At 68.8% G+C, this 57,671-nt stretch carries 48 protein-coding genes and 6 pseudogenes; 30 read left to right on the top strand and 24 right to left on the bottom strand.

From position 1 onward, the window contains the following. Positions 1-594 precede the first annotated feature (594 nt). The 3 genes and pseudogenes from AC5WRT_RS22445 to AC5WRT_RS22435 all read right to left on the bottom strand — a co-directional run bounded on the left by AC5WRT_RS22445 (position 595) and on the right by AC5WRT_RS22435 (position 4,581). A complete protein-coding gene (locus AC5WRT_RS22445; protein ID WP_496095368.1) occupies positions 595-963 on the bottom strand; it encodes a VOC family protein in 369 nt (122 codons plus the stop codon). An 898-nt stretch (positions 964-1,861) separates the two neighbouring features. Beyond that, positions 1,862-2,722 (bottom strand): annotated as a pseudogene (locus tag AC5WRT_RS22440) (helix-turn-helix domain-containing protein); the annotation flags it as partial. Between the two features lie 1,280 nt (positions 2,723-4,002). Beyond that, positions 4,003-4,581 (bottom strand): TetR/AcrR family transcriptional regulator, encoded by a 579-nt coding sequence (locus AC5WRT_RS22435; protein ID WP_496095367.1) that lies wholly within the window; start codon positions 4,579-4,581, stop codon positions 4,003-4,005. A gap of 93 nt (positions 4,582-4,674) precedes the next feature. Between AC5WRT_RS22435 and AC5WRT_RS22430 the strand changes: the two genes are divergently transcribed. Next, positions 4,675-5,121: an anthrone oxygenase family protein gene (locus AC5WRT_RS22430; RefSeq protein ID WP_496095366.1), complete on the top strand. Its 447-nt coding sequence runs from the start codon at positions 4,675-4,677 to the stop codon at positions 5,119-5,121. Between the two features lie 39 nt (positions 5,122-5,160). Further along, a pseudogene (locus AC5WRT_RS22425) lies at positions 5,161-5,361 on the top strand (GNAT family N-acetyltransferase); the annotation flags it as partial. Positions 5,362-5,583: 222 nt separating this feature from the next. Here the strand turns inward: AC5WRT_RS22425 and AC5WRT_RS22420 are convergent. The 7 genes and pseudogenes from AC5WRT_RS22420 to AC5WRT_RS22390 form a co-directional block, all read right to left on the bottom strand. After that, positions 5,584-5,832 carry a hypothetical protein gene (locus AC5WRT_RS22420; protein WP_496095365.1) on the bottom strand — a complete coding sequence of 83 codons (249 nt, stop codon included), beginning with the start codon at positions 5,830-5,832 and terminating at the stop codon, positions 5,584-5,586. Positions 5,833-5,890: 58 nt separating this feature from the next. Then, on the bottom strand, positions 5,891-6,097 hold the full coding sequence (locus AC5WRT_RS22415; protein ID WP_496095364.1) for a hypothetical protein: 207 nt from the start codon (positions 6,095-6,097) through the stop codon (positions 5,891-5,893). Between the two features lie 231 nt (positions 6,098-6,328). Then, entirely contained in the window at positions 6,329-6,616 is a 288-nt protein-coding gene (locus tag AC5WRT_RS22410) for a hypothetical protein (protein WP_496095363.1), read from the bottom strand. A 373-nt stretch (positions 6,617-6,989) separates the two neighbouring features. Continuing rightward, positions 6,990-9,134 carry a S9 family peptidase gene (locus tag AC5WRT_RS22405; protein ID WP_496095362.1) on the bottom strand — a complete coding sequence of 715 codons (2,145 nt, stop codon included), beginning with the start codon at positions 9,132-9,134 and terminating at the stop codon, positions 6,990-6,992. Positions 9,135-9,625: 491 nt separating this feature from the next. Next, a complete protein-coding gene (locus AC5WRT_RS22400; protein ID WP_496095361.1) occupies positions 9,626-10,300 on the bottom strand; it encodes a GAP family protein in 675 nt (224 codons plus the stop codon). Between the two features lie 288 nt (positions 10,301-10,588). Beyond that, positions 10,589-11,401: a TetR/AcrR family transcriptional regulator gene (locus AC5WRT_RS22395; RefSeq protein WP_496095360.1), complete on the bottom strand. Its 813-nt coding sequence runs from the start codon at positions 11,399-11,401 to the stop codon at positions 10,589-10,591. Between the two features lie 102 nt (positions 11,402-11,503). Next, positions 11,504-11,644 (bottom strand): annotated as a pseudogene (locus AC5WRT_RS22390) (IS701 family transposase); the annotation flags it as partial. Positions 11,645-12,022: 378 nt separating this feature from the next. Between AC5WRT_RS22390 and AC5WRT_RS22385 the strand changes: the two are divergent. After that, a complete protein-coding gene (locus AC5WRT_RS22385) occupies positions 12,023-12,946 on the top strand; it encodes an ester cyclase (RefSeq protein WP_496095359.1) in 924 nt (307 codons plus the stop codon). A gap of 121 nt (positions 12,947-13,067) precedes the next feature. Here AC5WRT_RS22385 and AC5WRT_RS22380 read toward each other — a convergent pair whose 3' ends face one another. From AC5WRT_RS22380 to hemA, 7 genes are all read right to left on the bottom strand, one after another. Continuing rightward, positions 13,068-15,059 carry an ABC transporter ATP-binding protein gene (locus AC5WRT_RS22380; protein WP_496095358.1) on the bottom strand — a complete coding sequence of 664 codons (1,992 nt, stop codon included), beginning with the start codon at positions 15,057-15,059 and terminating at the stop codon, positions 13,068-13,070. Next, complete coding sequence (locus tag AC5WRT_RS22375) at positions 15,059-16,792, bottom strand: ABC transporter ATP-binding protein (protein WP_496095357.1); 1,734 nt, start codon at positions 16,790-16,792, stop codon at positions 15,059-15,061. The genes AC5WRT_RS22380 and AC5WRT_RS22375 overlap by 1 nt, the downstream gene beginning before the upstream one ends. After that, positions 16,786-17,319 carry a MarR family winged helix-turn-helix transcriptional regulator gene (locus tag AC5WRT_RS22370; RefSeq protein WP_496095356.1) on the bottom strand — a complete coding sequence of 178 codons (534 nt, stop codon included), beginning with the start codon at positions 17,317-17,319 and terminating at the stop codon, positions 16,786-16,788. The genes AC5WRT_RS22375 and AC5WRT_RS22370 overlap by 7 nt, the downstream gene beginning before the upstream one ends. A 99-nt stretch (positions 17,320-17,418) precedes the next feature. Beyond that, entirely contained in the window at positions 17,419-17,637 is a 219-nt protein-coding gene (locus tag AC5WRT_RS22365) for a DUF6059 family protein (RefSeq protein ID WP_496095355.1), read from the bottom strand. Further along, positions 17,634-19,241: an AfsR/SARP family transcriptional regulator gene (locus AC5WRT_RS22360; RefSeq protein WP_496095354.1), complete on the bottom strand. Its 1,608-nt coding sequence runs from the start codon at positions 19,239-19,241 to the stop codon at positions 17,634-17,636. The genes AC5WRT_RS22365 and AC5WRT_RS22360 overlap by 4 nt, the downstream gene beginning before the upstream one ends. Before the next feature lie 11 nt (positions 19,242-19,252). Beyond that, positions 19,253-20,800: a class I adenylate-forming enzyme family protein gene (locus AC5WRT_RS22355; RefSeq protein ID WP_496100540.1), complete on the bottom strand. Its 1,548-nt coding sequence runs from the start codon at positions 20,798-20,800 to the stop codon at positions 19,253-19,255. Between the two features lie 235 nt (positions 20,801-21,035). Further along, entirely contained in the window at positions 21,036-22,253 is a 1,218-nt protein-coding gene (gene hemA, locus AC5WRT_RS22350; protein ID WP_496095441.1) for a 5-aminolevulinate synthase, read from the bottom strand. 296 nt (positions 22,254-22,549) lie between these two features. Here hemA and AC5WRT_RS22345 point away from each other — a divergent pair, with 296 nt between their 5' ends. The 7 genes from AC5WRT_RS22345 (at position 22,550) to AC5WRT_RS22315 (ending at position 30,373) form a co-directional block, all read left to right on the top strand. After that, positions 22,550-24,097, top strand: a complete 1,548-nt coding sequence (locus AC5WRT_RS22345) for a long-chain-fatty-acid--CoA ligase (RefSeq protein WP_496095352.1) — start codon at positions 22,550-22,552, stop codon at positions 24,095-24,097. Between the two features lie 259 nt (positions 24,098-24,356). Next, entirely contained in the window at positions 24,357-24,935 is a 579-nt protein-coding gene (locus AC5WRT_RS22340) for an O-methyltransferase (protein ID WP_496095351.1), read from the top strand. A gap of 261 nt (positions 24,936-25,196) precedes the next feature. Then, the gene (locus AC5WRT_RS22335) at positions 25,197-25,565 is read left to right on the top strand and encodes a hypothetical protein (protein ID WP_496100539.1); all 369 of its coding nucleotides are present in this window, start codon (positions 25,197-25,199) and stop codon (positions 25,563-25,565) included. After that, complete coding sequence (locus AC5WRT_RS22330; protein ID WP_496100538.1) at positions 25,565-26,998, top strand: FAD-binding oxidoreductase; 1,434 nt, start codon at positions 25,565-25,567, stop codon at positions 26,996-26,998. The genes AC5WRT_RS22335 and AC5WRT_RS22330 overlap by 1 nt, the downstream gene beginning before the upstream one ends. Continuing rightward, entirely contained in the window at positions 26,995-27,768 is a 774-nt protein-coding gene (locus AC5WRT_RS22325) for an SDR family NAD(P)-dependent oxidoreductase (RefSeq protein ID WP_496095348.1), read from the top strand. The genes AC5WRT_RS22330 and AC5WRT_RS22325 overlap by 4 nt, the downstream gene beginning before the upstream one ends. Beyond that, positions 27,768-28,727 carry a GNAT family N-acetyltransferase gene (locus AC5WRT_RS22320; protein WP_496095347.1) on the top strand — a complete coding sequence of 320 codons (960 nt, stop codon included), beginning with the start codon at positions 27,768-27,770 and terminating at the stop codon, positions 28,725-28,727. Before AC5WRT_RS22325 ends, AC5WRT_RS22320 begins: the two co-directional genes overlap by 1 nt. Positions 28,728-28,741: 14 nt before the next feature. After that, a complete protein-coding gene (locus AC5WRT_RS22315; protein ID WP_496100537.1) occupies positions 28,742-30,373 on the top strand; it encodes an FAD-dependent monooxygenase in 1,632 nt (543 codons plus the stop codon). 402 nt (positions 30,374-30,775) lie between these two features. Here the strand turns inward: AC5WRT_RS22315 and AC5WRT_RS22310 are convergent, their stop codons facing one another. Next, the gene (locus tag AC5WRT_RS22310) at positions 30,776-31,264 is read right to left on the bottom strand and encodes a MarR family winged helix-turn-helix transcriptional regulator (RefSeq protein WP_496095345.1); all 489 of its coding nucleotides are present in this window, start codon (positions 31,262-31,264) and stop codon (positions 30,776-30,778) included. Between the two features lie 91 nt (positions 31,265-31,355). Here AC5WRT_RS22310 and AC5WRT_RS22305 point away from each other — a divergent pair, with 91 nt between their 5' ends. The 4 genes from AC5WRT_RS22305 to AC5WRT_RS22290 all read left to right on the top strand — a co-directional run bounded on the left by AC5WRT_RS22305 (position 31,356) and on the right by AC5WRT_RS22290 (position 36,875). After that, positions 31,356-32,849 (top strand): FAD-dependent monooxygenase, encoded by a 1,494-nt coding sequence (locus AC5WRT_RS22305; RefSeq protein WP_496095344.1) that lies wholly within the window; start codon positions 31,356-31,358, stop codon positions 32,847-32,849. 157 nt (positions 32,850-33,006) lie between these two features. Then, positions 33,007-33,984: a quinone oxidoreductase family protein gene (locus tag AC5WRT_RS22300; RefSeq protein WP_496095343.1), complete on the top strand. Its 978-nt coding sequence runs from the start codon at positions 33,007-33,009 to the stop codon at positions 33,982-33,984. Between the two features lie 208 nt (positions 33,985-34,192). Further along, on the top strand, positions 34,193-35,224 hold the full coding sequence (locus AC5WRT_RS22295; RefSeq protein WP_496095342.1) for a methyltransferase: 1,032 nt from the start codon (positions 34,193-34,195) through the stop codon (positions 35,222-35,224). 43 nt (positions 35,225-35,267) lie between these two features. Continuing rightward, positions 35,268-36,875 carry an FAD-dependent monooxygenase gene (locus AC5WRT_RS22290; protein WP_496095341.1) on the top strand — a complete coding sequence of 536 codons (1,608 nt, stop codon included), beginning with the start codon at positions 35,268-35,270 and terminating at the stop codon, positions 36,873-36,875. A 78-nt stretch (positions 36,876-36,953) separates the two neighbouring features. On the opposite strand, the gene AC5WRT_RS22285 is transcribed toward AC5WRT_RS22290, so the two are convergent. Continuing rightward, positions 36,954-38,552, bottom strand: coding sequence for an FAD-dependent monooxygenase (locus AC5WRT_RS22285; RefSeq protein ID WP_496095340.1), 1,599 nt, complete (start codon positions 38,550-38,552; stop codon positions 36,954-36,956). A 114-nt stretch (positions 38,553-38,666) separates the two neighbouring features. Here AC5WRT_RS22285 and AC5WRT_RS22280 point away from each other — a divergent pair, with 114 nt between their 5' ends. From AC5WRT_RS22280 to AC5WRT_RS22210, 15 genes and pseudogenes are all read left to right on the top strand, one after another. After that, on the top strand, positions 38,667-39,218 hold the full coding sequence (locus AC5WRT_RS22280; RefSeq protein WP_496095339.1) for an anthrone oxygenase family protein: 552 nt from the start codon (positions 38,667-38,669) through the stop codon (positions 39,216-39,218). Beyond that, positions 39,215-39,748, top strand: coding sequence for a PNPOx family protein (locus tag AC5WRT_RS22275; protein WP_496095338.1), 534 nt, complete (start codon positions 39,215-39,217; stop codon positions 39,746-39,748). The genes AC5WRT_RS22280 and AC5WRT_RS22275 overlap by 4 nt, the downstream gene beginning before the upstream one ends. Next, the gene (gene asnB / locus AC5WRT_RS22270; RefSeq protein ID WP_496095337.1) at positions 39,745-41,616 is read left to right on the top strand and encodes an asparagine synthase (glutamine-hydrolyzing); all 1,872 of its coding nucleotides are present in this window, start codon (positions 39,745-39,747) and stop codon (positions 41,614-41,616) included. The genes AC5WRT_RS22275 and asnB overlap by 4 nt, the downstream gene beginning before the upstream one ends. A gap of 411 nt (positions 41,617-42,027) precedes the next feature. Next, positions 42,028-43,899 (top strand): AfsR/SARP family transcriptional regulator, encoded by a 1,872-nt coding sequence (locus AC5WRT_RS22265; protein WP_496095336.1) that lies wholly within the window; start codon positions 42,028-42,030, stop codon positions 43,897-43,899. A 249-nt stretch (positions 43,900-44,148) separates the two neighbouring features. Then, on the top strand, positions 44,149-44,523 hold the full coding sequence (locus AC5WRT_RS22260; RefSeq protein WP_496095335.1) for a TcmI family type II polyketide cyclase: 375 nt from the start codon (positions 44,149-44,151) through the stop codon (positions 44,521-44,523). Continuing rightward, entirely contained in the window at positions 44,520-44,951 is a 432-nt protein-coding gene (locus tag AC5WRT_RS22255) for a cupin domain-containing protein (protein ID WP_496095334.1), read from the top strand. The genes AC5WRT_RS22260 and AC5WRT_RS22255 overlap by 4 nt, the downstream gene beginning before the upstream one ends. After that, on the top strand, positions 44,948-46,225 hold the full coding sequence (locus AC5WRT_RS22250; RefSeq protein ID WP_496095333.1) for a beta-ketoacyl-[acyl-carrier-protein] synthase family protein: 1,278 nt from the start codon (positions 44,948-44,950) through the stop codon (positions 46,223-46,225). Before AC5WRT_RS22255 ends, AC5WRT_RS22250 begins: the two co-directional genes overlap by 4 nt. Further along, positions 46,222-47,484, top strand: a complete 1,263-nt coding sequence (locus AC5WRT_RS22245) for a ketosynthase chain-length factor (protein WP_496100536.1) — start codon at positions 46,222-46,224, stop codon at positions 47,482-47,484. Before AC5WRT_RS22250 ends, AC5WRT_RS22245 begins: the two co-directional genes overlap by 4 nt. 43 nt (positions 47,485-47,527) lie before the next feature. Further along, positions 47,528-47,791 (top strand): acyl carrier protein, encoded by a 264-nt coding sequence (locus tag AC5WRT_RS22240; protein WP_496095331.1) that lies wholly within the window; start codon positions 47,528-47,530, stop codon positions 47,789-47,791. After that, positions 47,791-48,237, top strand: a pseudogene (locus AC5WRT_RS22235) (SRPBCC family protein); the annotation flags it as partial. The gene AC5WRT_RS22240 and the pseudogene AC5WRT_RS22235, both read left to right, overlap by 1 nt. Beyond that, entirely contained in the window at positions 48,220-48,987 is a 768-nt protein-coding gene (locus AC5WRT_RS22230) for an SDR family NAD(P)-dependent oxidoreductase (protein WP_496095440.1), read from the top strand. The pseudogene AC5WRT_RS22235 and the gene AC5WRT_RS22230, both read left to right, overlap by 18 nt. A 32-nt stretch (positions 48,988-49,019) precedes the next feature. Next, on the top strand, positions 49,020-49,769 hold the full coding sequence (locus AC5WRT_RS22225) for an SDR family NAD(P)-dependent oxidoreductase (RefSeq protein ID WP_496095330.1): 750 nt from the start codon (positions 49,020-49,022) through the stop codon (positions 49,767-49,769). A gap of 1 nt (position 49,770) precedes the next feature. Beyond that, positions 49,771-50,097, top strand: coding sequence for an antibiotic biosynthesis monooxygenase family protein (locus tag AC5WRT_RS22220; RefSeq protein ID WP_496095329.1), 327 nt, complete (start codon positions 49,771-49,773; stop codon positions 50,095-50,097). Further along, positions 50,094-50,435 (top strand): antibiotic biosynthesis monooxygenase family protein, encoded by a 342-nt coding sequence (locus AC5WRT_RS22215; protein WP_496095328.1) that lies wholly within the window; start codon positions 50,094-50,096, stop codon positions 50,433-50,435. The genes AC5WRT_RS22220 and AC5WRT_RS22215 overlap by 4 nt, the downstream gene beginning before the upstream one ends. Position 50,436: 1 nt before the next feature. Next, positions 50,437-51,690 (top strand): cytochrome P450 family protein, encoded by a 1,254-nt coding sequence (locus AC5WRT_RS22210; RefSeq protein ID WP_496100535.1) that lies wholly within the window; start codon positions 50,437-50,439, stop codon positions 51,688-51,690. 329 nt (positions 51,691-52,019) lie between these two features. Here the strand turns inward: AC5WRT_RS22210 and AC5WRT_RS22205 are convergent. The 5 genes and pseudogenes from AC5WRT_RS22205 to AC5WRT_RS22185 all read right to left on the bottom strand — a co-directional run. Then, positions 52,020-52,238, bottom strand: a pseudogene (locus AC5WRT_RS22205) (integrase core domain-containing protein); the annotation flags it as partial. Continuing rightward, positions 52,239-52,708: pseudogene (locus AC5WRT_RS22200) on the bottom strand (helix-turn-helix domain-containing protein); the annotation flags it as partial. It abuts the pseudogene before it with no gap. A gap of 59 nt (positions 52,709-52,767) precedes the next feature. Further along, a complete protein-coding gene (aac(6'), locus tag AC5WRT_RS22195) occupies positions 52,768-53,241 on the bottom strand; it encodes an aminoglycoside 6'-N-acetyltransferase (protein ID WP_496095326.1) in 474 nt (157 codons plus the stop codon). 421 nt (positions 53,242-53,662) lie between these two features. After that, positions 53,663-55,396 (bottom strand): trypsin-like serine peptidase, encoded by a 1,734-nt coding sequence (locus tag AC5WRT_RS22190; protein WP_496100534.1) that lies wholly within the window; start codon positions 55,394-55,396, stop codon positions 53,663-53,665. Between the two features lie 559 nt (positions 55,397-55,955). Continuing rightward, complete coding sequence (locus AC5WRT_RS22185; RefSeq protein WP_496095324.1) at positions 55,956-56,411, bottom strand: DUF4232 domain-containing protein; 456 nt, start codon at positions 56,409-56,411, stop codon at positions 55,956-55,958. Between the two features lie 1,036 nt (positions 56,412-57,447). Here AC5WRT_RS22185 and AC5WRT_RS22180 point away from each other — a divergent pair. Then, on the top strand, positions 57,448-57,671 hold a 224-nt coding region (locus AC5WRT_RS22180), incomplete at its 3' end, for a hypothetical protein (protein WP_496095323.1).

The following is a 57,671-nucleotide window of genomic DNA, read 5'->3' as shown; positions in this document are numbered from 1 at the left end:
GTCGCCAGTACCGCGCGGCCGGAGTACTTCCCGTCGTAGAGGGCCGCGTCGGCGGCCCACCGCAGCACGGTTCAGGTCGCGGGAGCCGACGGCGTGCGGGGTCGCGGTTCCGAGCGAGACGGTGACGTCGACGGCCCCGCCGTCGTTCAGGACGACGGGGGTGTGGAGCATGCGGACCAGCCGCGGCCGCCCGGCCCGGCCGCACCCACGACATCACCGCCGCCCGCCGCGACCACATCCTGGCCCACCTGCGTGCTGCCGGCCTCGGCGCCCTGGCCGACCTGGGCTTCCTCGGCCGGGCCGAGGACGGAGACGATCCCGTGGTCGTCACCGGCTTCGAGGCCACCCGTGCCCGCAAGCTCACACCCGCCGAGAAGGAGGCCGACCCAGTGCTCGCCCCCGGCCGCGCCCCCCGCCGAACGCGGCTTCGCCCGACCCGAAGAACCGGCGGATCCTCACCGAGCTCCGCACCGACCCTGCCCTCGCCACCCACCTGCTCCGCGCGCTGCTCGTCCTGGCGAACATCGAGGTCACCACCGGCAAATGATCCCTACCGCAGGCAGCTCACGACCAGCACAAGCACCCGGAACGGCGTCACTGAGCCGGGATCGGCTGGGTGAGGTTCACCGGGTTGCCGTCGGGGTCCTGGATGTGGGCGACGCGCTGTCCCCACGGCATGTCGTTGGGGCCGCCGCGGACCGAGCCGCCCAGCTCCGTTACCCGGCCGAGCGTCTCATCGACGTCGTCGACACCGATGCTGAGCAAGATCCGCGACGCCTCCCGGTCCCCCGGGTCCGCCTTGGCCACCAGCCCGAGGTCGCTGTCGCCGATGCGCAGGCCGAGGTAGAAGACCGGGCCGTCCTCCGGCACTCGGAAGATCTCCTCGGCGCCGAACAATTCCGTATAGAAGCCGAGCAGGACGTCGTGGTCGGAAGTCAAGATCACTGGCTGGATGGTGGACATGGCACTCCTGTCGAGAACGGTCGTGTCGCTGGGTAGACCGTCCGAGGACGGTGAACTCATCGGCAAAGCCGCCCTGCCGGACGATCTCCACCACGGACTTCCGCCCACGACCGGCACGAGCCCCCCGAAACGAGGTCACGCCACCCCGCTGACCAGCCACTTCAAGAGGGCGGAGCTTCGATGACGGGATTCTGGGCGAACGGCCGCCACTACGGCGACGTCCGGAGCCCGAGGACCACCATCGGGTAGGCCACCCGGGTCGACTGGCGACCGGTCCGATGCATGGGGCCCGACGCCTTCGACGGGTCCTCTCTCGGAGGTGGGTGCCAGACGCTCGAGCGCCCCTCGGCAACCGTGGTCGAGGGGCGGAGGGCGGTGCTCCGGCTCGCAGGGCCGGCGCGCGGCAGCCGATCGGTCGGCGCCCGGGGGGGCGCCGTTTTGCCGTTGCGGCGTATCCCCGAAAGGACGGGCGCGTGCCCGTGCGGGCCCGTACGGACAGGATGCAGGAAGCCCCGCCAGGACGGGGGAGCCTGGCGGGGCCTGGTGACAGTGTTGCACGGCCGGTGACAGGACGGTCGGCCTCCGTATGCCGTGTCCAGGCGGCCTGCCCCGTTCGCAGCGCCCCCCTCGGGGGTGTGGCTGGTGGCCCGTCGGCCGCGCCGCTGTGCGCTCGGATCGGCGAGCGTCGCCATCACCGTCAGCGGGGTCTTGGCCGTGCTGTTCGCACACCAGCGCGTCAATTCTGAGCATGTCGCGCTACGCCACCGTCCGCACGGAGCTGTCCACCCGCGACCGCATCGCCCTGGCCTCCCACACGGAGATCAAGGGGGGCCGCGGCACGCTCGACAGCCAGGTCGAGGGCTCGTTGTGCGAGCCACTGGTCGTGGACGGCGCTGGGGGGCCGTAACAGTGAGCGTTGGAGCAGTGCTTCGCTCCGTGCCAGGCGTTTGCGTACCGCGGATGGCGAGACGGACAGGGCAGCGGCCGTCGGGCTGATGCGTGCATCGAGGCGCAGCCAGGTGGCGAGCGTGTGCCCGACGGAGATCGGGACTTCCGGCGTCCGCAGGGGACGGAACTGTCGTTGTGCCCACGCCACGACGTGGGGCATCGCGAGGAGTTCGTCCAGGCAGGGCGCCGTCGCGCCGGCGTCTGTCGTGGGGTGCTCCGGGCGGAGCGGGACGCCTGCGGCGGTCGCGCGTAGTGCGAGAGCCAGTGCAGCCTGGTCGGCGAGCCGGTTCAGGTCAAGGCCCAGCAGCTTCTGTACGAGTGTGAGGCGAGCCGCCAGGGTGTTGCGGTGGATCTTCAGATGGGTGGTCGCATGGGAGGAGAAACTGAGCCATGACGCGGCCGTGGCGAGCAGTTCCCTGCTGTCCGGGTCCTGCGGGCGCCGTGCGCAGTGGGCGCGCAGCGGCGCGAGGAAGACCGCGGCCCAGGCCGCCGCGGCCCGCCCGATGGTGAGCGTCAGGTCGGGGTTGGCCGCGAACGAGGCGCGCCGTTCGGTGCGGTGGCGTGCCGCGGCCAGGGCGTGGAAGGCCTGGCCGTAGCCGATGGCGAGGTCGCGTAAGGGCACGGGGTCACTCACCCCGATCCAGCAGGTGTCCACCACGGAGGGGGGCCAGGTCGGCTCGGCGGGGATGTCGGGGCGGGTCTCGGAGCCGGCGGGTGCGAGTACCACCAGGTGGTTGACGTACACGGGACACGGCACGATCCACGCGTCGTCGACCGCCCTGGCCCAGGTGTCCGCGACCGCCCTGCGCATCGTGCGCGGTCCCTCGATGAGATACATCCGCACCACGTCGGGCAGTGCGGGTCGCAGCGCCCCCGCGACTTGGCGAGCGGCGGTCACGTGACCGTTCATCAGCAGGTGCACCACGGCTTCCCGGGTCCGGGCATCGGCGTCCCGGAGCCGGCGCTGCTCCTGCCGGGCGTGCTCCAGCTGCCAGCACAGGCTCAGGCCGGCTGCGGCATCGGCGAGCAGGAGCGGCAGACCGGGTGGCATCGGCCGTGGTACCACGGCGGCGAGAAGGGGCGCGCGGGCACCCGATGGGCCGTCGAGGGGAAGAACGACGCACGTGAGGGCTTCCTCGTCGATGGTCGCGGACCTGAGCCCTCGCGCGGTGGCCTCCCGAACCCCGTGCAGTACGAGACCGTGCTCGATCCTGCCGAGGGGCCGTGGGGGCGGGGAGGCAGCGACGCCCAAGTGGTTCACCAGGAGGACGGCGGCCCGGGTACGGTCGGCCAGCCAGCGGAGCAGCAGTGCGGTGCCGCCCTTTCGGGCGGCCCGCTGCATGTCCAGCACGTCGTCGGCCCGCCGAACGCGTCCGACTGCTGCCGCGTCCGTACACGGATCACCACCGTGCATGTCACTCCCCCCGAGAGACACCCGAATCCGCTCAGCCGGAGCGTATCCGGGGCTCTGCCAGGCGGACAAAGGGGCTCGCTGTGCGGTCGTGCACCGGACGGGCCGCTTCACAGCGCACCGGCGTCCTTCAGCCGCCGTAGGTCATGCGGCGCCCACCTGACACCGGGCCGTCCAGGGCGTCGTAGCCCCGTGCGGGCCCTCGGCAGCGTCGGCGTGAAGCAGGTACCGCCCGCGCCACCAGCGCCGAGCCCGCCCTGCTGTACGACCCGCCGCGCCTGCCCCTCCACGGCGGACGCGGCGAAGCACCCGCTCGTCGGCGGCAGCGGCATCCACAGGACCTGACGGGACAGACGCTCGATGGGAGAAATCACGTGAAGACCAAGATCAGGTCCATGCTGACCGCAGCGGCCGTCGCGACCATCGCCATGGTCCGAAGCACCGGCATCGGGCACGCCCACCCGTACCGCGCGGCGTCCAGGTGATCAACCACCACACCGGTATGTGCCTCCAGGCGGCGGCACCAACGTCGCCGTCGGCTACGGATCCGGGCGCCCGTCCGGGACGCGGGCCCGGCGGTCTGCGGCTGTGCCGTGCGGGCGCGAGTGACCGGAAGCGTCGCCGCAGGCAGGCAGCGCCGGGGCCCGGGGCCTTGGTCGTGCGCCCGCCTGGATCGTGTGTCAGACCATGGCGAGCCGGTCCACCAGCAGCTCCACCCTCGGCTCCGCGTACTCGGGAAGCAGGCGGCCCGAGCGGGTCAGGGTGGCGAGCCCGTGCAGGGACGCCCAGAACACCTCGGTGAACAGCCCCGGGTCGATGCCGGTCCCGGCGACCTCGCTCAGGCTTTCCATCAGCGCGGCGAAGGCGTCCTTCAGCGGCTTTGGGGTGTCCTCCTGTGCGTACGCCAGGCCGCCGTCGAGCTGGAAGATGGCGTCGTAGACCGCCGGGTTGCGGGCGGCGAAGTCGAGGTAGGCGCGGGCCAGGGCGGCGATCCGGGCGCGCGGGCCGTCCGCGGCAGAGGTCGCGGCACGCACCGCCACGGCCATCTCGGCGGCGCCCTGCAGGGCGACGGCGCCGATGATCTCACGCTTGCCGCGGAAGTGGCTGTAGAGGACGGGCTGACTGTATTCGATGCGCTCGGCGAGCCGGCGGGTGGTGACCGCGTCCCAGCCCTGCTGCTCGGCGAGTTCGCGGGCCGCCGCCACGATGAGTCGCTCGCGCTCCGCCCGTTCGCGCTGCTTGCGTTCTTGTACCGACATGAATCGATCCTAGCATCGCTAGACAATCGAGCGGCAGCAGTACTAGCGTTGCCTCATCGGCTAGCAGCGCTAGTCCAATACGGAGGGATCGTCATGCTCAACGCACTCGAGGTCGTCACCACCGTGATCGTCGGCCTGATGGTGGGGGTGGAGTTCTCCGTCGCCTTCATCATGAACCGGATCCTGGACGCTCTTCCCGAGAACAGCGGCCAGCTCGGCCACGCCCACGGCGGCCGGATGCTCGGCGCCCTGATGCCGTTCTGGTACATAGGTTCGCTCGTCCTCAGCGCGATCTGGGCCGTCGCCGGATGGCACCACCACGGCGCCGGACTCGTCGTCACCGCCGCCGGCCTGCTGATCGTCAGCGTGGTGATGTCGATGCTGCTGCTCGTCCCGATCAACAACCGGAACAAGACCTGGACGCCCGACAACCGGCCCGCCGACTGGAAGCAGCAGCTGCACCGCTGGAACCGCTACCACTACGTCCGCGTCGCCGTCATCATCGCCGCCTTCACCCTGCTGGTCGCCGCCCGCACCTGATACCACCGCGGCCCCGGCATTGCTCGTCCACCGGTCGGTGGCCTCTGGGGCGGCTCGGCGCTCAAGGAATGGCGCGGACAGGGCATCTACCGGGCCATGGTCGCTCACCGAGCCCAACTCGCTGCTGCCCGCGACGTCCCCTACGTCTATGTCGACGCCTCAGCCGACAGTGCCCCGATACTCACCCGCCTGGGCCTGCACGCGGTCACCACGACGACACCGTATGTCTGGTCGCCCTGACTGCAGCGATCAGTAAGAAGGCGTGCTCGACCTGCCCATTTCCAAGCTTCATCGCGTCAGTCCCCTCGCCGCTCAGAGCGCTCCGGCCAGGATCCAAGGAAAGGGACGGGACTGACGGGACCGAAGAATCAGCATGCCTTCACCCGGCACCCCGGCACCGCGGCCTCACGGCATCGCAGGCGCGGTTGCCGACATCGCCGGTCGGTCCACAGCGCTGGAAGGTCACCCCGACCGATTTGGTGCCTTCATCTGCGCCTGAATGTCTTCGATGACGAGTGAGGCGTCCTCGCAGCGCAGGTGCGTGATGACGTGGTCGCGGACCGCGTCACGCAGCCGGTCGGCGTCCCGCACCGATCCATTCGGCAGCCACTGCATCCGGTTCGCGGTCACATGCCCGGCACGTGCCGACAGCGTCCAGACGTTCTTCTTCGGCAGCTCCGCCAGCAGCCCCTCAATGAACTGCGCGAACACCGCCCGAGGCTCCGGCCGATTGAACGAGCACCCCAACAAACCAGTCACGGTGCCCAGTTCAGGGCTCCCGCTGGAGGAAGAACAGGACCACGACGAGGGCTGCTCCTGGGGCCACTCGGTGCTCGTCGACGTGGGCGGCGGCCTGGTGGCCCTGGGTGGCGGTGTCGGTCTCGCGGCCTCGATCCCGGTGGACGGGGTGGTCGCCACGGCAGCGGTCGGCGGCGCGGTCGTCGGCGTGGGAACCTTCGCCGACAAGCTGTTCCACGAGCACTGGAGTGAGGACTGGGACGACCACGGCGCGGTCGTGGGCACGCTGGACGGCATCGGCCACTCCGGGACCCAGGCGTGGAATGCGGGCGTGGGTATGGTGACCGGCACCGGCCACTGGATCGGCGACGTGGTTCGACCGGGGCGCCGGGTACTGGCTGCGCCGGATCGCACATGGCTGCTTCCAGCTCGCCCTGCTGCTGTTCGCCGGGCTCGTCGTGACCGCCTTCTACGCGGGGTTCTGGGAGGCGGTGGGGGTGCCCCGCTCCGCACGTACCGCGGTGTACGCGGTGACGGCGGTCGCCTGCCTGCTCAGCCTCGTCGCGGGTTTCGTGCGCACTCGGCGCGCACCGGCGGAGATCCCCACCCCCGAACAGGCATGGCGGGAGCACCGTTCCCGCCAGCGCAGGAACGCCGCCTCGGCCGCAGGCGGCCGCTGGACGCTGCTCCTCCTCGCGCCCGTCCTGCCCGCTATCGTCGCCTGGGCGATCGGCACCTGGGCCGCCCCGACGCTCACGCGCCGCACCGCCGCCGAGATCGGCGCCCGCCAGGACTACGAGCGCCGGGTGCACGAGCAGGACGAGCGGGCCGAGGCCGCCCGACCGCTCCCGCCCCGACCCGAGGCCTTGCTGTTGAGGGTGTCCCCCGCCCATCGAATACACAGAGTGATGGCAGCAGGGGAGACCGTGGGGGTCAGGTGCCAATTGGCACCTGACCCTAGCTTCGTGAGTACCGGACCAGCACGGGCAGTGCTCGCCGATCGGCCGGTACGGCCCGATGAACTCTCACTCGGCGTCCGTCAGTTGCACTTGCGTCACTTACGAGGGTCTACCGGTGCGGGCCCACCACGAGGGCGGATCCCGCAGATTGATCACGACTTGGTATGCGCCCTAGCAGGGCACCGTGGCGGGTCGGCCGACCAGGTGCCGCTGGAGGAATTCCAGTTGGTGCCCCAGTAGCCGGGCGAACGTGTCGTTGGTCGGCGCGGCATGTGTCATCCCGCTCAGCGGTAGCACCTCATGCGGCTTCCCAGCGGCCAGCAGAGCGCTGGAGAACTGCAGGGTGCTGGCCACGAAGACGTTGTCGTCCGCCAGTCCGTGCATCAGCAGCAACGGGCGGCTGAGCTTCGGAGCGTCGGCGAGCAGCGAAGACCGCTCGTAGTGCTCCGGGTACCGGTCGGGCAGACCGAGGAAGCGCTCTTTCCAGCAGGCGTCGTAGAGCCGCTGGTCGGTGAGCGGGGCGCCGGACACCGCGGCGTGGAAGACGTCGGGCCGGCGCAGCGCCGCGGCGGCGGCCAGAATCCCGCCGAACGACCAGCCGCGGATGCCGACCCGGCCGAGGTCCAGCTCCGGGTGGCGCTCAGCCGTCGCGTGCAGCGCGGCGACCTGGTCGTCCAGGGTCGGGCCGATCAGGTCGCCGTAGATCTCCTTCTCCCAGCGCGGCCCGCGTCCGGGCGTGCCGGCGCCGTCCGTCACCAGCACCGCGAAGCCCTGTTCGGCGAACCACTGAGAGACGAGGGTGTGAGCGGTCTGTTCGGCCATCACCTTCTGCATGGCGGGGCCGCCGTAGGGGTCGACCAGCACCGGCAGCGGGGCGTCACCGGTCCGGTGCCAGGACGGCAGGAAGAGGTGTGTGCGCAGTTCGCGCGGCCCGACGGCGGCGGATTCGACACGCAGTTGGAGCAGCGGTCGTTGGGCGTGCGAGCTGATCTCGACGGGCGCGGGGCCATCCGGCTCCGGTCGGCCGTCCCCGGTCAGGCGGTGCACGGTGGTGTGCGAGCCCGGCAGATCCAGCGTGCGTGTGGTGTGTACGAACGTGCCGCCGCAGAATGCGCCGGAGTGCACGCCCGGCTGCTCGGTCAACCGGCGTATGTCCTGGCCCGGACGGTATCTCCACACATGGCGCTCGGTGGGTTCTGCGGACGCCGTGAAAAGCACTGTCTCGCCGTCCACCGCGAGCACCTCGTGCAGTTGCAGGCCGTCCGGCGTGACAGGCGTGCCGTCGATGCTCAGGTGCCGGGTCTCGTTCCGGTCGAGGTAGTCGACGAGCAGGCCGGTGGCTGTCCGCGCGGGCACTCCGGGCACCAGCAGCTCCACCCAGCGCTCATCGTGCCGCTCGGCCAGGAGGCTGGTCGTACCGTCTGCCGGGTCGACGGCCAGTACCTGGAGCGTGCGCTGGTCGCGGCTGAGGACGGCGGCGAACGGACCGTGTCTGTCCCAGCTGGCCGCGGGGAGGTACTCGAAGCCGGCCCGGTCCCAGTGGACCTCGGTGCGGCTGCCCGCCAGGTCGGCGATCCAGAGCGTGACGTCGGCGTTGGCGGCACCGACCTGCGGGTAGCGCATCGTGCGCGGCGGCTTGGCGGGATCGGCCGGATCGGCGATGTACCACAGCCCGACCTCCCGGTTGTCCACCCGGGTGGTCAGCAGCCGCTCCCCGTCCGGTGCCCACCAGTACGCCCGGTAGCGGCCCATCGACTCGCTCGCCACATGCTCCGGCAGGCCGAAGAAGACGTCCGGACCTTCCTCCGGCTCGGGCGCGGCCACCGCTCGGTCGCCACTGCCGTCGGCGCCGATCACCCGGAGCGCGCCGCCGGAGACGTAGGCGATGTACCGGCCGTCCGGGGACGGGCGCGGGTCCACCACCGGCTGCCGAGCGGGCAACTGCCGGACGGCGCCGGAGTCTGTATCCACCGTCCACAGCTGCCCAGAGAGGGCGAACGCGGCCACCTGGGCGGCCGTGTCGGTGGCGTAGTCGGTGATCCCGGCGGCCTGCTGCCGGGCGCGCTCGCGCCGGATGCGCTCCTCCTCCGGCACCTCATCGGCCGCGTCGCCGAGCAGCCCGGCGGGGTCAGCCAGCAGCCGCTCCGCGCCGGTTGCCAGGTCGAGCTTCCACAGGCACCCGACCGGATCGTCCCCGGCCCGGCTCCGCAGAAACAGGACACAGGCACCGTCCGGTGCCACGGTGAAACGGGCGGGTGCGCCGAGGGCGAAGCGGCGGGTGCGGGCGAGCTGTCGCAGAAGTGGGGAAGTCACCATGCCTGGCACTGTGTCATTCGTTCGGTATAGCAGCATGGGAATATCGAGATCGTTCACACGGCGGGACTGCATGATGCTGCGTCGCACCAGGGACCAGGCTCACAGACTGTTTCAGTCCATGCCCGCGTTCCGGGCGCCAGGTGGGCACCAACCGCACCTGCCCGGCGCCCGGTCACAGCCGCTCCGCCATGCGCGTTGAGCGGGTGCGACCTGGGCGTCCTTCACCGACTCCCCACGTACGGGTCATCGTCTTCCCCTCCGGCGTCGGAGGCGTCATCGCTGAGGACTGAGGAAGGCGTTCCCCTCGTCAGTGAACTCGGTGCGCTCACGCTGGTCGTCCGGGCCTTCATAATGCCGGCTCGCTCGCGGCCGGCTCCGCCAGCCGTGCCGAAACCGGCGGCAGCCCCACGCCAGGAGTGTTCGATCAACGGTGGATCTGAGGAGCACGCGAGTACGTGATCCACAAAGGCCTGCCCGGGCGGTTGCGGATGTCAGGTGAGGATGCTGATGCCGTCCCCGAGCAGCTTGAGGCCGAGGACGAAGAACAGGACGGCCATGACGGCGACGTTGTGCTGAGCCGCCCAGTCTCGCCAGCTGCCGAGGATGTTCTTCGCCCGCTCGCCCATGATCAGGTAGACGGCCAGCGGCGCGAGCACGCCGAGGGAGGCGATCACGACGAAGATCGCCAGGGCTCCGATCTGCTGCGGCACCGGGATCCCTGCGGAGCTGATCGATGCGCCCGCGGCGATCGTCAGCGGTGCGTTCTTGAGATTGGCAGCTGAGAGCAGCAGCCCCAGCCCCAGGACCTTGGGCGGGGTGAAACGGTCGATCGCCGCCATCCACTTCGGGAGCTGCGCCTGGGAGGGGTCTTTGGGGCGCCGGCGCCATTGCCGGGCGCCGAAGAGGGCCAGCAGCAGGCCGAGAGCAAGTTTCAGGGCTCCCACCCAGGTGGACGGGTGCCTGGCGGTGGAGGCGCCGCCCGTGCCGCCGATCGCCAGCATGATCGCGCCCAGCAGCGCGAGTCCCAGGAGCCAACCGAGAGCGAAGAGGGGGCCGTTGAGGCGACCTCGGGGCGTGGCCAGGATGAGGATGATCGCCACGATGGGGAGCGGGCTGACGGCGACACCTGCTGACAGACCCAGCACATCACCGACCGCGTGTCCCAAGGCGGCCTCCCTTCACTGGCAATCGTGCAGGGCAAGGACGCCCGGCTGCCGGGCTCCGTGGCACGGCTGAGCGAGAACGCACCGTGCGGACCCCTTCCGCTCATCGTCAAGGGGTGTCGGCTCCGAGGCGCGGTGTCAGCGTCGAACGGGTGAGTCGCCGGTGCAGAGATGAGGCAGGCCGCCTTCAGCGCGCGTCTCGACGACGGGCCTGCCCACGGTGGGGCGAGTCGGCCGCCTAGCTGGGCACCTCGCACGGGTTGTGCGCCATGAACAACCGCCCCGAGACCGTCATGGCCCCGGGGCGGCTGATATCGACTGGAAGCCCGATTCCACGCTTGAGGATCTTGCCGGTGGGCCCTTTGGGGAAAGCGTCGACGAGCCGGCCCCCCGTGGGTACGTGTACGGTGCCACGCGCTCGCGCACGACTGGCGCAATTCTTGGCGTCGGCACGGCCGCTGCGACACTGCTCGATCCGGCCCGCGACGCCCGGCGCCCGGCGGGGCGCGGGCGAGCGACCGCCCGGACGACCAGATCCACCAGGTCCTCCACGAAGCGCGCGTTGGGCAGTTCACGTTCCGTCAGCGAGCGGTACACCAGCGGCGCCGCGACCAGCGTGGCGGCCGACCGGATGTCGACGTCGGGCCGTACCTCGCCTCGGGCGATCCCTCGTTGCAGGATGCGGCGCGTCTCGGCCATCGTCCGATCCGTGTAGTCCACGTACTCTCCACGGGCCCCGCCCGCCTCGGCGGACGCCGCGATGAGTTCGGTCAGCAGCCGCGCCGTACCCGGCAGTCGGTACGCCTCCAAGCGCGCGGTCAGCACCTCGCGCAGCTCGGCCCGGATGTCACCCAGGTCCGGCACCGACAGCGGACCGATGCGTGACTCGGCCGCCGCGATGATCAAGGCCTGCTTGGACGGCCAGCGCCGGTAGATGGCCGGCTTGCTCACCCCGGCCCGAGCAGCCACGGCATCCAACGTCACCGCTTTCACGCCCTGCTCGGTCACCAGCTCGATCACTGCCTCGAGGGTGTCGTCCGTGACCCGCTCCTGCCGCGGCCGCGCCGGTCCGCGTTCGGCCTTCTGTGTCTGTGTGCCGACCATGCTCCGAGAATACGGTCGCCGAGAGAACCCCCGTCAGGTGCCGGCCGGTACAGTCGCGCCGAGCTGTCAGCGAGGGAGCCGCGCGGAGTCATGAGCCGGACACACGCGCCGACGAAGGTCGTCGCGGAGCTCGTCGGCGTCCCAACGAGCGCCGTCGAGGAGCCGCTGGAGGCGGTCGGGGGGGTGTCCGGCGTATTCGGCCAGTTGCCAGCCGTTCTTGCGCCCGACCGGGCCCAGCAGTCCTAGGGTGCGTTTCAAAAGTGCTGGTCGCAGCCATCAACGAATGGCTGTGAACAGCACTTTTGAAACGCACCCTAGAACTGGTCGATGCCCTCTCGCCCCTGCTGGGCCAGCACCCCGGACGTGCCGCGCAAACAGCGATCATCGTCCCTGAGTCCTATGTCCCCTACGACGACGCACCACCCGCCGCACCCCCTGCCGTCCTGCGCCGCATCGCAGCAGCCCTCTGGGCACACGACTCCGTCGGTCTTCGGTGAAGCCTGCCACGGCCCGCACGGCAGAGAAGCGCTCCCCGGATCGGCCACAGGACAACTCGAGCATCCCTTCAGACCACCCTGTGAACTTAACACTTAGCCGGTGTTGACAAGGGCAGGAGCCAAGATGACTGACAAGGACAGCTTTGGCGTCGCATCCAACGGCGGAGCAGACCACAAGAGCGGGGCTCGGCTGATCCTGCGGCTTGTGGATGAGGTGTATAACAGTCACCGTTTCGACCGGCTCAACCACTACTACCGTGAGGACCATCAGGAGCACGACCCGCGGGTCGCGCCGGGGCGGGGCGGCCTGAGCGAATTCTGGAGTGAGCTGGTGCGGGGATTTCCTGATCTCACGGTGACGGTGGAGGGTCTGCTCGCCGACAACGACCGGGTGATGGCGTTCATGACCTGGCGAGGGCGGCAGGTTGGCTCCTTCGCAGGACGGCGCGCGAGCGGTCGGGAGCTGGTGCTGCATACCAGTGAGCTGTTCCGAGTGGAAGCAGGCCGCGTCGCCGAGCATTGGGCCGTCGTGGACTACTCGGTCCTCAGGCCATTCGGTGCGCTGCCTCGCCAGGGGCCCGGCCCGGCGCAACCGCAGTTGCTCGGACCGCACAGCGACACCGAACGGGCGAACGCGGACGTTGTACTGCGTGCCTACCGGGAGGTGATGACGGGGCACAGACTGGACCAGGCAGAGGTCTACTACGAACGGGACTACCTGCACCACAACGCGCAGATGCCCGCCGTTCCCCATGGGGTCGAGGCGTTCAAGGAGTACTTCGCCGGCAACTTCTCGGCGTTCCCCGACTTGACGGCCACGGTGGACCACCTGCTCGCAGACGGGGACAAGGTGATGGTGTTCGCCACCTGGCGCGGGCACTTCACGGGCGTTTCACGCGGGCGGACTCCGACGGGCCAGCGGCTGCTCATGCGCACCTCCGACCAGTTCAGGCTGGTCCGCGGGAAGGTCGCCGAACACTGGGAAGTGGTGGACTACTCGGGGCTGCAGGACGCCGGGATTCCGGTGCGCCCGGTGACCACCGGCTGAGCAGGCATCAAGGCCAGAACCCGCGTGGGACCGCCGCCAGTGAGGCGGGGGTCCCACGGTCAGCGTATGGGGGCAGGGGCGCCGTCCGCGCCCGGCTGCCCGGGAACGCGGGGACGGAGCGTCAGTCGACCTCTGCGAGCGCCTGACTGAACTGTGCCGCATACAGACGGGCGTAGGCCCCGCCCGCGGCGAGCAGTTCGGAGTGGCTGCCCTGTTCCACGATGCGGCCGGACTCCATCACCAGGATCACATCCGCGTCCCGGACGGTCGAGAGCCGGTGGGCGATGATGAAGCTGGTCCTGCCCTGGCGCAGTGAGTGCATCGCCCTTTGGATCAGTACTTCGGTGCGGGTGTCCACCGAACTGGTGGCTTCGTCCAGGATCAGGATGGCCGGATCTGACAGGAACGCGCGGGCGATGGTGATCAGCTGCCTCTCGCCGGCGCTGACACTGTTCGATCCCTCGCCCAGGACGGTGTCGTAACCGTCCGGGAGCGTTCGCACGAAGTGATCGACATGGGTGGCCATGGCCGCCTCGACGACCTGTTCGCGGGACGGATCCACTGCACCGTAGGCGATGTTCTCGGCGATGGTGCCGTCGAAGAGCCAGGTGTCCTGGAGCACCATGCCGAAGTTCGAACGCAGCTCGTCCCGTGACATGGCCGCGATGTCCACCCCGTCCAGGGTGATGCGCCCCGCAGTGACCTCATAGAACCGCATGAGCAGGTTGACCAGGGTCGTCTTGCCTGCCCCCGTGGGGCCTACGATGGCGACCGTCTGGCCAGGCTTGACCGTCAGGGAGAGGTCCTCGATCAGCGGCGCGTCGGGCGTGTAGCTGAAGGTGACCTGCTCAAAGCGGACACACCCGTCCACCTTGTCCAGGCGCGCCGGTGCGGCGGGCTCCGGCTCCAGTTCCGGCTCGTCGAGGAAGGCGAAGACACGCTCGGCGGAAGCGACTCCGGACTGGATCACGTTGGCCATGCTTGCCATCTGTGTGAGCGGGGCACTGAACTGGCGGGAGTACTGCATGAACGCCTGCACATCACCGATGGACAGAGTGCCGGAGGCAATGCGCAGACCTCCCACCACGGCCACCAGGACGTAGTTGAGGTTGCCGATGAAGAGCATGGCGGGCTGCATCATGCCGGAGACGAACTGGGCCTTGAAACCAGCGGCGTAGAGCGCGTCGTTGTGCTCCCGGAACCTTACCGCCGCCTCCCACTGCCGCCCGAAGACCTTCACCAGCACGTGCCCGGTGTACATCTCCTCGATGTGCCCGTTGAGCCGACCGGTGATCGCCCACTGCTGGGAGAACTGGGCCTGGGCCCGTTTGCCGATCACGGCTGCGACGTAGATGGACACCGGAACTGTGACCGCCGCGATCAGGGCGAGTAGGGGGGAGATCAGACACATGACGACCAGGACGCTGACGACGGTGAGAACGGAGTTCACGATCTGGCTGAAGGTCTGCTGCAACGTCTGATTGACGTTGTCGATGTCGTTGCTGACCCGGCTCAGTAGCTCGCCGTGCGGCTGCCGGTCAAAGTAGCTCAGGGGCAGCCGCGACAGCTTGCCCTGGGCTAGCTCCCGCAGGCGGAAGGTCGAGCGCTGCACGATGACCGCGGTCAGACGCCCCTGGACGAGGATCAGCAGGGCAGCGGCTGCATACACGGCCGTGGCGAGCATGAGCACCTGGCCGATCCGCTCGAAGTCGATGCCTGCCCCAGGCACGGCGTGCATCGACGCGAGGGCGTCGGCCTGCGCGCGGTCGCCCTGCTCCCGCAGGCGGGCCGCGGCTTCGGCGGCGGGCAGGCCAGAGGGGAGATGGCTGCTGACGACACCGGCGAAGATGATGTCGGTGGCGTGGCCGAGGATCTTCGGGCCGATCACCGACAGAGTGACGCTGAGGGCGCAGACCGCGAGTGCGGCAGACATCAGCGCCCGTTCGGGGCGCAGCACACCGAGCAGCCGACGGCTGGTTCCCCGGAAGTCGTTGGCAGGCTGGGCCCGTCCGCGGCCAGGGCCGCCGCCCCCGTGCGGGCGGGCCCCCGGTCCGCTTGGACGGGCTGCTTCTGCGTTTCCGGGGGGCCTGCTGGAGGGCAGTGAGCGGCTCATCAGGCGGCCTCACTCTCGGTGAGCTGGGATGACACGATCTCCTGGTAGATCCGGTTGCCGCCGAGCAACTCGCTGTGGGTGCCCGTACCGACGACCCGGCCCTCGTCGAGGATGACGATGCGATCGGCGTCCCGGATGGTGCTGACGCGCTGGGCGACCAGGACGATCGCCGCATCGGCGGTCTCCCGGGCGAGGGCCGTGCGCAGAGCGGCGTCGGTGGCGTAGTCGAGGGCGGAGAAAGAGTCGTCGAACAGGTAGATACGGGGGCGGTGGACCAGGGCGCGGGCGATGGCGAGTCGCTGGCGCTGGCCTCCGGAGACATTGGTGCCGCCCTGAGAGATCTCCGACTGAAGACCGTCGGGCATCTGCTCGACGAAGTCACGGGCCTGGGCGACCTCGAGGGCGTGCCACAGGTCATCGTCTGTGGCGTCGGGGTTGCCGTAGCGGAGGTTGGAGGCGACCGTGCCCGAGAAGAGGTACGGCCGTTGCGGCACGAGGCCGACGGCGGACGAGATGGCTTGCGGGTCGAGCGTGCGCACGTCGAGGCCATCGATGCGGACGGAGCCGTCGGTGGCGTCGATCAGCCGCGGGATGAGACGCAGCAGTGTGGTCTTGCCGCTGCCGGTGCGCCCGATAACGGCGGTGGTCTCGCCGGGGCGCGCGATCAGGTCGATACCGCTGAGCACCGGCTGCTCGGCACCGGGGAAGCGGAACTCTACGTTCTGCAGCTCTAGTTCGCCTCGCACGGTGGCTGAGGCGGACGGCTGCGCGGGCGGCGTGACGCTGGTTTGCGTGTCGAGCACCTCGAGGATGCGTTCCGCGCAGACCTCGGCCCTGGGGACCGTCATCAGCATGAAGGTCGCGGTGACCACCGACATCAGGATCAGCACCAGATAGGTGAGGAAAGCGGTCAGGGATCCGACCTCCATGCTCCCGGAGGCGATACGGTGCCCGCCGAACCAGAGGACAGCCACAGAAGAGCCGTTCATTACGACGAGGACCGAGGGGTACATCAGCGCCATCAGCCGGCCGACGCGCAGATTCACATCGGACACCTCGGTGTTGACCTCTTCGAAGCGCCGTCTCTCCCGCTGATCGCGGACGAAGGCACGAATCACCCGGGCACCGGTGATCTGTTCCCTCAACACCCCGTTCACCCGGTCGATACGGGTTTGCATGACACGGAACTGCGGACTCAGCCTGCTGACGATCAACGCGATGCAAGCGGCTAGCACCGGGACGGCGATCAGCAGGATGACGGAGCTCTCCGCGTCCTGACGGAGTGCCAGCACGATGCCGCCCAGGCAGGTAAAGGGCGCCACGATCATGAGCGTGAGCGTCATCAGCACCAGCGTCTGCACCTGCTGCACGTCGTTGGTGCTGCGGGTGATCAGCGACGGAGCGCCGATGCGGTCCACTTCACGAGCGGAGAACGTCTGGACGTGATCGAAGACCGCCGCCCGTACGTCACGGCCGACGGCCATGGCGACCCTGGCGCCGAAGTACACGGCGATGAGCGAGCAGACGATCTGCAGGAACGACACAGCGATCATGACGCCGCCGGTCCGCAGAATGTAGGGTGTGTCTCCCGTCACCACGCCCTTGTTGATGAGGCCGGCGTTGAGGGTCGGCAGGTAGAGGGTCGCCAGTGTCTGCGCCAACTGCAGCACCAGGATGAGGGTGAGGGCTCTGCGATGAGGAGGCAGATGCGCTCGTAAGAGTCGGATCAGCAAGAAGTGTCTCCAGAAGTGGGTTGGTCGGCGCTAGCCGAGGGCCGGGAAGCGAGAGCGAGTTCGGCCGAGAAGCGGTCGACGGCCGTCAGCAGGAAACGGCGGATGACCGGTTCGTCCGCCGGGGCGACGTGGTCGAAGAAGCCCTCGAAGGTTTGGGACAGTTCGGCGTCGGACACCGACAGGCGTCGTCGTCCGGCCTCGGTCAGATACAGCCGGACCACCCTGCGGTCGACCTCCGAGCGGCGACGCTCGAGCAGTCCGTCCTTCTCCAACGTGTCCACGACGCCGGTCAAGGTGGAGGCCGCCACCATGGTGGCCTTGGCGATCTCCTTCGAGGTCTGACCGTCCGCCACGCCGAGCCGGCGAAGGACGTTGAAGGCGGTCCATCCGATGCCCAGGCGCTCGTTCAGCAGCCGGACCCACGTACTGCCGGACAGCCGGGCCGCGAGTGCGAACAGCTGCCCGATAGGTGCATCGCTGCTGAGGGGCTGAAGGGCTTCCAGCTCTGATCCCTCAATATACTTCATGGCCTCATGATTAGGTACCGAAGTATATCGGGTCAAGGAGCGCCGAGACTGCAGCCCCAGTGTGGAAGCGGCGCCGGGGCGGGTACGGCCGCCCTCTTGTCAGGTGCCGAGTCCGCGGTCTCCCGTGAGCTCTCGGACGATGGCCCGCTCCAGCTCAGTCAGCGGCTGATCGGGGACCAACTGCTCGGGACCGCCCAGAGGCGGAGCGCTGAGGAGGTAGCTGCCACCGAGCAGAACCGTCGGTCCCACCTGCATGGCACCGAAAGCGACCAGACTGTGCCAGACCGCCCCGGCACAGCGGCGTACCAACCTCTTCACGCCTGTCCACCTCCTCGCGTAATCGGCCAGGCTCCGCCGTTCGTCGGCGAAGCCAAGGTGATAGTGGTGGCGCACGGCGAGCCGCCGCCCCAGTCGGGCCGCCGCTGCAGGAACTCCAGGCGCGCCGTGGCGACCACCAGGAGCGGGACGGAGCCGACGGTGCGGACGACGTCGCTGATGAAGTCCGGGAGCGTCTCGTCGGCCTGGTGCACGTCCTCGAAGACCGTGATCAAAGGGCGTATTGCCGATGCCTGTTCCAGCACACTCCGCCAGGCGGTGAAGGCCTCGTCCCGGAGTGCAGCGGTTGGCGCGTCGGCACTGTGGGCGGTAGGGCGCAGGGCCTCGGCCACCTCCGCCAGCACGGCTGCGGTGGCCATCCCGTCCGGATCGCCGGGCCGGGTCCGCCCGACGACGCACCGGACGGCCCCCTCGTCCTCGCGTACGACGTTGCGGAGTCGGGCGACCAACCGGCTCTTGCCCGCGCCCGGGCCGCCCAGGATCGTGACGAGGTGAGCCTGTCGCCGCCGCCGGACCCACTCCAGCACACTGTGCAGCACGCCCAGTGCCGGATCGCGGTCGAGCGCCCGCATCCCGTCCCGTCGCGCCGATGCCGCCCAGGTCGCGGACCCTCTGCCGCGGGGTCCTTGGACCGTCGCCAGCGCCGGTCTCGGAGCCGTCAGCCGGGCCGCGGACACACCACGCGCTCCGGCGGTCGATCGCACCGCAGAGGCCGCGACCTGCGGTGCTGCTCCGCCTGTGGCCCGTACCGGGACTGCTCCTAACTCCGGAGCGGCAAGCGCCGGATCGTGGTTCAGAATCGCCCGCTCCAACTCCGCTAGCTCACGGCCAGGCTCCAGCCCCAGCTGATCGAGCAGGGCGCTACGGTGCCGGTGGTAGACGCGCAGGGCCTCGACCTGCCGGCCGCAGCGATACAGGGCCTGCATCAGCAGGCCGCACATCCGCTCCCGCAGGGGGTCCAAGTCCATGGCTGTCTGCAGTTCGCCCACGACCTCGTGGTGGCGGCCGCAGGCCAGCTCGGCCTCGTAAAGGTCCTCGTGCACGGCCATGCGCATGCTGTGCAGGCTGGTCAGCTCCGGCCAGGCGATGCCCGATTCGGTGAGGTCCTCCAGCGCCGAGCCCCGCCACAGCGCGCGGGCGTCTCGCAGCAGGCGCGCGGCGCTGCCGAACGAGCCGGCTGACAGCTCCGCCCGTCCCTGTTCCGCGGACCGCTGGAACCGCGCGAGGTCTAGGCTCTGGGGATCCAGCCGCAGCGCGTATCCGGGGGAGCGACTGACCAGCGCCGCTGCGGTGGCGTCGACTCGGTACCGCGCGAGGGTGCCCCGCAGTCCGGAGATGGCGTTCTGCAGCATCTTGCGCGCAGTGGGAGGCGCATCGGCCGGCCACAATGCGGTCACCAGATCGCCGGTCGCGACGGTCCGGTTGGCGTGCAGCAGCAGGAATCCCAGCGCGGCGCGCTGTGTGATACCGCGCAGGGGCAGGACGCGGTCACTGCTTATGACCTCCAGCGGCCCCAGCACCCGGAATCCGACCACGTGCTCGCCCTCGGAGTGCGGGAGCGGGGCGCCCGTTGGCAGTCTGTCCACGTAACACCTCGTCAGACGGTGTCGGAAGCGGGGAACCGCTCCGTCAGGGACTGCAGCAGTCCGCGGTCCACTTTCCCGGAGATGGTCAGTGGCAGCTCGGCATGGAACGCGATGCGGGCCGGTACGTGCAACGGTGTGAGTACCGCCGCGACATGGTGACACAACTGCTCGGCGGTGCACACGGCCCCGGACCGCAGGGCTACGTCCGCGTGGACGTGCTCCATGCCGTCCGAGTCCCGCACGCCGTAGACGACGGCGTTCGCGACCTCCCGGTGGGCGACCAAGGCCTTCTCAACTGCCGCAGGATGGATCTTGGTTGCGCGGGACTTGATGACGTCGTCGAGCCGTCCGACGAGGTGCAGATATCCCTCCTCGTCCCGGTGCCCCAGGTCGCCGGTGCGCAGCCAGCCGTGCCGCAGCGTCCTGGCGGTGAGAGCGGGGTCCCCGAGGTAGCCGGACATCATGTTCGGTGATCGCATCCACACCTCGCCAGTGCGCCCCGGAGGCAGCTTCTCCTCGGTGTCCGGGTCGCATACGCGCAGGTCGACTTCGGGGAACGGGCGGCCCACTGTGGAGAGCAGTTCCGGCCTGCGATGGTCCTGAGGGCCGAGCAGGGTGATCCTGCCGCCCTCACTTGTGCCGTAGTTCTGCATCAGGGCGTCGCCGAAGGCGTGGACCGCCTGAGCCAGGCGCTCCGGTGACGCCGGGCAGCCACCGTACATGAGCTGGCGCAGTGAGGAGACGTCGGTGCCCGCGAGTCTGGGGTGGTCGAGCAGGGCGTAGAGCTGGGGCACCGCCATGTAGGTGCCGGTGACGCGATCCGCCTCGATGGCGCGGAGGGTCTGTCCTGGGTCGAACCGCTCGTGCAGCACGACGGTGCCGCCGGCAGCAATGACGATGTCCAAAATCACGCCGACGGCGTGGCTGACCGGGGTGATGACCAGGAACGTGACGTGTCCCGCGTCCTGGAGGGCGGGGTAGGCGGACAGCACCGTGCTGTTCCAGCCCGTGAAGGACTGGCAGATGCCCTTCGGGCGGCCGGTGCTGCCACTGGTGTAGGTCACGACTGCGGTGTCGGGCTCGGGACCAGGGGGAAACGTGTGGTCCGGTGGCACCTCGACGGCGGTGAGATCGGTGACTCCTGCTCCGCACTTCCCGAAGCCGGCCAGCCGGATTGGATGCGGCAGCTGGCTCACTGCGGCCTGCCCGGGCCCGGCGTTCGCGGGGTCGACGATCAGCAGACTGCTGCTGGCCTCGCGCAGAATCTCCGCTTGGGCGGCGACCGGCAGAGCCGGGGCCTGCGGTCCCGGATTCGTCGAGCGCACGTGCACGACGGTCGCGCCGAGCAGGTGCGCGGCGTAGCGGGCGGTCAGGGTCAAAGGACTGTTGGCTTCCGTCAGCACGCCTACCGTGACACCCGGGCCAACGTCCAGGCGGCGCAGGCCTTCAGCGGCACGGATGATCGACCAGTAGAACTCGTGGCCGGTGACCGGCGCGCCGCGCCAGCGCAGGACGGTGTCGTCCCCACGGAGCCGCAGACTCTTGAGGATGGCTGCCACATAGTGCGTCGTTTCGTGCGCCGGTTCTCCGACGGATACGGGAAGGGGAGCTGCCACGGTGATCCAATCTGGGGGAGGCGAGGAGGCCTGAACCCGGCGATGGGGCGCTGCGGACCGGGCCATCGTTCGCGGCGGTTCTCGAGATTCGATGGGAAAAGTCTGGTGGCGCAGTTCTGAGCCCCAGGCCCCGGACCGGCGTCACCGCCGCTCCGGGGCCATCACCGTGGTCGAGGTGCTACGCCTGGACGCGCGCGATCGCCAGTTCGCGCCAGATCTGGTCCAGCACCTCCACGAACTTCTCCACGTCGCTGGGGGTGTGCACGGCCGCCGGGGCAACCCGCAGGATCTCCTGACCGGTCCGCACGCTGGGGGCGTTGATCGCCTGCACATAGATGCCGTGACGCTCGAGGAGCAGGCGAGAGGCCTGCTTGCTGGTCGCGTCGTCCCCGATGAACACCGACACTATGTGGGAGTCGTCGGAGAGGAAGGGAATGCCCCGTTCGGTGAGCAGCCGGTGGAGCAGACGGGCGTTCTCGTTGAGGGCATCGCGTTCGAGGCCGGACGCCCGGAGGTGCCGGACGGCGGCGAGTGCTCCTGCGGCGATGGCCGGGGGCAGGGACGTGGTGAAGATGAACGACCGGGAGAAGGCGCGGACGGCGTCGATGAGCGGGGCGGGGCCGGCGATATAGCCGCCTGCGGTGCCGAAGCCCTTGGCCAGGGTCCCCATGATGACGGTGAAGTCGTCGGCGATCCCCTCACGTGCCGCGATGCCGGCTCCCTGAGGACCGTACATCCCGACGGCGTGCACCTCGTCGAGGAACGTGATCGCCCCGTACCGCTTCGCGATGTTGCTGATCGCAGCGAGCGGGGCGACGTCGCCTGACATCGAGTAGACCGATTCGAGCACGATCATCTTGGGTCGGTCGGGGTCAGCGGCGGACACCAGCTCCCCCAGGTGCGCCGCATCGTTGTGGCGGAATATCTGCTTTTCCGCGCCGCTGTGCCGGAGTCCGTCGATGATGGAGGCGTGATTGAGCTCGTCCGAGAAGACGATGCAGTTCTCCAGCCGGCCGGCGATGACGGACAGCGAACCGTCGTTGGCGGTGTACCCGGAGGTGAACAGCAGGGCGTCGTCCTTGCCGTGCAGATCCGCCAACTCCTTTTCCAGCAGCACGTGGTAGTGGTTGGTGCCGCCAATGTTCCGTGAACCACCGGAACCGGCGCCGAATTCGTCGACGGCGCGCTTCATCGCCTCCAGCACGTGCGGGTTCTGGCCCATGCCGAGATAGTCGTTGCTGCACCACACGCTGATGTCCGAGATGTCGCCGTCCTGCTTGTTCCAGGCCCGGGCGGTCGGGAAACTACCTGCCCTCCGGCCTATCTCCAGGAATTCACGTTTCCTTTCCGCTATTTCTTCGAGCTGGCCCGTAAAGAGGTCCAGGTGCTGCGGCATGACGTCAACTCGCTTTCTGCTGAAGCTGATTGGATGAACGGAACGAGCCGCGCCGGGTCTCGCGGAAAACCCGGACCAGAAGCACGCTAGGGCGGTGCCACGGCTTCTGTACAGAGAGATATTCCGGCGTGCGTCCACCGGAGTAAGCGCACGTCCATCGGCCTCGTTCCCGTCCGTTACCCGATAATTGACGGGCAGTGGAATATCCCGCTCAACGGAATGTGGACACCTGTGCCATGCTCATGAGTCCCGGTCGATGAACAGCCCGACAACAGCCCGAAAACGCGGAGGTCATCGTGTCTCTCTCGGTAGCCGCCATCCTCGCCGAGTCCGCACTGCGCCGCCCGGATCATCCTGCGGTCGTATTCGGCGCCACGCGCATCACGTACCACGACCTGTGGGAGGGGGCCGGGCGGTATGCGGCGGTCCTGCGCGAGCACGGGATCGGCCCCGGCGACCGGATCGCGTTGCTCCTGCCCAACACGCCGCACTTCCCGATGGCGTACTTCGGGGCACTCGCGCTCGGAGCGACGGTGGTTCCCGTGCACGCGCTGCTGCGGGCCGACGAGATCGCCTACGTATTGCGGGACTCGGCGTCGAAGACGCTGGTGTGCGCGACGCCGCTCATGCCCGAGGGCGGCGTGGCCGCACGATTGGCAGGTGTCCCACTGCTGACGGTGATGGAGGAGGGCGAGACCGCAGCACCGCGCCTCGACGCTCTCGCCGCGCATGCCACTCCGGTCGACCGCCCCGTGCCGTGCGAACCAGGCGACGTGGCGGTGGTCCTCTACACCTCCGGTACAACCGGACGGCCAAAAGGGGCGATGCTCACGCACCTCAACATCACCATGAACGTGGATACAACGATGTTGTCGCCCTTCGACTTCAGCGCCGACGACATCCTGCTCGGTGCCCTGCCGCTGTTCCACACCTTCGGTCAGATCTGCGGCATGAACACATGCTTCCGTGCCGGCGCGACTCTGGTGCTCATGCCGAGGTTCGACGGGCCCCGGGCCCTCGACCTCATGGTGCGCGAGAAGTGCACCGTTTTCATGGGCGTGCCGACCATGTACGTGGCGTTGCTCGATGCTGCCCGGCACAGCTCCCACCGGCTTCATCTGGACCGAGCGTTCTCCGGGGGCGCGGCCCTCCCGGTCGCGCTGCTGGAGGAGGTCCAGGATACGTTCGGCTGCCCGGTCTACGAGGGGTACGGGCTGACCGAGATGTCGCCCGTGGTCGCCTACAACCAGAAGCCGTGGCCGTGCCGACCGGGCACGGTCGGCCGACCGATCTGGGGCGTCGAGGTCGGGATCGCCCGGGCCGACGTGGAAGGCAAGATCGAACTGCTCCCCGACGGGGAGCTGGGCGAGATCGTCATCCGCGGCCACAACGTGATGGCGGGTTACCTCAACCGGCCCGAGGCCACCGCCGAGGTGATGGTGGACGGTTGGTTCCGTTCGGGCGACCTCGGCAGGAAGGACGCCGACGGCTATCTGGTCCTGGTCGACCGCAAGAAAGACATGGTGCTGCGCGGCGGCCACAACGTATATCCGCGCGAGGTGGAAGAGGTGCTGACGCGCCACCCTGCCGTCGCGCAGGTCGCGGTCATCGGTGTTCCGGACGAGGTGCACGGCGAGGAAGTGTGTGCCGTGGTGGTGGCCCGGCCGGGCGCCCCGACGGACACCTCGCTCGCCCGGGACATCGTGACCTGGAGCAAGAGGCGCCTGGGCGCACACAAGTACCCGCGCCGTGTGGAGTTCGTCGACGCCTTCCCCCTGGGCCCGAGCGGCAAGGTCCTCAAGCGCGAATTGGCCGACCGTTTCGGCGGCTCCAGGGCTGCCTGACACCAGATGTCTGGCGTATCGCACCGCAACCGCGCGGCCATCTGGCACGCCAATCTGCAGCACTTCCCGACGGTCACCACTCCCCGACACCCGGATGCGCCATCGAGCGCGGTGCCCCCATCGCCCTGCTCACATCTAGAAGCAGCCTTGACACCCGCTGGTGCAAGCATCCACGACGGCTCGTCGGGCGCGGGCGCCTGGGAACCTCGATGCGGGAACCGCCAGTCACCGAATGCACTCAGAGACGGAGAGCGTCGTGATGCCGCCTACCACGCCCGGACCAGCCGCCCATGACTCCGCCGTCCGTACGATCGGGAATCCGCCGCTTCTGTGGACCGGTGGCCCGTTCGACGGTGCGAGCACTCTGCTGTCACAACTCGTCCTGGCCACCGGGGCCACGAATGTGGCCGAGTGCGGATCCGCCGGAGGAGTCCTCACCCTCCGCATCGCCCAAAGCCTGCGCGCCAACGGCCGTGGCAGGGTGGTCGGTTGCGAACCGGACCGAGAGGCGGCCGAACAGGCCCGCGCCACGCTGGAACGCGCGGGGCTGACGGCGCATGCCCGGGTCGTGCCGGGGGCGGCACAGGATGTGCTGTCCGCCGTCGGCGGAGCTGTCGACCTGCTCGTGTTGGGAGGCGACCCGGCCCAAGCCCTGCCCGCCCTCAAACTGTTCGAGCCCCGCCTGCTGCCGGGCGCGATGATCGTGGCGCGGAGCAGTGCACACGAGGCGGGAGGGACTGCCGACTTGCTGGCTTACCTCCGTTCCCCCGACAGCGGCTACATCTCGCTGTCGCTGAGGCTCGACGGCGGGCTGGAGCTCGCCGTCCGCGCGGACTGACCAGGGCACTGACCGAGAGGCGGAGTGCGTTCGGATGACGTCCGACAGGTGGACGACCGCGCCCGGAAACCGGCCGCGGGTCGTCGAACTCGACATGATTTACGGCGCGATGCTCGACTGCCTTGCGCCCGAGGCAGCGGAGCGGCCCGACGACGGCTCGGCGGACCGCGGCTCCTACAGGCTCGCTCCAGCGCTTTCTCAGACCGGCCCAGCACTGTGGCTCCCGCAACCTGCTTTCTGGGGAATCTGAGGAGAGTTGTCATGAGCGATGCTCGGCTCATAGGTACCTGGACCACCCAACTCGACGATGACGGCAAGGCAGTCCCGGGGCTCGTCACCTTCTCCGCCGACGGAGGAGTCGTCTCCGTCCAGGCGAACACGAGGAACATCGGCCTCGGCACCTGGCGGTCCACCGGATCCGACACCTTCGAGTACGGCTTCCGCATCCTCGCCGTGAACGACGAGGGTACCTACGTGGGGCAGGCCCGCATCCGGGTGGAGGGAGAGTTCCTGTCCGCCACCCGGTGGCACGGAACCGGGGGAGCGGACTTCTACGACCCGCAGGACACCAAGCTGCGTGGCCACTCCGGCTCGAAGGTCACGGCTGACAAGTTCGGGGTCGCCGAGTGATGCTGCTGCGGGAGCGCGTCTGCGGCGAACTGATCCTCCCGATGGACCCCGGCTATCGGCTTGCGCTGCAGGTGCAGAACACAGAGTACGACACAGTCAAGCCGCAGGCCGTCGCGTACTGCGAGACGCCCCAGGACGTCCGTGACTGCGTCCTGTACGCCCAGGAGAACGGCCTGCGCGTCCATGTGCGCAGCGGCGGACACAGCTTCAACGGCTGGTCCACCGGCACGGGTCTGGTGATCGACGTTTCTCGGATCAACCGGGTCGCTGCAGATGGTCCGGTGGTGCGGCTGGGAGCCGGTACGCAGTCACTCGACGCGCTGGACGCACTGAAACGGCAGAAGCGACAGATCGTCACCGGAACGTTCCCCACGGTCGGCGCCGCCGGCTTCCTGACCGGCGGCGGCATCGGCTGGCAGACCAGGAAGTTCGGGATCGCCAGCGACCGCATGGTCTCCGCACAGGTCGTACTGGCCGACGGCCGAATCGTGCGGTGCTCCGCCGACGAGCACCCGGATCTCTTCTGGGCGCTGCGCGGCGGAGGCGGCGGCACCTTCGGGATCGTCACGGAGTTCCAGGTGCGGCCGATCGACGCGCCCCTGCTGGTCGGATTCGAAACGCTATGGGTCTACGAGGAGGCCGCCCAGGTCCTGGCGGCCTGGCAGGACTGGTGCGCTGAGAGCGCCGACGAACTCGGCTCATCGCTGGTCGTCCTGCCAGGCATGTTCGGACCGGCCGGACAACCCGTGGTCAGAATCTGGGGAGTTCACTTGGGACCGGCCGAGGTCCTCGGCCAGGCGCTCGACGAACTCTCGGAGCGGGCAGGCACCAAGCCGACGAGCCGGACCGTGGGCACCCGCAGGGCGTACGCCGACGTGCTCCATGAGGCGATGTGCGGCTCCAAGACCGTCGCACAGTGCCACCGCACCGGAACCGGCCCGGAGGCGGAGGGGCACCGGCATCCCTGGACCCGGCAGAGTTACCGGCTCACCTCACGGGCCGTCACCAGGCCCGAGGCCACGTCGCTGCTCGACGCCTGGAACCCGGAACTCGACCAGGAGCGCTACCTGCTCTGCATCGCCGTCGGCGGTGCCGCGAACCGGGTCGATCCCGCCGAGACGGCCTATGCGCACCGCTCCGCCCAATTCCTGACGGGCTACCAGATCGCGTGCCGGGAAACCGAGCCGTCCCCGGACACCGCCGCAGAGCTCACGGCCTGGGCGGACCGCTGCGCCGCCGCGCTCGCCCCGCTCGCCTGCGGCTCCTACATCAACTTCCCCAGCTCACGGGTGACGCCGGGCTGGGAGGCGGACTACTACGGCGCGAACCATGACCGGCTGTCACAGGTGAAGAACGTCTACGACCCGGAAGACTTCTTCCGGCACGGGCAGAGCATCAGCAGCCGGCCCCCGACCACGGAGGCGGCCTCATGAAAACCGATCTGCTCGACAAGGCGGTGCTGGTCACCGGTGCTTCCTCGGGCATAGGACGCGCCACTGCCGTCGCGTACGGCGCCGAGGGAGCGCACGTTGCGATCACCTACCATACCGGTGAGGACCGTGCCCGGGAGACGGCCCGGTTGGTGAGTGAGGCGGGCGGCACCCCGCTGGTCGTCCGCTACGACCTGGCTGACGAACAGTCCATCCGGGACGCCGTCTCTCGGGTCGCCGAGGAGTGGGGCCACATCGACGTCCTCGTTGCCAACGCCGTCGTGTGGAGCGAGGCGATTCCCCGGCCCGGCAAACCGGTCCCGCTCTTCGAGGACGTTCCGCCCAAGCAGTGGCAGGAGGTACTGCGCACCTCGGTGGACGCCGTGTTCCACACCGTCCAGGCCGTGTTGCCCCTCATGCGCGGGCGCCCCTGGGGCCGCATCGTGATGATCGGCGCCGGGCTCGCGGACACGGGCAAGCCCGGTGCCGGGGCGTACGGGGCGGGCAAGTCGGCGCTGTACGGGCTGACCCGCAGCCTCGCCTGGGAGTTGGGCCCCGAAGGCATCCTGGTGAATATGGTCGTTCCCGGCCAGACCCTCACCGAGACCGTACGAGTCAACGTGCCCGCGTCCTTCCCGGAGGAGAAGGGCAGGAGCCTGCCGTCGGGGCGCATGTCCCTGCCGGAGGACGTGGCGAACGCGGTGCTCTTCCTCGGCTCCGCCGCGAACGGCAACACCAACGGGGAGACCCTGCGTGTCACCGGGGGCGCCTGATGGACGTACGCGCCCTGGACGGAGACGACCCGGCCACGATCGCCGCCCTGCTTCCCGGGTTCCGGGAGACCATGCGGCGTGAGCTGCCCGCCGATCCTCCGGTGACCGAGGAACTGCTTGCCCGGCTGCTTCAGCGCCGGCATGGTGCTGACCGCATCGTGCTGGCGGCCTTCGACGGGGAAGAGCCGGCCGGAGTGGTCAAACTCGGTCTCGACCTTGCTGATTCTCAAGGTCCTGGTCACGGTTCCCTGTGGGTGTTCCCCCGCTTCCGGCGCCGGGGCTTCGGCCGCGCACTGGCCACCGCCGCGCTGGCCGGACTGCGCGAGCGCGGACGCGGCCTGCTGCTGGTGGATGCCCCCCATGGGCAAGCGGCCGACGGCTTCGCATCCACCCTGGGAGCGCGGTGCACAGCGGTGACCATGCGCAACCGACTGATGCTTCACGGATCGGCACGAGCCGCTCTCGAAGCCGCGGCCGCCCGGCCGGTCCCCGGGCACCGACTGCGCCGATGGGTCGGCTCGTGCCCTGACGACCTGGTCGACTCCTACGCCCGAGCCTGGGGCGCGCTGGAGGCACGGGTGAACGGACAGGCCCAGGTCCGCAATCCCGCCGCCGGCGATGTACGCGCCAAGGAAGCCGAAGCGGTCAGGGCGGGGCACAGGCAGTACACCACGGCGGCGGTCCGGGACGACGGCGATGTCGTCGCGTACAGCACCCTCTACGTGCGCGCCAGCCCGATGGCCGACGCAGGCGAGACGTTCGTGGCGCCGGACTTGCGCCGGCGTTCGCTGGCCACCTGGCTCAAGGCCGACCTCCTGCTCACAGCCGCCCGGGACAACGCGCATCTGACCATCGTCCAAGCGTTCAACGACACCACCAACACCGCCGTCGTCGCGCTCAACAGGAAACTCGGATTCACGGCCGACTCCCACTGGGCGACCTACGCGCTCAAAGCCTGAAAGGGACCACCGCGATGAGTTCCATCGATACCCCCGTACTGATCGTAGGCGGCAGCCTGGTCGGATTGTCCACCGCCGTGTTCCTCGCCCACCACGGCATCGCGAGCACCCTGGTCGAACGCCACCCGGGCACGTCCGTCCACCCCCGAGCCGTCGGCTACTACCCCCGTACCTGTGAACTGCTGCGCCAGGTCGGCGTTGAGGACGCGGCCGCGCGGGCCGCGTCGGGATTCCAGAACCACCGGACACGTGCCGGGGTCGAGTCCCTGACCGGTGAAGTGTTCTTCAACCGCGAGGAGTTGGCGGGCGAGGACGACCTCGGCGATCTCACCCCGTCGCGTCTGCTGCTGCTCCCGCAGGATCGACTCGAACCGCTGTTGCGCGCCCGCGCCGAGGAACTCGGCGCCAATCTTCTGTTCGGCACCGAACTTCTCTCCTTTGAGGAGGACCCCGAGGGCGTCACCGCGGTGCTCGGCAGCACGGACGGTACAACCCGCGCCGTGCGCAGCGGCTATCTGGTGGCCTGCGACGGGCCGCGCAGCACGGTACGAGAGGCCCTCAAGGTGCCCCGGCACGGCCGCGGCGTGCTGTCCCGGCACGTCAGCATCGCTTTCCGTGCGGATCTGAGCAGGGTGCTCGGGGACCGTCGCTACAGCGTCGTCCACGTGAAGAACCCGCAGGTCACCGGCATTCTGGTGCATGATGACACCCTGACTGGAGGGACCCTGATCGTCGGGCGGGATGCGGAGAGCTCGGAGAACGAGGAAAGCCTCGGTGACTTCACCGACGAGCGCTGTGCCGAGCTGGTGCGCGCGGCCATCGGCGCGCCGGATGCCGAGGTGACCATCCGCTCGCGTTTCCCCTGGGACATGGCTGAACAGGTTGCCGAGGGGTTCGTGCACGGCAGGGTGCTGCTATCGGGCGACGCGGCGCATGTCATACCGCCGACCGGCGGGTACGGCGCCAACACCGGCATCGCCGACGCGCACAACCTGGCTTGGAAACTCGCGCTGGTGATCAACGGCTCGGCGGGCGCCGGGCTGCTCGACACCTACGATGCGGAGCGCAGGCCTGTCGCCGAGTACACGGCACGGCAGGCATCGCTGCAGCTCGCCGTACGTTCCGGCACTGCCACGCCCGAGCAGCGCGCCGAGCTGGCCGACGAGCTCACGGTGACGATGGGACAGACCTACCGCTCCGACGCAATCGTCCCCGAGCAAGGAGACGGTCAGCGGCCGCGGCCCTGCGATCCCCGCACCCTGCGGGGGGTTCCCGGCACCCGGGCGCCGTATGTGGTCTTCGACCGGCCGGGCGGGCCCATGTCCACACTCGACCTGTTCGGGGAAGGCTTCGTGCTGCTGGCTGGAGAACGGGGCGCGTCCTGGGCCGTCGGCGCGACGGCCGCAGCACAACGGCTGGACGCCGACGTGACCGCCTGGTGCGTGGTGCCGGACAGCGGCGGAGACAAGGGGAGGCTCTGCGATCCCGCGGGGCGCTGGGCGGATCGGTACGGAGTGGGGCCCGACGGTGCGGTGCTGGTCCGGCCGGACGGGTACGTGGCCTGGCGGTCGGCCGGTGCCCAGCCCGACTGCGACGAGGCCGACACATTGACGGAGGCGCTGCGTGGCATCCTCGCACTGACCTGACGCATGGGGCACCCGCGCGTGCGGCCGTCTAGTGCCGCAACAGGCAACGTTCGCCCCGTCGCGACGCCCGGCACGCTTCCCCACTGCCTCAAGGGCGTGGGAGTGCCCCCACTCGCCGCACCGGGCACAAACCCGAGTACATCCGGTACGAGGGCTTGCACCCGGCACGCCGAGAGCACGCACCGGACGCCGCTCCTTGACGGGCAAACGTTGCCTGCCGCGGCACTAGGGCGTGTTTCGAAAGTGGCGTCGTCCGCCCGGAGGGCGGGGTCCGCGGCGTCTGGTGCGGTGCATCGCAAGGCGGAGGGTCGTCCTCGTACCGGGCGTACGTGGACGGTCCCGACAACGCGGCGAGGTGCCGTGCCAGGCGTCGCGGACCAGACGGGACTTTCGAAACACGCCCTAGTCGAGACCCGTGCCGTGCGGCAGTTCCGCGAGGGTCTCCACGTACTTGATCAGCAGGCGGGCGAACTCCAGCCGCTCCTCTTCCGGCCAGTCGCGGGTGATGTGCTCGTACGCCGACCGCTGATGACGGCGGAAGCCGGCAAGCATCTCCTTGCCTCCGCCGGTGAGCTGCAGGATCGTGCGGCGACCGTCGAGCTGCGAGGCCGCACGGACCAGATAACCCGCGGAGATGCAGTCGGAGACCATGCGACTGGCCACCGAGGGATCCACGGCCAGCCGCTCACCGATCACGCCCACGGTGACCTCCTGTCCGTCGGCACCCGGTCCCTCCTCGACCAGGCCGAGGACCAGGGTGCGGGTGAGGTCCTTGCGGGACAGCGGCTTCTGGGCGTTGAGGGCAGCGGCACGCCGCAGCCGGGAGAAGGCCGGGCCGACGGCATCGAGCAGCTCAGCTGCAGAAGCCGGCCTCGGGGGCGATTCGTCCATGGGGACAGCTTAGGCCAGCCCTTGGATAGCCTGCACATGCATGGTGATATGCAATTGCGTGTTCTGGCGCACATGATTTGAAAGGTTGACCATGACACCCGACCAAGACTTCGACGTGCTCGTCGTCGGTGGTGGCCCGGTGGGCGTGCTTCTCGCCGCCGAACTGCGTCTCGCCGGTACCCGTCCCGTCGTGCTCGAACGGCTGCCAGAACGCTCCCCGCACTCCAAGGCGTTCGGGCTGCACGCCCGCTCGCTGGAGTCACTGGAGCGGCGAGGCCTCCTCGACCGGTTCTGTGACGGCGCCCGCTCCTGGAACAACGGGCACTTCGCCGGGCTGGACGAGTGGGTCGACTTCTCCACGCTCGACAGTAGGCACGGCTATGCCCTGCTGTCCGAGCAGACACGGACGGAGCGACTCCTCGAGGAGCACGCCCGGGACAGGGGAGCCGAGATACGGCGCGGGCACGAGGTCACGGCGGTGCGCCAGGACGAGGACGGCGTCGAGGCCGACATCACCGCACCCAGCGGCGACTACACGCTGCGCGCCCGGTACGCCGTGGGCTGCGACGGCAGCCGCAGCCTGGTCCGCAGGGCCGCCGGCATCGGATTTCCGGGCACAGGGGGACGGGTGACCGCCCGTCTTGGGGACGTCATGCTGGCCGATCGGCAGAACGCCCCGATGGGAATGGAGCGCACCGAGCGGGGACTGCTGTTCTGTGTGCCTCTGGACGACACATACCATCGCGTCGCCACCTTCGACTTCGAGCGGGGCAAGGCCCCTGGCGAGGACCTCGGCCTGGAGGAGTTGACTGCCAGCCTGCGCGAGATCTGGGGCGACGACCTGGGGGCGCACTCCCCACGCTGGATGTCCTGGTTCACCGACTCGGCCTGCCAGGCGGAACGGTACCGCGAGGGGCGGATCCTGCTCGCCGGCGACGCCGCACACACCCACTTCCCGGTCGGCGGGCAGGGGGTCAACCTCGGCCTCCAGGACGCCTTCAACCTCGGCTGGAAGCTCGCCGCCGCCGTCCACGGCTGGGCGCCGGAGGGGCTGCTCGACAGCTACGACCGGGAGCGTCAGCCGCCGGCTCGCCGGGTCCTGGACAACACCCGCGCCCAGATCGCGCTGATGAACCCCGATCCCTACGTCAGCGAACTGCGCGGCCTCTTCACGGATCTGATGCGCAAGGAGCAGGTCAACCGCCACCTTGCCGAGATGCTGAGCGGTGTCACGGTCAGGTACCCGCTCGACGGCCCCGGGCATCGTCTCCTCGGTGACTTCGCCCGCGACCTGCAACTGCGGACGGACGACGGCAAGTGCACCCTGCCGGAACTGATGCACCGGGGCAGAGGGGTGCTGCTCGACCTCGGCGGGCGCGCTGAAGTCGAGGAGGTCTTGCGCGAGTGGGGGGCAGCGGACCGGGTGAGCGCCGTGCGGGCCGAATGCGACGAAGAGCCGGATCTTGCGGGCCTCCTGGTGCGGCCCGACGGCTATATAGCGTGGGCTGCGGATCGCGACGACTCCGGTAATGAACTCCGGGAGGGCCTGCGGACCGCCCTCACGACATGGTTCGGGGCGGTCTGAGCAGCAGGCCGGGAGGCCGGGCCGAAAGTGGTCCCGCACTTGCAGGCATGTGTATGCTTGCAAGCAAGTGCAGTAGTGCACGTAAATGAAACCCGCTGCCGGGCGGAGCCGCAGGCTGTGACCTGGGCTCGAAAGACCTCCTTAGTTGGGAGAAACCATGCGTATCGTCCGCCACTACGAGCACGGAGCTCCGACAGTGCTGCGTGTCGAAGAGGTGGAGAAGCCGCAGCCCGGTCCGGGCGAGGTGCTGATCCGCGCTGAGGCCATCGGAGTGACCTTCGCTGAGGTCCAGCGCCGTCAGGGCATCCCGATCGGCGGCCACGCCGACCTGCCGGGAGCTCCGGGCGGTGACGTCGCCGGCACCGTCGAGGCGGTCGGCGAGGGCGTGACCAATGTCAGGGTCGGGGACCGCGTGGTCGCCGACGTGGACCACAGCGCTTACGCCGACTACGTCGTGGCGGACAGCGCCTGGCTCATCGTCCTGCCTGAGACCATCGACGCGGCCGAGGCCACTCTGCTGCCCAGCCCCGCCCAGACCGCCTACCACGCCATCAAAGAGTCGGGCCAGCTCAAGCCCGGTGAGACGATCCTGATCGACGCCGCGTCCGGCGGTGTCGGTCACCTCGCGGTACAGATCGCCAAGGCCATGGGCGCCGGCAGGGTCATCGCCACCGCCAGCACAAAGGCCAAGCTGGACTTCGTGCGTGAGCTGGGTGCCGACGTCACCGTCAACTACACGGACGAGGACTGGGACGAGCAGGTCAAGGCCGCCACCGACGGCCGGGGTGCCGACGTCGTCCTGGAGACCGTGGGCGGCGACATCCTGACGAAGAGTCTCCAGCTCACCGCTCAGTTCGGCCGATTGGTCTTCTATGGCTCGGCCAGCGGCAACATCCAGCCGATCCACCCGCTGGCCCTCAGCCGGATGAAGACCGTGGCCGGCTTCGCCCTTTACGCCATGCTGTACAACCGGCCGGAGGCCATCGCGGCAGGGCAGCGCGACCTGTTCGACATGATCAGCAGTGGCAAGGTCCGACCGGTCGTCCGCGAGCGGCTCGCCCTCACGGATGCCGTCAAGGCACACGAAATCATGGAGGCCAGGGCGCACTTCGGAAAGATCGTCCTCGTTCCCTGACCCACCCGAGCTGCGGCCGGCCGTCGAAGTCCCCCGAGGCGGTCGGCCGCTTCGTCATGCCCGGATGCGTTCCCGCACAGCTCACGCATTCGCGGCAACATGACCGGTCGCGCAGCTTCAGAGCTTCTTCAGCCTGCCTCGACGCCTCCCAGACATGGTGTGCGCACAGCACCCATGCGGATATCGAGAAGCTGCGCTGGAGGCGCGTGTGACCACGACCGACAATCCGACAACACAGGCAGCGGTCGATCCCGGCCCGTTGATCAAGCTGACCATCGCGGACTGCGCCGCCAGGGTGCTGCACAGTGCCCTTGCACTCGGTGTGTTCGAAGCGCTGGCCGACGGCCCCGCCGACCTGGCCCGCACGGCCGAACGCACCGGTCTTCACGACCGCATGGCCGCCGACTTCCTGGACGTTCTGGCCGGCCTCGGCCTGCTGGAGCGCACGGGCGACGGCTACCGCAACTCCCCCGTGGCGCAGACCTATCTGGTGCCCGGCTCGGCATCGTACCTCGGAGGGTTCGTCGAACTCACCAACGAGACGCTGTACGGGACGTGGGGCCGGCTCACCGAGGCGCTGCGCACCGGTGAGCCGCAGCACCTCGACCCGGACAAGGGCGGGTTCGTGGGGGACAAGCACCAGGACCCCGCCAAGATGAAGCGATTCCTCGCCGGGCTTGACGCCTACAGTGACCGGATGGGGGCCGAACTGGCCCGCCGCGTCGACTGGAAGCGCTACGGATCGTTCACGGACCTGGGAGGTGCTCGCGGCAACCTCGCCGCTGTCCTGGTGCGGGCCCACTCCCACCTCGAAGCCATGTGTTTCGACCTGGAGCGCACCAGGCCGCTGTTCACTGAGCACATCGGCCGACTGGGCCTCGGCGACCGGATCCGGTTCACCGGAGGTGACTTCTTCACCGACCCGTTGCCTGAGGCTGACGTGGTCGTCCTCGGGCACATCCTGCACGGCTTCGACACCGACCGCCGACGCGCCCTGCTGCACCGGGTCTTCGAGGCTGTACGGCCCGGCGGCGCTGTCCTCGTCTACGACCGGATGATCGACGACGATCGCAGCGACCCGGAGCGGCTGCTCAGCAGCCTGCACATGAGGCTGGTCAGCCCCGACGGTTCCGAGTACCGGGTGGCGGACTGCCGCACCTGGCTGTGTGAGGCCGGATTCGCCGACACCAGCGCGGAGCCGATGCTCGGCACGCACACCCTGGTGACGGCACACAAGTGACCGGGGCGCAGCGATCGATCCCGTCAACTTCCCAGGAGACATCATGAAGCAGGAGAACGCGCCCGTCGTCATCGTCGGCGGCGGGCTGACGGGCCTGTCGGCCGCCGTCTTCCTCGCCTGGCACGGTGTGCGAGCGACGCTCGTGGAACGGCACCCGTACACGTCCAGTCACCCCAAGGCCCGGGCCATCAACCCCCGCACCATGGAGCTCTACCGGTCCGTCGGCATGGAGGACCGGGTGCGGGCAGGCCGTTCGCCGATCACCGGCAACACCGACCTGATCCATGTCGAGTCCCTGGCAGGCAAGGAACGGGTGCGCATGCCCAATGCCTCGATCGAGGACATCGGACGCATCAGTCCCACCACGTGGACGCTCATCGACCAGAACCAGCTGGAGCCGATCCTGCGTGAACGCGCCGTGGAGGTCGGCGCCGACGTGCGTTTCCACACCAGGGTCGACGCGCTCGAGGAGGATGCCGACGGTGTCCTGGTGCACACCACCGACCTGTCCACCGGCGACACGGCCCGGATACGCGCCGCGTACGTGATTGCCGCAGACGGCAGCCGCAGTCCGATGCGGGAGCACCTCTCCATCGGCACGCACGGCAGGGGCACCATTACCAACCTGGTCAGCTTCTTCTTCGAGGCCGATCTGGAGGCGGCCCTGCGAGGCCGGAAGATCATCGCCGCCTACGTCAGCAACCCCGAGGTGCGCGGCACCATCATTCCGATCGACAACGACCGGCGCTGGGTCATCAACGTCTCCTTCTTCCCCGAGAAGGGCCAGAGCGCGGAGGACTTCACCGAGGAGCGGTGTGTCGACCTGGTCCGGGCGGCGGTCGGCATCCCCGACCTGCTGCTGAAGATCGAAACTGTGAACATGCCGCCCTGGGACATCTCCGCCCGCGTCGCGGACAGCTTCGCGACCCGGCGGATCTTCATCGCCGGTGATGCGGCCCATGTGATGCCGCCCACTGGGGCCTTCGGGGCGAGCACGGGCATCCAGGACGCGTACAACCTCGCCTGGAAGCTCGGCCTTGTCCTGTCCGGCACCGCCGAACCGAGGCTGCTGGAGAGCTACGACTCCGAGCGGCGCCCCGTGGCCGAAGCGACCGTCGAGCAGGCGATGCTGCGCTTCGCCGTGCGCGAGGGCAAGCAGTTCCAGGACGTCGCCGACCGGTTGCTGGACGAGACGACCATGACCTTCGGCTACTGCTATACGGCCGGTGCCTTCGTGCCCGAGGAGGGCACTGCCGACACGGTGATCGAGGACCCCGAGCACCCCAGCGGCCGACCGGGGAGCCGCGCCCCACACGTCGCCCTGGACGGCCCGGAGGGCCAAGTGTCCACGATCGACCTCTTCGGCAGCGGCTTCACACTGCTCACCGACGCCGCGGCGAGGCCGTGGAGGGAGGCGGCAGTGACCGCGGCACAGCGGCTCGGCGTCGAGCTGACGGTGCACAGCGTGGGCCCTGACGCCGAATTCACCGACCCCGCAGGACAGTTCAGGCAGCGTTACGGCCTCCACGACGGTGGAGCAGTACTCGTCCGGCCGGACGGGTTCATCTGCTGGCGCGCGACGACCAGTACGGGCTCCGCCTCGGCCAAGGCCGTCGCTGATGCGCTGCGCGAGGTGCTCGGCCGACGCTGATCCACCGGCCGTCCCTCGGCGCGCGCCTCTGCGGAGACGCGCGCCGAGGAGTTTCCTCGGACGCGCGGCCCTGTCTGTCTACCCGGCGCGGTGCAGAATCCGGTCGAGAACGGCCGAGAGTTCCGCGCCGGGGGAGGGCGGCAGCGCCGACGTCCGCCAGGCGATGAACCCGTCCGGCCGGATGAGGACCGCCCCGGCCTCACTCACGCTGTAGGCCTTGGCGAACCGCTCCACCACCTCAGCCGGCTCCGCGGCGCCGACCCGGCGGAAGGAGATGCCGAGCCCGGTGGCGGTGCTGAGCTGCACGGCCGCAGGCTCCCATCCCGCGCCGGCCGGGCCCGCCAGCAGCAGGAACCCTCCGTCGAGCAGGTCGTGCAGCGGCACGTCCCGACCCGCGTCGCGCAGCAGCAGATGAGGCGCCCTCGTCCCAGGACGCCCGGACGGGAGGGTGGGATCCTCCACAGGAGAGCCGTCGTCCGTACCGGCCTCACCCAGCACCGCGTCCGAGTGATAGACGTGGCCGAACAGCACGGTGGCCTCAGGCCGATGTCGGGCCGCGGCTTCCTGATCCAGCCCGCTGCGCTGCAGATAGCGGATCACCCCCTGATCCACGGTGAACTCGGCGACCGGCGCCCGTTCCTGCTCATAGCTGTCCAGCAGCGGGGGACCAGCCTGGCCGCGCAGCACCAGGGCGAGCTTCCAGGCCAGATTGTGCGCGTCCTGCACGCCCATGTTGCCGCCGAACCCGCCGGTGGGAGGCATCACATGGGCGCAGTCGCCGGCCAGCAGCACGCGACCCGCACGGAACCGGTCGGCCACCCAGGCGCCGATCTCCCAGCTGGTCGACGATTCCACCGTCACCGGCAGGTCGGATACTCCCACCGCGGCGCGTACCAGATCCACGCAGGCCTGCGTGTCGTACTCCTGGTGGCTGTCCCCGGGCAACAGGCTGGGCGCCAGCACCCAGCGGTCGGAGCCGTCGCCGCCGAGCTTGCCCAGCACACCCTTGACCTGGGGATTGCTCACGAAGCAGAGGAAGAAGGTGCGCCCGGCGACGTACGGGTCGAGGTCGGCGTGGAAGACGACGTTCATCTGCCGGCCGAAGACGCCCGGACCGTGCGCGCCGATGCCCAGCCGTTCGCGGATCGGGGCGCGGAAACCGTCCGCGGCGACCAGATAACGGGCGCGCACGGAGTGCTCCGTACGGTCCGTCACATTCCGCAGAACTGCGTCGACTCCGGAGCCGTCCTGAGCGAAGGAGACCAGCTCGGTCGCGAACCTTAGGTCCGCCCCGAGTTCCTCGGCGCGTGCCCGCAGGACCGGTTCGAACCGGTCCTGCCCGATCAGAGTCCAGCCGGTGGCGGCCACCTCACCGGAATCGTGGCGGAACGGGCCGTCGAACCGCCCGAGTTCCCTGCCTGCGAGCGAGTCGACCTGCAAGATGTCCCCGTACTGCGCGTGCGGGTTCTCGTTGGCGCGCACGGCCTCCTCCAGACCGACAGCCCGCATGAGTTCCATGGTGCGCGGGCTCGCCGCCTGGGCACGCGGATGTGCCGAGAGCTGCGGATGCCGCTCCACCAGCACTGGCCGGACACCCTGTTGGGCGAGGAACAGTGCCGTGGCCAGCCCCACCATGCTGCCGCCCGCGACGAGTACCTCGACTGTCTCGTCCGCCATTGAAGGCTCCTTCCGGATGAGTCGGGACCGTACCGGTCGAGGTAACTCGGCGTGCCTCGAGCCGGGCTGAGGGGAGCCGCCAGCCGGTGGGGACGGCCAGCAAGGAGACACCAGGTGGAATTCAGCGGTGTCCGAGACCGAAGTGACATGTTCGAGCCGCGGTCGGGCGAGAGGCCCGAGGGGTGCGACCGGGCAGACGACGGGAGGGGCAAGGCCGTGGTGGAGGCGTTGACTGTATTGGTGCTGCTCGGCACCGGGCTGGTTGCGGGGGTGCTGTTCGCGGTTGCGGTGAGCGTGATGCCGGCCTTGATAGCCATGCCCCCAGACCGGTATGTGGCCACGCACAAGCTGCTGGGACGGCACTACGACCGGATCATGCCGTTCATCGTCACTGGTTCCACGGCGATCGACACGGCCTTCGCCATCCGGGCGTCCGGCACCAAATGGGTGCTGTTTGCGGCTGCGGCCTTCTGCATGGCCGGGGTGGCCGTTGTCTCGCAGACCCGCAACGTCCCGATCAACAAACGGGTCAAGCGCACCCGGCCCGAGGACCTCGGGCCGGGGTGGGAGGACCCGCGGATCCAGTGGCGTGATTGGCACTTGGTGCGCACTTGCTGCGCTGTTGCCGGATGCGCACTGACCGCTGCAGGGGTCGTGCTGTCGTGACCCCGGTCATCGAACGGGCACTGCCCGACGACAAGGAGCGGGCCGAGGCCGACGCCCGGATGCGTGAGCTGCTGTCCCGGCCCGACGCGGGACCCGTGGCCGAACGCCTTGCCCTGCTGCACTTCACCGGTCGGCGCAGCAGTCGTCCGTACACCGTGCCGGCAGGGGTGCACCGCCTCGGCGGCAGGCTGGTCGTCGCGACGGGCAGCGCATGGCGGCACAACTTCGCGGGCGGAGCCCAAGGCGAACTGACCTGGCGTGGCGAGCGTCTGCCGGTCCGTTTCATCTTGCTGACCGATGCCGCACTGACCACACAGGGCTACCTGGAGCTCTACGAGCGGTACGGAGCGCAGGCGCCCCGGCGTCTCGGGATCGTCGTGCACGGCGAGACGCCCCCACGGCCCGACGACTTCCGAGAAGCCGTCGAGCGCTGCGGGTTGTCCCTCGTGGAGGTCCAGATGCGCCAGCAGTCGCCTGACACGGTCGTGCCTTCCGGGACCTATGTTGCAGACGAGAGGACTCCACGATGAGCGGAATAGCTGGCTGGGTCGACTTCGAACGCGACCTTGTCCCCGAGGCGGAGACCGTACGCGCGATGGCGGGAGCCCTGGCCCACCGAGGGCCCGATGGCGCAGGGGAGTGGATTCAGGGTCACGCCGCCCTTGCCCATCGTCGGCTTGCACTGCTCGATGTGCGCCACGAGCAGCAACCCGCCGTGGTCTCGTCGGACAGCGGCCCTCTGGTCGTACTGGTCTTCGACGGTGCGCTGACCAACGGAGATGAGCTGAGCCGCCGGCTGGCCGCCAAGAGCCACCGCTTCGCCGGCCACAGCGATGCGGAACTGGCCCTGCACGCCTACCTCGAGTGGGGCGCCGACTTCCCGAGCCGCCTGGAGGGCCTGTTCGCACTCGCCGTATGGGACGAGCGCCGACAGGAACTGCTGCTGGCCCGTGACCGGCTCGGAGTCAAACCGCTGTGCTATTGCCACACCCGGACCGGTCTGCTGTTCGCCTCTGAACCAAAGGCGCTGCTCGCTCACCCCGCAGTCAAGCCGGTGGTGGACGCTGACGGACTGCGTGAACTGTTCGCCCACAGCCGCAAACCCGGAACAGCCGTGTACCGGGGCGTGCGCGAGGTGCTCCCCGGACACACGGTTGTCGTCCGTCACTCCGGCACGGGGCACCGCCGCTACTGGCGTCTGCCCGCACATCGGCACACCGACAGCCTGGAGACAACGATCGCCACGGTACGCAGGCTGCTGTCCGACGCTGTGGCCTCGCACCTACGCGCGGACGTTCCGGTAGGCGCGATGCTGTCCGGCGGCATCGACTCCAGCGCGCTGAGCGCCTTGGCCGCCGAGTCGCTCAGGATCTCGGGTGCAGGCCCGCTGCGCACTTTTTCGGTCAACTTCACCGGCTACGCGGAGAACTTCGAGCCACACCCGACGATGCGGGCCACCCCCGATGCTCCGTTCGCAGAGCTGGCATCCCGGCACATCGGCACCGAGCACACCGAAATCCTTCTGGACACCGCGGCCCTCACAGACGCGCAGGCGCACTTAGCCGCGCTGCGCAGCCAGGACGCGCCTTCGCCTCTCGGAGACATGGACGTCTCCCTGTTGCTCTTCTTCGAGGCATTGCGTGGCAAGGGAATGACGGCAGTCCTCTCGGGAGAGACGGCCGACGAGGTCTTCAACGGCTACTTCTGGGCCTACGACCCGGAGCACAGCAATTCCAGGACGTTCCCCTGGATCTCTTTCGAACGGGGCCACGACGCGGCGGCCGGCGGACTTGGCTGTTCGCTCGTGGACCGGACGCTGCGCAAGGAACTGGACTTCATGGAGTACGCGGACCAGCACTACCGGGACGCACTCACCGAAGTGCCGCACGTGGACGGCGAGAGCGCCGAGGAGCGCAGGGCCCGCGAGATCACCTATCTCGCGCTCACCCGCTGGGCGCCGACCCATCTCGACCGGGCCGACCGGATGAGCATGGCGCACAGCGTGCAACTGCGGCCGCCCTTCTGCGACCGGTCCCTCGTTGAGTACGTGTACAACGTCCCGGCGGCGATGAAGCGCGTGCGCGGCCAGGAGAAGAGCCTCCTGCGCGCCGCGGTCGCGGACCTGTTGCCGAAGCCGGTGCTGGAGCGACGCAAGAGCGCCTATCCGTCCACGCAGGAAGCGGCCTACGGAGAGTCCGTCCGGAGCCGGTTCGTGCAGCTGGCACGCGACCACGCGGCCCCCGTCGCCCCGCTGCTCGACCGCGAAGCCACCGAGGCGGTGCTGACGGCGGAGACCGCTCCGAGTGGAGCCTTCGCGTGGGTAGAGCGGGCGAGCATGGAGATGGTGCTCCAACTTGATGCTTGGCTCGGAGAATACGGTATTGAATTGCGCCTGTAAATCACGACTCGCCCTCACTGGTCGCAGGGCTGCAAGCCGCTTTCTCGCCATTTCCGCCGAGGGTGCAGGAATGCGCGTTTCTCCTTGCTGAATCTAGTTCGCTGGAGCAAGAGGAAGACTGCGAAGGATAGGGGGTCTTCAGCGTGACCGGCGAGCCCACCCGTCACCGCCGCACCCCCAGCAACTTCGAAGACCCAGGCGTAACCGCACATCACTTGCCCGCCTTGCTGCTGGCGCAAAAAAGTTGCCAGCGGCATGTGTACTGATGACACCGAGACGTGTGGTCAGCTAGGGTCACCCGGGACTGAGATCCGATCACGACAATGAACCAGCCGATGGCTCACAAGGCTACGGGGGAGTGTATTGATAGAGATCGGGGTATTAGGCTCGTTACGAATACGGCGGGACGGTGTGGATGCCACACCGTCAGCTCCTAAACTCCGCCAAGTGCTCGCCCTTCTGGTACTCAATCTCAATATGCTGGTTACGGGCGACCAGCTGTGCGAAGAGCTGTGGGGAGAATATCCCCCCATTACCGCGGCGGCCACTCTGCAAACGTATGTCTACCAGCTGCGCCGCAAGCTCCGACTGGCCACCGGGCAGACCGGTGCGGCCTTTGGGTCCCGTCCACCGCGGGAACTCCCGGCGCTCCTGACCAGAGTGGGTGGATACGAGTTGCGTCTGGGAGGCAGGGCGTCCGTAGACGCGTACCGCTTCGAGCAACTCGTCGAGCAGGGGATGGACGAGTACCGCAACGGTGCCGGCGACACGGCAGCCCGGACGCTCCGGGACGCCCTCGACACCTGGCGAGGAGACGCACTCGTTGATGTATCCGGTGGACACCGGCTGTCCGCCTGGTCGACCCAACTGGAAGAGCGGCGCAAGAACGTCCTGGAAAAACGGTTCGCCATCGAGCTGGAACTCGGCCACCACCATGCCATCGTGGACGAACTGTCCGCCATCGTCCGCACCTACCCCACCCATGAAGCGTTCGCCGGGCAGCTCATGCGAGCCCTGCAACGCTGCGGCCGCCGTCCTGAGGCACTCGACGTGTTTCGCGCGCTGCGGGCCAGGCTGGTCAACGAGCTGGGACTGGAACCGTCGGCACCGCTGCACAGGCTGCACCAAGAGGTGCTGGCCGACCGCGGCCACCTGGCCAGGCAGGGCAGGATGAAGCCCGGGGGCGAAGTTACGGCTGCCCGGGTAACAGCCTTGAACCCTGCTCAGATCCCTGCGGACATCGGTGACTTCGTGGGAAGGGCCGAGAAACTGGATCAACTGGAGAAGTACCTCTGCCTCGATGCCTCCGAGAAGGCAGGCCTGCGGGTCGCGGAAGTTCACGGTCCACCCGGAATCGGCAAGACCACCTTCGCCATCAAGGCCGCTCACCGGCTTCGCAAGCACTTCCCGGACGGACAGCTCTTCATGGACCTGTCCGAGGTGGGCAACGACGGCGTCACTCGGCTCGCTGACGTGCTCGCTGCGAGTCTCAGCGCGTGCGGAATGGCCCGCGACAGACTACCTACAGGGCTCGAGGAGCTGGCCCAGCTCTTTCGCACCTGGACCGCCGACCGGCGCGTACTGGTGGTGATCGACGATGTGGCGGCCGCATCACAGTTGCGCACCCTGATGCCGGGCGGCTCGAACAGCGCGGTGATCACCACCAACCGCCATCGGACGCAAGGCCATGCCACGGGCCGGAAGATCGCGCTCGACGTGCTGTCACACGACCTGGCACTCCGGCTGTACGACGGCGTAGTCGGTGAAGGCAGCTCGCACAGCGAGTCCGATGCCGTAGACGAACTGATGCGCATGTGCGAGGGCCTGCCGCTGCTCGTACGCGGCGTGGGCAACCGCCTCGCGTCCAGGCCGACATGGTCGGCCACCCGGTTGATGGCGCGGCTCCGCCGTGACCGCAGCCTGCTGCTGGAGCTCCCCGCAGGCACCCAGTCCCTGATGAATACGGTGGAGTTGAGCTACCGCTACTTGCCGGAGCAGCACCGGCATCTGCTGCAACTCCTGGCAGAAAGCGGTCGCACACGATGGCACCTGAGCGAGGTCAGCCAATTGCTGCCTGGCGGTGACGTAGAGATACTCCTTGATTCCCTTGTCGACGTACACCTCGTAAACGAGTCCTTCGATCACCCCTCCCGCCTCAAGGAGGTGTGGGGGAACGAGCCCGTTTACACCATGTCCCCTCTCACACGGCGAGCGGTACTCCTTCTGCTCGGCGAAAGAAGCAAAGACACGGTGGCGACGGTGAGTTTGACGAAGGCCTCCTGAAGGCGCCCAGCGGTCCGCCGCGGCTTGCCGGCTGTGTCGGTGACGGCCGAATCGTGGCGGCCATCGAGAGCTGATCGCCCGACCAGGATTTTGCGGCCCTCCGCACGATTCGGCGGAGGGCCGCTTCACTGTGCCCCGTGGAGCGGCCTGATGGCTCCAGATTCCTTCGAGACTTCTTCAGGCTCCTTTCAGACTCCTTCGAACCCCGCCGACCAGGGTGAAGCAGGAACCGAGCAGCCGGAGGACATCGTGCATCGAACGCTGATCGTGGCGAAGATGAACCTCGCCGACGCCAGGAGCGTCGCAGAAATCTTCGCCGACTCAGACCGGACCGAACTGCCGCACATGGTGGGAGTGTCGCGGCGGACCCTGTTCGCCTTCCACAATCTCTACTTCCACCTGGTGGAGGCCGACCAGGACATCGCGCCGAATCTCGACAAGGCACGCAGCCACCCCCTGTACGGCGAGATCAACACCCGGCTGGGCCAGTTCATGTCCCCCTACGACCCCCACTGGCAGGAGCCCAAGGACGCCATGGCCGTCCCCTTCTACTCCTGGACGCCCGAGCAAGGGCCACTGATCACGGATCCGGCCGGTATGAGCATGGGGGACGGTGCCGCATGACCGCCTCGCAGATGGCCACCAAGGTCGCCGTCAACTCCGTGCCGGCCAACACCAAGCGCGGCGGCGACATTCGCGTGACGCTGAGCCCGAAGACGGTGGGCTGCAGCTCCGGCTTCGGCGGGGTACTGAGGCTGGCGCCCGGAGAGTTCGTAACAGAGCACCTTCACCCCTACTCGGAGGAGTTCCTGCACATCGTTCAGGGCCACCTGGAGATGCGTCTGGACGGGGTGACGGTGCAACTGAGCCCCGGAGACTCGCTGCTCGTGCCGATCGGCATCCGCCATCGGCTGGTGAACACCGGCCCTGTACCCGCCCAAGCCGTCTTCCACCTGTCACCGCTGGCGCCCCGCCCGGAACTCGGACACGTCGACACGGAGCAGGCCCTGGACACGGACGCCGACAACCCGAGCGTCGGCGGTCCTCGATGAACCGCCGCGCGGTCGTCACGGGTGTGGGGACGGTCGCACCAGGCGGTGTCGGACGCGACGCCTACTGGGACTTGCTCACCGCCGGGCGCACCGCCACCCGCAGTATCAGCCTCTTCGACGCCTCCGGCTTCCGCTCCCGGATCGCCGCCGAATGCGACTTCGATCCGCTGAGCGCGGGACTCTCACCGCAGGAGGCGCGGCGCATGGACCGCGCCGCGCAGTTCGCGGTCGTCGCTGCGCGCGAGGCGATCCAGGACAGCGGGCTGGACCTGCCGGGCGCCGACCCGAGCCGTGTCGGAGTGAGCATCGGAAGCGCCGTGGGCTGCACCATGGGCCTTGAGGACGAGTACGCCGTACTCTCCGACGGCGGCCGGGACTGGCTCGTCGACCACTCCTACGGTGTTCCGCACCTCTACGGCTACATGGTCCCGAGCACTCTGGCCGTGGAGGTCGCGTGGCAGGCGGGGGCCGAGGGTCCGGTGGCACTGATCTCCACAGGATGCACCTCGGGCCTCGATGCGATCGGTCACGGCGTTCAGCTGATCGAGGAGGGCAGCGCTGACACCGTCGTGGCAGGTGCCACCGACGCCCCGCTGTCGCCCATCACCTCCGCTTGTTTCGACGCGATCAAGGCGACCACTCCCGACAACGACGACCCCGCACACGCGTCGCGGCCTTTCGACGGCCGACGCAACGGGTTCGTGCTCGGCGAGGGCGCGGCGGTGCTGGTGCTCGAAGAGGCCGAAGCGGCGCGGCGCCGCGGAGTACCCGTCTACGCGGAGATCCTCGGGTTCGCCGGCCGCAGCAACGCCTTCCACATGACCGGGCTGAAGCCGGACGGAAGGGAGATGGCCGAAGCCATCCGGGTCGCCCTGCACCGGGCCCGGCTCGACCCGGATGACATCGACTACATCAACGCCCACGGCTCCGGCACCAAGCAGAACGACCGCCACGAGACCGCAGCGTTCAAACGCAGTCTCGGGGAGCGCGCGTATCAGGTTCCGGTCAGCTCGATCAAGTCAATGATCGGGCACTCCCTCGGCGCCATCGGGTCGCTGGAGATCGCCGCCTGCGCCCTGGCACTGCGTCACCAGGTCGTACCGCCGACAGCCAACCTCTCGGTGCCCGACCCGGAGTGCGACCTGGACTACGTGCCCAGGGACGCGCGCGAACACGGGATGGAACGGGTGCTCAGCGTCGGCAGCGGATTCGGCGGCTTCCAGAGCGCGATGGTGCTGGGCCGCCCCCGTATTGAGCAGGGAGCGGCGGCATGAGTGCATCAGGACTGCGGTCCGGTCACCATCCCTTACCGGTGGTCACCGGGCTCGGCGTGGTCGCCCCGACCGGGCTCGACGTACGCCAGCACTGGGAATCGGTACTGGCCGGCAAGAGCGGCCTGGGCCGGATCACTCGGTTCGACCCCTCGCAATATCCGGTGCAAGTGGCCGGTGAGGTACCGGGGTTCGACGCTGGACGCCTGGTGGCCGGACGCCTGGTCCCGCAGACCGACCGTTTCACGCACCTCGCGCTGACTGCTGCGCAGGCGGCGCTCGACGATGCGCACGCCGATCCCCAGACCCTCCCCGAGTACGAGATGGCCGTGGTCACCGCCAGTTCCTCCGGCGGCACCGAGTTCGGGCAGCACGAGATGGAGCAGCTCTACCAGCAAGGCCCTTCCTGGGTCGGCGCCTACCAGTCGATCGCCTGGTTCTACGCGGCGACCACGGGACAGGTCTCCATCCGGCACGGCATGCGCGGTCCCTGCGGCGTGCTGTGCTGCGAGCAAGCGGGCGGTCTGGAGGCACTGGCACAGTCCCGCCGTCTGCTGCACACCGGCTCCCGGCTGGTGCTCAGTGGCGGTACCGACGCCTCCTTGTGCCCCTACGGACTGGTCGCCCAGATGTCCTCCGGGAATCTGTCGGTCGAGGACGATCCATCACGCGCCTACCTGCCCTTCGACGCGGCAGCCTCTGGCTTCGTACCGGGCGAGGGCGGGGCCTTCCTGGTGGTCGAGAGCGCCGAGTCGGCCCAAGAGCGAGCCGTCGATCACTACGGAGTGCTGCTCGGCCACGCGGCCGGGTTCGACCCTCCCTCCGCATCCGGACGGCCGCCGGTGCTCGCCTCGGTGATCCGGCGCGCCCTCGCCGACGCCAAGGTGCAGCCCGACGCGGTCGATGTCATCTTCGCCGACGCCTCCGGAGTGCCGGAGCACGACCTTGCCGAAGCCCGCGCCATCACCGAGGTCTTTGGGCCGGGAGGTGTCCCGGTCACCGCTCCCAAAACCCTCACCGGACGGCTCTACGCGGGCGGCGCGGCCGTGGACACGGCCACCGCGCTGCTCGCCCTGAGCAGCGGCGTGGTGCCGCACACCGTCGGACTCGAACGCCCGGCCCCCGGCTGCGACCTCGACCTCGTCCTCGACCGGCCGCGCCAGACCGGCCCGGACGTCGCGCTGGTGCTGGCCCGTGGCCACGGCGGCTTCACCTCCGCACTCGTGGTGAGCCGCGGCGACCGTACGGACTTCCAGCCGTAAACCGACCCCCACCCCACGACACGATCCACGAAAGGCACCGCAGATGGCCACGTTCACGGTGGACGACCTCAAACGGATCCTGCGCACCGGCGCGGGAGTCGACCAGCACGACGATCTGGACGGCGAGCATGTCGCCGACACCTCGCTCAGCGACCTGGGATACGACTCGCTGGCGGTACTCGAACTCACCAGCCGGATCGAGCGCGAGTACAGCATCGCCATCCCGGACGGCGACTTGGCGCACACTCTGACGCCACGCGAAGCTGCGGCCTACGTCAACGCAAGGCTCGCGGAGGTGCAGGTCTGATGGCCGGGCACACCGATAACGCGGTCATCGTCGACGCGCCCATGGAGCTGGTGTGGTCGATGACCAACGACGTGGCCTCATGGCCGCGGCTGTTCAACGAGTACGCGTCCGCCGAGATCATCGAGCGCGCCGGGAACACGGTCACCTTCCGGCTCGCGCTGCACCCCGACGAGACCGGCAAGGTCTGGAGCTGGGTCTCCGAGCGAACAGCGGACGAGGCGACCCGCACCGTGCGCGCGCACCGGGTGGAGACCGGCCCCTTCGAGTACATGAACATTCGCTGGGAGTACGAGCAGCTGCCCGACGGCGTCCGGATGCGCTGGGTCCAGGACTTCGCGATGAAGCCAGGCGCCCCCCTCGACGACGCGGGCATGACCGATCGCCTCAACCGCAACACGGTCGTCCAGATGCGGCTCATCAAGAACAAGGTGGAGAGCGCAGCGCGCGCTGACCAACAACTGGCCGGCCGCCGCGTCCTGGTCACCGGCGGGACGCGTGGCATAGGCCGCGGCATCGTGCTGGCCGCCGCCCGGGCTGGCGCAAGCGTGGCCACCTGCTACCGGGAGCCCGGCGAGACCGTCACCACTCTGGAGCAGGAGCTGGCCCGGACAATGGGCAAGCACACGGTGGTGCGCGCCGACGCGTCCGACGAGAACGACATCGACCGGCTGGTCGCCGAGTGCGAGACGAGCCTCGGCGGACTGGACGCAGTGGTCAACAACGCGGGCGCCTTCGCTCCGAAGCCCTACCAGGAGCTTGACACCACCGAGTGGTCGGCTGCCCTGCGCAGCAACCTGACAGCCACACACCTGGTCAGCCAGCGCACGCTCCCGCTGCTGGGATCCGGATCCTCGATCGTGAACATCGGCTCCACGGTGGCCTCCATCGGCATGGCCGGCGGCGTTCACTACACGGCGGTGAAGTCCGCGCTCGTCGGCATGACCCGTTCGCTCGCCCGTGAGCTCGGCCCGCGAGGGATACGCGTCAACACCGTCTCTCCCGGCCGGATCGCCACCGAGGCCCTCGACGCGCTGCCGCCGGACGTCGCCGACGAACAGCGGCGCACCTTCTCCGCCTTCGCGGCGCTCGGCCGGCTCGGCACCGTCGAGGAGATCGCCCACGTCGTGCTCTTCCTCATCAGCGAGCACGCGGCCTACGTCACCGGCCAGAACATCCACGTCGACGGCTGCGTGTGAGCCGCCCCCGACCTCCAGAAGGGAACAGCTCAGTGGAACTCGCCCTGCACGGCAAGAAAGTCCTCATCACCGGCGGGACGCGCGGCATCGGCCGCGGGATCGTCCTTGCCGCCGCCCGGGCCGGGGCCGATGTGCTCACCTGCCACCGGCAGGACGGCGAAGCGGCCGACAGCCTGACCCAGGCACTGAAGGAGACCGGCGGCGACCATCATGTGATACGGGCCGACATCGGCGACATCGACCAAGTCGACCGGCTCGTCGGCGAGGCCAGGGACCGCTTCGGACGGCTTGACGGCATCGTCAACAACGCCGGGGTGATCAGCCACATCCCGTTCGCGGAACTCCCCGCAACGGAGTGGTCGCGCATCCTCGACACCAACCTCACCGCCTCCTACCGCATCATCCAGCAGGCCCTGCTGCTGCTCGGCCATGGCTCCTCGGTGGTCAACATAGGATCGCGAGGCGCCGCTGCCGGTATTCCCCTGCGGGCCCACTACACGGCCTCCAAGGCCGCCCTGATTGGCCTTACCAGGTCCCTCGCCAAGGAACTCGGACCGCACGGCATCCGCATCAACGTCATCGCGCCCGGTGTCATAGAAACCGAGGCGTTCGACGCCATGCCCGCCGATCGCGCCGCGGGCCTGCGGGCCACCTACGCGCAGAAGACCGCCCTGGCCCGGCTCGGCACCGTGGACGAACTCGCGGGTCCCGTTCTGTTCCTGCTGAGCGATCTGTCGACGTACGTCACCGGCGAGACCGTCAACGTCGACGGGGGGATCTAAGATGGCTGACGCGGTGTTCCGGGTGATGCTCCGAATGGAGATCAGGCCCGGTATGGAGGCGGACTTCGAGCGGGTGTGGCGCGAAGTGGGGGACTCGGTCACGGGCCATTCCGCTAACCTCGGGCAGTGGTTGTCCCGCAGCGCCGAGGAAGACGGCATCTATTACATCGTCAGCGACTGGGTGGACGAGCCGCAGTTCCGGGCATTCGAGACCAGCGACCGGCATCTGGAGCACCGCACGAAGCTGCATCCCTACCGCAGCGGTGGCTCCATGACGACCATGCACGTGGTCGCGGCACTGGCCGGCGCCGCTGGCGACCGGTCGTGACGCCGGGTGCGGTGGAGGTGGTGCTCTACCACCTCAGTGACGATCCGGACGGGGTGCTCACTGCCTACCACGAGGCGAGCCGGCGGATGGCCGGGACTCCCGGGCTCCTGGGCAACCAGCTCCTGGCCAGCGCCGACGACCCGCGGGCGTTCGTGGTGATCAGCCATTGGTCGGACTGGGATGCCTTCACGGCGTGGGAGGGAGCGGCTGCGCACAAGGAGCAGACGGCACCGCTGCGCCCCTTCCGTGACACTGGACGGAAGCGCCCGTTCGAGATCTATAGAGAACTTGCCCGTTACGGCGCCGGCTGGGCCGAACCGGCCGGGAAAGGAGCCTGACATGGCGGAAACGGACACGCCGTCGCTCCCGCTCGAGCTGTTCACGCCCGCATTTTTTCAGCATCCGCACGAAATGCTGGCGGACCTGCGGCAGACCGCGCCCGCCGTGCCGGTAACCACTCCGAACGGGCTACGCACATGGCTGGTCACACGCTATGAGGATGCGAGAGCCCTTCTTGCCGACCAGAGGCTGAGCAAGGACATGCGCGTCGGCCGGGACCTTATCCCGCGCAATTTCGCCGACCCGGCGAAACGGGAGGAGTTTCTGAAGGAGGCGGGAGAGCGGAGCCAGTTCCCCCATGTGCTGAGCGTGCACATGCTCGACAGCGACCCTCCGGACCACACACGGCTGCGGCGGCTGGTCAGCAGGGCCTTCACCACGCGCCGTGTGGCATCGCTGCGGCAGAGGATCATTGAACTCACTGACGAACTGCTGGAAGGCATCGCACGCCACCAGCGGACCGACCTCATGGAGGCACTGGCCTTCCCCGTGCCCTTTACCGTGATCTGCTGGCTGCTCGGCGTCCCTCCGGACGACCGCACCGCGTTCCGCGGCTGGTCGAACCTGCTGGTGTCCGGTGCGGGGACGGAGGAGGTACGCCAGGCCAGTGCCGACATGATCGGCTACCTGCGGGCCCTGATCGATGCCAAGCACGCCGCGCCGGACGACGACCTGCTGTCCGACCTCGTCCATGCCACGGACGACGGAGATCAGCTGACGCTGGACGAACTGATCTCCATGGCCTTCCTGCTCCTGGTCGCCGGGCACGAAACGACCGTCAACCTCATCGGCAATGGTGCACTTGCCTTGCTTCGCCAGCCGGGGGTACGTGAGCAGTTGGCCGCAGAGGAATCGATGTGGCCTGCCGCGATCGAGGAGTTCCTGCGTTACGACGGCCCGGTGACCAATGCCACGTGGCGCTTCACGACTGAACCCGTCGAGGTGGGCGACATCGTCATCCCCGAGGGCGAGTTCGTGACGATCTCACTTGGCGCCGCGGCCCGTGATCCGGAGCGTTACGAGGAACCGGATCAGCTGAATATCGGGCGCGACAGTTCCGGAGGGCTTGCTTTCGGCCATGGCATCCACCACTGCCTGGGTGCTCCCCTCGCCCGGCTGGAAGGGCAGATCGTGCTCAGCCGGCTCTTCGCGCGGTTCCCGAAGATGCGGCTCGCAGTGGCGCCTGGTGAACTGCGCTGGCGCAGCAGCCTGATGATGCGTGGGCTGGAGGAGCTTCCGGTGCTCATCGCGTGAGTTCCCAGTTCGAGCGGTCGGTGCTCACGCAGCAACGGGTCCAGGGTTCGGCACTCCGCCATCGGTCCCGCGGCAGCACCACCGCTTCGAATGGCAGGTGGGTGGCGGTAGTTTTGCACCGTCGCCCACCGCGCTTGTTCGTGGCCATGGCACTGCAGCCTGGCCGCAGGCACGACCGGGCGTATCTGCTCGGTGTCGGCTTCATCAGGGCTGCGGCGTCTGACACTGGGGAGGATGTACGCCAGGGCGTCGTGCCTGAGGCTGGGGCAACTGCCAGGACACCTCGTCGGTGGGCCTTGTCCCGGAGGGGCGGACACCTGTTCGTGTCGTTATGCGGCGACTGTCAGGGCAGCTGACTGCTGCTCGTAGGCGATCGGTGCCTGCTGTCCGTTCGCGGAGTGCCGTCGGCGGGTGTTGTATCGGGTGGTCCAGCGGAAGACGGCCAGGCGGCAGACGCGGGCCCCGTCGAAGCGGCGGACACCACGGGGCGTCTCGCGTTTGAGGGCCGCGTTGAAGCTCTCGGCGAGCGCGTTGTCCGCGCTCGTGCCGCGTCCGGTCCGGTGTGCCCTGGGGCGGCGGACCTGGGTCTCCATGCCGTCGATCCGCAGAGTGACGCCCTCGGCCTCGGCGTAGGCGAACACATCGGCCAGGGTGCGCAGCCGCAGTCCGGGCCGGTCGGGAACCGCGAATCCGCGCCGGGCGAGCAGGGGGCGGATCTCGTCGATTGCCTCGCTCACCGTGGAGCGGCCGACGCCGTACAGCGTGGCGAGGGCCGCGTGCGGCAGGTTCGTGCGCAGGTGGACGAGGCTGAGCACGACGCGGTCGGTGAAGACCAACTCGTGCTTGGGGCCGGCGCCGGCGGCACGTAGCCGCTGGTGGCCACGCCGCTCGTGCAGGTCTGCCTCGTGCCCGCGCACCACGGCTCGGCCAACTCTTCGACCAAGCCGCCGAGATGTTGGCGGGAGATGCCGGTGAAGGCAGGATGGGACAAGGCCGCGCGGGCCCACTTCGTCTGCACACCGGAAGAACCGGTGCGGCCCTCATCACGTCACGCCCGGTGTACTTGGCACCGACCGGTCAGGTCAGCTCCTCGGCGAGCAGATCCATGAGCAGTCCGTCCTGCCAGGTGCCCGTCCGGTGGTTGCGCCAGTAGGCGCGCATGATCCCCACGGGCTTGAACCCGACCTTGCCGTAGCTGCGGATCGCCGCGGTGTTGGCTGCGGCGGGGTCAATGGTCAGCCGATGATGGCCGCGTTCGTGCAGCAGCCACCGGGCCAGGGTGCGTACGGCGTCGGTGCCGATCCCCTTCCCGTGATGTCGCGCCGTCAGGAAGATGTCGATGCCGGCGTGCCGAAACTCGGGGTCGGCTTCTTCCTCGAACTGGATCGCTCCGATGACCTCGCCCTCGAAGACAACGGCGAGCATGCCCCCGAAGTCGTTCGGGGGCGACCACCACACCGCGACTTCCGGCTCCCGCACGATGCTGTCAAGGGCCTCCCCATCACCGACGGCCACCGGCCGCAGTACGACCTTGACCCCACGCAGCTCCATGCCCCTCAGTATCCCTGGAGATGCAAGCACGTTCCGAAGCATGACTCGCTCAATAGCCGACCACGTCGTAAGCTTCACCGCCGCGGCAGGGGCACCTCTCAACCGGAGGCACGTAGGCGGCGTGACTTACGTTCTCGAGCAGGGTTGCGGCCGGGCGTACGGCAGCTGCCGGGGGCGGCTCGCCGTGCGCCTGGTGCTCGTCGCCCCTGCCGGCGCGGTTACGCGGCCGGTCCCGGCAGCCCGCGGTCGTCCAGCCACACGCGGACGGCGCGGCTGGGGCTCTCGCCAGTCGCCACGGCGGTCGCGGCGAAACCGGGAACGGCGTGGTGAGGCCCCGGCCGAGGACAGGTTCCGGTTGAGCGCGGCGAGGCGGGATGGCGTCGACCGCACTCAACCGGTTCCGTGCGCTCGGACCGGGTCCTCAGGCGTGGGGGACCAGGTTGTGCTCGGTGCCCAGGGTGCTCATCCCGGTGTCGGCGTACAGCGTGGTCTCACCGTCGGACCAGCGGACGACGAGGTCGTCAGTGCGGTGGTCGGGAGTGAAATCACCGGTCGTCATGACCGTGTTGTGCGTCCACAGGCCGTTGGGGTCCTGGATGCGTGCCTCGCTGCCGAGGGCGGAGGTCGTGGTGCCGACGTAGTTGTCCAGCTCACCGTCCGTCCACTGCACCATCAGGTCCCATTTCTGGTTGCCGGAGAACTCGCCGGCGGTCAGCAGGGTGGCGTTGGTCCAGGTGGAATTCGGGTCCTTGAGCTTGTGCTCCTGTCCGAAGCCGCCGGCGCCCACATTGGTGTAGAGGGTGAGTTCGCCGTCGGACCAGCGCACCATCAGGTCCGTGACGTAGGCCGAGGAACCGAAACGGCCCGCGGCGATCTGGGTGGCGTGCTGCCAGGTGGAGTTGGGCGCGATCATCTGGGTGCCGGGCACGTTGAGGCCATTGGTGCCGACGTCGCCGTAGAGGGTGACCTCCCCGTCGGACCAGCGCACCATCAGGTCGATCTGGTTCGATCCGGTGAAGTCGCCCGCGGTGATCGTCTCCGCGTGCGTCCAGGTCGAGTTCGGGGCCAGCAGTTGCCGTTCTGAGATGAAGTGGCCTTGGCCGTCGTTGGTGTAGAGGGTCACTTCGCCGTCGGTCCAGACCACGATCAGGTCGCTGTGGCCGGCGCCGTTGAAGTCACCGGCGGCCATCAGCTTGGCGTGCTCCCACGTGCTCCCGTTGCCCATGGAGTAGGGCAGGGGCGGCTGATGGTAGGGGCCGTGGTCGGTGTGCAGGCCCTGCTGGGCGTCGTCGTAGTCCTGGAAGAACCGGTCACCGTGCAGCGGGCTGTAGGTGATCCGGTTGTACAGCGGATTGTCGGTCTTCACATCGGGACCACCCTGCAGGAAGCCGCCCACGTTGCCGATGATCTCGCCGGTGTCGCCGGAGGCGTCGAACTTGGAGAACCACGGTCCGCCGGAGACCCCTCCCCACATGCCGGCGCAGTCGATCTGCATCTGGTTGTAGGCCGGCAGCGGCGTCGTCCAGACATTCGGGCAGCGGAACGCGCGGTCCTGCGAGTCGTACTTGACCATGGGATAGCCGATCACGGTCACCTGGTTGACGAACCCCGGTGTCCGGGCGAGGGTGTTGGCGCCCACGACGTCCTGGACGTTGCGCCCGCCGTTCTCCTTCAGGCTCGCGAAGGCGAAGTCCAGGTCGGAGTTGGCGCTGCGGTCCGAGGCGTACTGGGAGTCGCGGAACCACTCCTTAACCGGCCAGATGCCATAAGGCTGGTCACCCGCTGACTTCGTGTGGTCGTACTTGGGTACGAACGCCGCGTTGCTGCCGAGGCAGTGCCCGGCAGTGAGGATGAGGTCGTGCCCGGGGCTGCGTACCACGCTGGCCGTGCAGTGATGGGCCTTCATGTCACCTGTGGTGGTGAAGAGCATGCCGACGGACTTGATGCCGCCGAAGTGCTCACCGTCAATGGCGGTCAGGGACCGCTTCTTACGCGGTGCCTTCCAGCTCTGCGGCTGCGCGATGCGGCCCGAGGGGTCGGTGGCCGAGGCTATGCGCTGGGGCGTCCAGAACCGGATGGCGTCCTGAACAGTCCAACTGCCGTTGTTAGCCGACGAGGGCGTGACGGACACCGAAGGGCTCGCGACGGCGGTCATGTCGTCGGTGTGGTTCGGACTGGCAGTCACCTGTCTGGTGGGGGCCGGGGCGGGTGTGGCGGCTCTGGCCGCGGCGGCGTTGCCCAGAAGAAGTGCGGCGCACAACGCGAACGCACTCCCGAGGCCTATTCGTTTATGCAACTTAATTTGCTCCAGGTGAGGCAGGCCGGAGAGCTCGACACGTCCGAGCCACGCAGTGAATGGACGGCCGGCGCGGAGGGCGCGGCCGGGTCTTGCCGGCGGGAAGTTCAGTTCCTCGGTACGGAGCGGAGTGAAGGCGTTTCGGCCGTGGCGGCTGATCGTGGTCGCCGCTCGGGCGCACCGGGCGTCATGACAGATGGCAGGCTCGGCAGACGGCCCGACTCGGGCCGTTCGACGCGCGGGCCCTCACGTGTGGACAGGCAGGGACGCGCCCATGATCCAGTCCAGCCCACAGCGCACCCCCCGATGCATTCCCCCCGCCGCCCCGTGAGACGGCACCCGGTAGACCATGGTCAGCGGTCACCGGTGCCATCATGATCGCACAATAATCGAACGCATGTACAGATTTTGTTGCCGACTACTGCGGACGGGGTGCGCCCACGTAAATGGTGTCGCAGAACACCGGGGTCACATGCCGGCCGTGCGGGTCGGTGATCTGCAGCGAAGCGCCATAGTCGGTGGACGCGGGGTACGGTGGCAGCACCTCGATGCGCGGGGCGTCGTCGACCGGGATGGCGCAGGAGCCGTCTGCGGAAGGGGATGCCGGGTAGAAGAGCGGGAAGTCCACCCTGCCGCCATGGTTCAACACCAGCCGGACCGGCGCCTTGGCTTTCGGCACCGACCAGACGGCAGGGCCTTTGCCAGCGTACGCCTGCACCTTCGGATAGCCATCGAAGGCGCAGGGCGCGGTGCTGGTGTTGGTCGCGCTCAGCAGAGCCGTCGGCGCCTTGCTCGGCTTATGGGTGAAGAGTGTCAGCTTCCATCGCAGCTGCGCGGTCCCGCATGCGGCTCCCGCCGAGGCCGTGGGGGACACACTCGTCCGTCCCCCGCCGGGGGTCACCACCGTCGCTCGCGACGACGGCCCGGCGCCCGCCTTCCCGGCGCCCGGATGTGCTGGACCGCACGCCACAGCAGCCGTCATCACCGTCAGGCTGATAGCGGAGACTGCCGCTGTCCGCCGCGCCACGAGAACTCCCCCTGGAAGCGACCCTGCGGAGGCCGGGTGCCACCGCTCCTGCCTCCCGGCCAGGGAGATGCATTCACCCCCGCGAGGGTTCCCCCCGAAGCGGCACCCTGAGACGCGGACGCGTGGACATCCGCGTCGCCGATGGTGAGGTCGAACTCCCCCAACTCGCCCGCGAGCAACCTCCCCTCCCCAGGCCCCTCACCCGCCGCCCGGCACGCGACGGCATCGGGCCCTCCGCCGTCCATCATGATGTGGCCCACACCCGCGGCCCGTTCCCGGCATGGCCCTCGACCGGCTCGAAGCCCTCGTCTGCAACCAATTCGAACGCCTGCAGCAGGCCCCACACCCTCCACTGCTTCATAGCGGGCACAGGTCTGACCCTCAATGACCAACCCTCGCCCTGACACGCCGAAGGCAGTAAAGATCTCTACCTCAAGTCTCGCTCAGATTCTCCGCACTTTCTTGACGATCACGTAGGCATTCGATGATTTTTGTGTCCATGCCGCTCCCAGGCGGGGGGCGGAGGGGGAGGGAATACTACGAATGCCGCACTGACTCGCACATGCACAGCCGCCGTGCTGGCCGTTTTTCTCGTCGTCGGAACGGCGGGAATGGGAACTGCTTTCGCGGAGGACACCCCCTCGGTGTCGGACACCTCGTCCGAGGTCAATGCCGACCTGGACGGGAACCCAATCCCCCAGGCACCGGCCGACACCGACGTATCGGTGGACCAAGGCGGGGACTCGGGCAGTGCTAACCACCCGATGACCCCGGACGGCTGCCCGCCCGACCCGGGCTTCCGCTTTTACAATGTCAAGAGCACGTTCGTCATGACCCTAAGAAGACCGTATACGGGCAGTCCGGCATTACGCTCTCGGTCTCGGTGGCCCAAGGCCACACGTGGACCGGCACCATTACATATTCGGCCAAGCTGAGTGAGTCAGTCCTCATCGCTTCCGCCGAGGAGACCGTCAGCGGCTCGATCTCCTACGCCAAGACCACCACCGTCACCCTTGGCGGATCGTGGGTAGTCCCGAAGAACCAGAGGGACGGATGGCTCGCACTCGGCTCGAAGGGATACTCCTTCAACTGGGAACGAGGTTCCAC

The organism is Streptomyces sp. NTD91 (assembly GCF_059510455.1).
This window is presented reverse-complemented; position numbering and strand designations above follow the sequence as displayed.

What these genes read in the sequence shown, in the direction of transcription:
- hemA (WP_496095441.1), bottom strand. Translation starts at nt 22,253, where the DNA reads ATGCCGCAGCACCTGGACCTCTTTACGGGCCAGCTCGAAGAAATAGCG.
- AC5WRT_RS22430 (WP_496095366.1), top strand. Translation starts at nt 4,675, where the DNA reads ATGCTCAACGCACTCGAGGTCGTCACCACCGTGATCGTCGGCCTGATG.
- AC5WRT_RS22395 (WP_496095360.1), bottom strand. Translation starts at nt 11,401, where the DNA reads ATGGTCGGCACACAGACACAGAAGGCCGAACGCGGACCGGCGCGGCCG.
- AC5WRT_RS22340 (WP_496095351.1), top strand. Translation starts at nt 24,357, where the DNA reads ATGCCGCCTACCACGCCCGGACCAGCCGCCCATGACTCCGCCGTCCGT.
- AC5WRT_RS22240 (WP_496095331.1), top strand. Translation starts at nt 47,528, where the DNA reads ATGGCCACGTTCACGGTGGACGACCTCAAACGGATCCTGCGCACCGGC.
- AC5WRT_RS22285 (WP_496095340.1), bottom strand. Translation starts at nt 38,552, where the DNA reads ATGGCGGACGAGACAGTCGAGGTACTCGTCGCGGGCGGCAGCATGGTG.
- AC5WRT_RS22210 (WP_496100535.1), top strand. Translation starts at nt 50,437, where the DNA reads ATGGCGGAAACGGACACGCCGTCGCTCCCGCTCGAGCTGTTCACGCCC.
- AC5WRT_RS22330 (WP_496100538.1), top strand. Translation starts at nt 25,565, where the DNA reads ATGCTGCTGCGGGAGCGCGTCTGCGGCGAACTGATCCTCCCGATGGAC.
- asnB (WP_496095337.1), top strand. Translation starts at nt 39,745, where the DNA reads ATGAGCGGAATAGCTGGCTGGGTCGACTTCGAACGCGACCTTGTCCCC.
- AC5WRT_RS22310 (WP_496095345.1), bottom strand. Translation starts at nt 31,264, where the DNA reads ATGGACGAATCGCCCCCGAGGCCGGCTTCTGCAGCTGAGCTGCTCGAT.
- AC5WRT_RS22335 (WP_496100539.1), top strand. Translation starts at nt 25,197, where the DNA reads ATGAGCGATGCTCGGCTCATAGGTACCTGGACCACCCAACTCGACGAT.
- AC5WRT_RS22320 (WP_496095347.1), top strand. Translation starts at nt 27,768, where the DNA reads ATGGACGTACGCGCCCTGGACGGAGACGACCCGGCCACGATCGCCGCC.
- AC5WRT_RS22315 (WP_496100537.1), top strand. Translation starts at nt 28,742, where the DNA reads ATGAGTTCCATCGATACCCCCGTACTGATCGTAGGCGGCAGCCTGGTC.
- AC5WRT_RS22300 (WP_496095343.1), top strand. Translation starts at nt 33,007, where the DNA reads ATGCGTATCGTCCGCCACTACGAGCACGGAGCTCCGACAGTGCTGCGT.
- AC5WRT_RS22220 (WP_496095329.1), top strand. Translation starts at nt 49,771, where the DNA reads ATGGCTGACGCGGTGTTCCGGGTGATGCTCCGAATGGAGATCAGGCCC.
- AC5WRT_RS22385 (WP_496095359.1), top strand. Translation starts at nt 12,023, where the DNA reads ATGACTGACAAGGACAGCTTTGGCGTCGCATCCAACGGCGGAGCAGAC.
- AC5WRT_RS22370 (WP_496095356.1), bottom strand. Translation starts at nt 17,319, where the DNA reads ATGAAGTATATTGAGGGATCAGAGCTGGAAGCCCTTCAGCCCCTCAGC.
- AC5WRT_RS22325 (WP_496095348.1), top strand. Translation starts at nt 26,995, where the DNA reads ATGAAAACCGATCTGCTCGACAAGGCGGTGCTGGTCACCGGTGCTTCC.
- AC5WRT_RS22290 (WP_496095341.1), top strand. Translation starts at nt 35,268, where the DNA reads ATGAAGCAGGAGAACGCGCCCGTCGTCATCGTCGGCGGCGGGCTGACG.
- AC5WRT_RS22255 (WP_496095334.1), top strand. Translation starts at nt 44,520, where the DNA reads ATGACCGCCTCGCAGATGGCCACCAAGGTCGCCGTCAACTCCGTGCCG.
- AC5WRT_RS22445 (WP_496095368.1), bottom strand. Translation starts at nt 963, where the DNA reads ATGTCCACCATCCAGCCAGTGATCTTGACTTCCGACCACGACGTCCTG.
- AC5WRT_RS22190 (WP_496100534.1), bottom strand. Translation starts at nt 55,396, where the DNA reads ATGACCGCCGTCGCGAGCCCTTCGGTGTCCGTCACGCCCTCGTCGGCT.
- AC5WRT_RS22435 (WP_496095367.1), bottom strand. Translation starts at nt 4,581, where the DNA reads ATGTCGGTACAAGAACGCAAGCAGCGCGAACGGGCGGAGCGCGAGCGA.
- AC5WRT_RS22250 (WP_496095333.1), top strand. Translation starts at nt 44,948, where the DNA reads ATGAACCGCCGCGCGGTCGTCACGGGTGTGGGGACGGTCGCACCAGGC.
- AC5WRT_RS22380 (WP_496095358.1), bottom strand. Translation starts at nt 15,059, where the DNA reads ATGAGCCGCTCACTGCCCTCCAGCAGGCCCCCCGGAAACGCAGAAGCA.
- AC5WRT_RS22305 (WP_496095344.1), top strand. Translation starts at nt 31,356, where the DNA reads ATGACACCCGACCAAGACTTCGACGTGCTCGTCGTCGGTGGTGGCCCG.
- AC5WRT_RS22245 (WP_496100536.1), top strand. Translation starts at nt 46,222, where the DNA reads ATGAGTGCATCAGGACTGCGGTCCGGTCACCATCCCTTACCGGTGGTC.
- AC5WRT_RS22405 (WP_496095362.1), bottom strand. Translation starts at nt 9,134, where the DNA reads ATGGTGACTTCCCCACTTCTGCGACAGCTCGCCCGCACCCGCCGCTTC.